Here is a 42,076-nt window from a genome sequence, read left to right as displayed (position 1 = left end):
CGAATCGTACCCCAAACCGACACAGGTGGTCAGGTAGAGAATACTAAGGCGCTTGAGAGAACTCGGGTGAAGGAACTAGGCAAAATCGTACCGTAACTTCGGGAGAAGGTACGCTCCGATTGGTGATGGGACTTGCTCCCTAAGCTGATTGGAGCCGCAGTGACCAGGTGGCTGGGACTGTTTATTAAAAACACAGCACTGTGCAAAATCGCAAGATGACGTATACGGTGTGACACCTGCCCGGTGCCGGAAGGTTAATTGATGGGGTTATCTTCGGAGAAGCTCTTGATCGAAGCCCCGGTAAACGGCGGCCGTAACTATAACGGTCCTAAGGTAGCGAAATTCCTTGTCGGGTAAGTTCCGACCTGCACGAATGGTGTAACCATGGCCACGCTGTCTCCACCCGAGACTCAGTGAAATTGAAATCGCAGTGAAGATGCTGTGTACCCGCGGCTAGACGGAAAGACCCCGTGAACCTTTACTACAGCTTGGCACTGAACATTGAACCTACATGTGTAGGATAGGTGGGAGACTTAGAAGCAGAGACGCTAGTTTTTGTGGAGTCGTCCTTGAAATACCACCCTTGTAGTTTTGATGTTCTAACGTTGGCCCCTGAATCGGGGTTACGGACAGTGCCTGGTGGGTAGTTTGACTGGGGCGGTCTCCTCCCAAAGAGTAACGGAGGAGCACGAAGGTTGGCTAAGTACGGTCGGACATCGTACGGTTAGTGTAATGGTAGAAGCCAGCTTAACTGCGAGACAGACACGTCGAGCAGGTACGAAAGTAGGTCATAGTGATCCGGTGGTTCTGAATGGAAGGGCCATCGCTCAACGGATAAAAGGTACTCCGGGGATAACAGGCTGATACCGCCCAAGAGTTCATATCGACGGCGGTGTTTGGCACCTCGATGTCGGCTCATCACATCCTGGGGCTGAAGTCGGTCCCAAGGGTATGGCTGTTCGCCATTTAAAGTGGTACGCGAGCTGGGTTTAGAACGTCGTGAGACAGTTCGGTCCCTATCTGCCGTGGGCGTTTGAGAATTGAGAGGGGTTGCTCCTAGTACGAGAGGACCGGAGTGAACGAACCGCTGGTGTTCGGGTTGTCATGCCAATGGCATTGCCCGGTAGCTACGTTCGGAACTGATAAGCGCTGAAAGCATCTAAGCGCGAAGCAGGCCTCGAGATGAGTTCTCACTAGACTTTTAAAGTCTCTGAAGGGCCGTTGAAGACTACAACGTTGATAGGCAAGATGTGGAAGTGGTGTGAGCCATTAAGCTAACTTGTACTAATTACCCGTGAGGCTTAACCATACAACGCCAAACGCGTTTTATGCGACAGTTTAAGCAAGAAGTTAATAGACTAAAGTAGATACTTGAAGACTTTTATTATCAGAATTCCAAATTTTAGTAAGCTTGATTAAATCGACCTTACACCAAATTTGCTTGGTGACAATAGCGTTTTGGACCCACCTGACCCCATGCCGAACTCAGTAGTGAAACGAAACAGCGCCGATGATAGTGTAGCATTTGCTATGTGAAAGTAGGACATTACCAGGCTCCAAATAAGAGAAACCCGTTACAGCGATGTGACGGGTTTTTTGTTGTCTGCAGGAAAGTAAAAATATTAGCTATCAGCCGTCAGCTATCAGTTGCACAGTGTCAACCTGTACTTCGTAGCATGGGTTGAGTATTACGAAACTCATGGGTAAAAGAACGCACCGACTACCTCAGAGTCCAATTCATCCCATTAAAAAACATAAGTGTACCATGTAGTGTGGCTCTCTACCGCGGTGGGCACTACGACATTACCAGGCTCCAAATAAGAGAAACCCGTTACAGCAATGTGACGGGTTTTTTTACGTCTGCAGGAAAGTGAAAATGCAGGTTCGAGGTGAAAGGTATTAGGTAAAAGTAAAAGAATCAGCGCCTAAAGCCTACCAACCGAACTTTTGTTAATAAGTGTTGTTTATAACAAATAATTAGCTTAGAACAGTCCATAGGGTTCGGTTTCATGCTCTTGTGTGTTGTTAGAAGCTTGAAGTTCTTTGGGTTTAAATATAGCGCTTGGATCAATAAGTACGCTGTGTTTATCGGCTAGCTTAATTAATCCATGCATCATATTTCTTGTTTGTGGATCAATATCAAAGCCTATTTCAGTCAACTTATCGAGAGGTTTTATATCTTCTTGTCTATATTCAATATTATCTTCTACTTTATCAACTAATAAGCCAACATGCGGGGTCATTCCATCTTTTGTTGTAAAAACAATAATCGGTTTATAGTCTAAGGTTATTTGCTCTTTGGCTGATTCAAATAAGCGCTCTAATTGAATCAGCTCATGGCGCTTTACAATTTCAAGCTGTATGAGGACTTGTTTACTATTTTTTTGTTTATGTACTTTAATAGCGTCTTCTACTTTTTGTAAAAGTGATTTAAACGGCTCATTAAAGCGTGACATCGTACTTTTTAATTCGTCGTTATCGGTTTTAAATTCCATATAAAATTGTTCAAAGTCAGCAAGCTCACATTGACTCGTATTTAACGAATTTTGCGAACTTAGTAACGCTTGTTCTAATTGATTAAACCACGTATTGAGTTGTTTTTGCCAAGATTTAAGTTGCTTTAACGCATCTCGGTTACTGTGCTCTGTAGACACGCCATTTAAAATTATTCCTAAGTCAAATACTGGGGTTGGGATCCCCATATAATCTTTAACGCCTAGGAAGCTCTTGTTATCGTTAGGCAGCACCGTGAGGTTATTATGAAATTGTTCCGTTAATAAGATATCAAGAATCTTAAGTGAAATGGTTTTATAACCCACTTTAAAATTAATTAAGTCCATGGCTTCCTCACATACTAAGTTTGTATACTAAGGATAGAACAATATTTGCAAGGTATTTATTTATTCACATAATAAGAGCGATAAACATTACGTTTATTGTTGTTTTCAGTATTTATGAATAACTTTTGGATAAGTGTATCGGTTACTAATAAAGAATTAAGCTCATTCATCAGGCAGGATTGCTGAAGGGGGAATTGACAGTTTTTCGCTGCTTTGCTAAATGCCATAGCGTTAATATAACCCTCAAAATGAAGACGACTCGGTTTTTTAATGTTGCTCGCTTGCATATCGGCTAAAAACTCAGTACAAAAATTATCGTTACAATTTAGTGGGTTTGGAACAATCTCCGTTACCATAATATGTGAGGGTGAGTTTACTTCATCAAATAAGTCAAAGCTGGGTACAAACGAAACGCTAGTATATTCAGGATTAAACCCTTGCTTTTGGGCGCTATTAATAAACTCAGAGAGTGGTTCATAAGTGCCGACTAAACAGATTGCCGTAACTCCGCTTAATTTTAAGGTATTAAGTGCCGACTCCACATCTTGGCTATTGCGTTTGTAGCGAGCAACTATTACCGGTGTAAGGTTATATTTAGCGAGTGCTTCTCTTAGTCCTGATTCTACATATAAGCCAAATTCGTCAGCCTGTATAAACAGCCCTATTTTAGTATGTTTATGCTCTTCAACGAGGTATTTGATTTGTTCTTGTGCTTGGTCGTTATAGCTTGCTCTTAAGTTAAATGCTTTAACTGACGGTTTTTCACGTAGAAAGCTCGCCCCGCTAAAAGGCATTAAGAACGGAATTTTTGATTGTTCTAGTAAAGGTATAATTGCATGGCTGGTTGGGGTACCCATGGCACCAAACAGGGCATCAACTTTATTTGTGTAAATAAACTCACGAGTATTATTAACTGTTTGTTTGGGTTCATAGTGATCGTCAGCCACTAAAAGTAGCACCTTAGCGCCATTAATGCCGCCAGCGTTATTAACTTTGTCAAAATAAACGCTGCTACCTTTATGTAACTGTTGGCCAATATTTTTAGCAGGGCCAGTCAGTGCAGTAGACATGCCCAGCTTAATTACTTTGTTGTTGGTTTGCTCGGCATGCGCGAAAGTTTGCCCAAGCACTAATGCTATAAGGACAATGTTAAGGTTTGCTATTATGTGAAATGCGCTCATACCAATTATTTACAGCCTTTTTAAATAATGTATTAAATGACTTTGTGCCATTCAAACCTAACTGACTTTGGATATTTTTCGGTGTCCAATTTTGTAATACTAGCCTAATAAAAACATATTGGAAATTATCGTCATCGGTTGGCAAGCTATACGGCAATGCCCAAAAACGTCGCCAGAGCAATGGTTTTATATTAAAAAGCTGGTAGTCACTTGTTAACATAGACTTTAATCTTAATTGCTCAGTGATACTGCCAGTATGAGTATTAAAATGAGAGACAATTTTCGCGACCAGTTGATAATCAAGCTGACTATAGTGATCGAGTAGTTGCAAAGGGAAATCGGCTTCAAACTGTGCTACTAATTGCTCTACTAGTTGGTCACTTTTAGTTAAGCTTTTAACAACTAATGCACTGTGCTCGCCCGTTGCCTTATCTTTTTGAAAACCGAGTTTAACTAAATCAAAGCCATTACTTTGCCAAAAACTGAGTAATTGCGCATTGCCACCAAAGCTGGCACCAAACCAATGACACTCGCTCTGCAATTGCTGTTCACAGTATTTAAGTAACTGTGTGCCTATTTTTTTGTTGTGATGCTGTGGATCAATGGCAATACGCACCACGCGGGCGCAGTGTTGTTTTAAAACATCAGCATTAAAACTCAATTGTGCTAACGTTTGTGCCATTAAGTGACCTTGAGGCCTGCGCTTTCCTTGTGCTATTTCATTGCTCATGGCGGCATTAAACCCACCTTCAATCGCAATTAAACAGACACCGAGAATATTATCACCTTGTTGGCAAACAAATACATGTTGTTTAGTGGCGTCTAGTAAGTGGCGTAAATCATTCACACTGGTTTGATAATGTGCCAGCGTTAGCAACCCAATCACTTGATAAAGTAGTGACTCGTTACTAGCAAGTTGATGTGCCTGTAACTGCTTAAATTGCAAAGGAGTAGAGTGTAAGGTGACGCTGTGATGTTCAGCATCTAAGGCTAATAACGTGCGAATGTGCTGCTCTAATGGATCCTGCTTTGCAAAGCGAATAGGCTGCTCAATAGTCATACTGCGCATATTTTTAAAATGCGTTTTAATGTAGCGAGTAAACTTTAGAATATAGCCGCGACCATTGCCTTCATAGCCAACCATGGTGCTTGAAAATACTACGCGAGGATAAAGGTGGAGTAGTTTTATGAGCATTGGAACAGGGATTGCTGCCGCTTCATCAATTAACAGCAAGTCACACTCAGGCTGTTCGTTAAGTAGTTGATCAGGAGCAACATATTGCATATTTGCAATGCATTTATTGCCTGCTTGATACTCTAAATTAAGTGCGTTTGCTAAATGTTTAAAGCTGCTGTGCAATGCGCGAAATTGCATAGAGCTGATGAGGATTTTTTTATCGCTGAGCTCGCTTGCGGCAATCCCTAATGCGGCTGATTTACCCCGTCCCCGATCAGCATTAATCAATAATGGTCTATTTGCCCGTCCGTGCGCGGTTTTTTTTATTAATTCAACACATTGTTGTTGCTCGGTAAAATCTATAGTACCTGCTGATGCATCAATGTCGGCAAGAGTAACCCAGCCATCTTGTTGATTAAAATGTAATAAAGAGGCGCTGCTCAGTAAGTGCTTTAAACGTTGATTAAAAAAGCTGTATTGATGCGCTTGTCCAAATGATTGAAATAATGGCAGCGCAGGATCGCACCAATGTTCAAGTGATTCGAGCGGTGGAAGTAATACAATTAAAAAGCCACCTGCTTGCACAACGCCACTAAGCGCAGCTAGTTTATCTGGCACCAGTCCACTGTAGCCGTCATAAACAGCATGGGCGCACTCTTGCCCTAAAATTTGGTGGGTATGCTCTGGCCAATGTGCATTAATTAAATGAGTGCTTTTTGACAGTACAAAAGAAGGGTGCTGCAAATGAGCAAGCAGCTGAGTACATTGCTCATAACACCAATTTTTATCGCCTGTAAGCAGCAGTAACTGGCGATGTTTCGCATACGCAAGTTGTTGCTGTGCACGCTCTACAACGTGGTTAAACGGCTTGTAATCTTGCATAAGCTGTTACTAACCACTTACTGCCTAAGTCGTCAAAGTTAACTTGTACGCGAGATTGTGCGCCACTGCCTTCGTAGTTGAGTACGGTGCCAATGCCAAACTTTGCATGCAGCACGCGTTGACCTAAGTTAAATCCGCTTTCTTCAAATGCAGCATGGCTAACCGATGCGCTAAAGCGACCGGCTGCAGGCGGACGAGATACTTGTGTTTTAATGCGAATTTCTTCTACGCAGTCTTCGGGTATTTCACGTAAAAAACGCGATGGGCTGTGGTATTTTTCTTGACCATATAAACGGCGGCTTTCTGCGTGGCTTATATACAGTTTATCCATAGCACGGGTCATACCTACATAACAAAGGCGGCGTTCTTCTTCTAAACGGCCCGTTTCTTCATTACTTTGTTGTGATGGGAACATGCCCTCTTCAACACCGACCATAAATACCAGCGGAAACTCTAAGCCTTTAGCTGAGTGAAGCGTCATCATTTGTACCGCATCTTCATGTTCATCAGCTTGCCCTTCACCTGATTCAAGCGAGGTGTAGGCTAAAAAGCCTTGTAGTGGTGAACTGAATTCTTCCTCTTCAGGGAGTTCATATTGATCGCAGGCGCTAATTAATTCTTCTAAGTTTTCAACCCGAGCACGGCCTTTTTCACCTTTTTCAGCCTGATACATTGCCATTAACCCTGAGGTTTGAATGGCATATTTAGCCTGCTCGTGCAGCGTTAAGTCACTAATCTTATCTTCAATATGTTCAATTAACTCAACAAACTTGGCAACAGCTCCAGAAGCGCGACCCGATAAATGCTGTTGCTCTACAATGGCTTTAGCAGCATACCAAAGCGGCAAGGATTCAGCGCGAGCGCAGTCACGTATATGGCTTAATGTTTTATCGCCAATGCCGCGGGCGGGCGTATTAATAACACGCTCAAATGCCGCATCATCTTGGCGGTTACCCACTAAGCGTAAGTATGAAAGAGCATCTTTAATTTCTTGGCGTTCGAAGAATCGCATACCGCCATAAATTCGGTATTTTAAACCTTCTTGTAGCATTGCTTCTTCAAGTACCCGCGATTGCGCATTACTACGATATAAAATAGCCGCATCTTGAAGTGCATTACCCGCATTAAGCCAGCTACGTAATTTGCTACTCACAAAGCGCGCTTCATCTAGCTCATTAAAAGCAGCATAAATAGAAATAGGTTCACCGTCGTTACCATCGGTCCATAAACTTTTACCCATTCGCTCGGAGTTATTTTGAATTAACGCGTTTGAGGCTTTAAGAATAGTGGCAGTCGAGCGATAGTTTTGCTCAAGGCGAATCGTCTCTGCATCAAAATCGGTTAAAAAGCGTTTAATGTTTTCTATTTTTGCGCCGCGCCAACCATAAATACTTTGGTCATCATCACCTACAATCATGATGCTGCTGGTATCGCCCGCAAGTAATTTTAACCATGCATACTGAATAGTATTGGTATCTTGAAACTCGTCTACGAGCATGTGCGCAAAGCGCTGCTGATAATGACGCAGCAAGGTTGGGTTATTTTTAAGAACCTCATAGCTACGTAGTAATATTTCAGCAAAATCAACTAGGCCCGCTCTATCACAAGCTTCTTGATAGGCGGCATAAACGCGCAGCATCATTTGCTCGTTAATATCGTATGCCTGAATATCTTTAGGGCGCAGAGCTTCATCTTTTTTAGCGCTTATGTACCAACCAAACTGCTTTGCCGGCCATTTTTTATCATCAATATTCATCGATTTTAATAAGCGCTTGATCATACGAAGCTGATCGTCAGAGTCTAAAATTTGAAAGGCTTCTGGTAAGTTTGCTTCACGGTGATGTGCACGCAAAATTCGGTGCGATAAACCATGGAAAGTACCAATCCACATGCCCCCTACAGGGGCTTTTAATGTTTCTTCAACCCGTGAGCGCATTTCTTTAGCGGCTTTATTAGTAAAGGTTACCGCAAAAATACTATAGGCAGAGGCTTGCTCTACTTGCATTAACCAGGCAATACGATGAACCAATACTCGAGTTTTACCTGAACCTGCTCCTGCTAATACCAGCATGTTTTGTAATGGCGCTGCAACGGCATCGCGTTGTTTATCATTTAAGCCATCGAGTAATTCTGAAACGTCCATCGTTACGCCTTTTTAATCAATAATGAGAGCAGTATAACAGGTGTTTTTGTTAGGCTAAATAAAATACTGTTTTTATAAACAGCTATTTATAAAATACGTATTTAAGTTGTTGAATAGTTAACAGTATAAACTGAGCAAGTAACTAAAATAGCTATTTAAAATTGCTAATTTGACTTATTTTTGGCAAAAAATACTAAAATGATAAATTCGTAATAATTTAACTGTATGATTTGTAAGCCTTAATAAATTGGCATAAAGTGTGTAAGTATAAATAATAAGTACAAATACAAAATTAATTAAACTACAGAGGTTAGTATGTCTCAACAAGGTTCTGGCGGTAACGTAATCGCAGCATTATGTAATATTTTTTTCCCCGGTTTAGGGCAGTTGGTGCAGGGCCGCATTTTAGCGGCACTTGTTTTTGCAATTCTGGTTTTTGGCGGTTATGCGTTATGGTTTTTAGTTGTTCCAGCCATTATTGGAGCCGTATTCCATTTATGGGCAATTATTGATGCTGCCCGCTATCGCTCAGGCGGTTAGCTATAGTGAGCATACTTTAATAGCGCCTTATGGCGCTATTTTTGTATCTGGCTTTCATTATTCATAGCTGATTAGGTTATAATCTGTTGTATTAGCAGTACTGGAATAAAGTTATGGAATACCAATTCATTCGCGATCCTATTAGTGGGTTAAGAATTAAAATTAGCAGCGAGCACGCGATTATAGGCCGCTGGTTAAATGAAGAAATAGGCAAAGATAAAGTGGCGATGGTGCAGGCACTTATTAGCTCGGTGAGTTCAAGCTTTGAGCCGGTAACACTTAAAGGCCAAGAAATTGATCTGATCCTTTCTAAAGATGAAGCATTATTCGAAGCACATGCGCTGCATCAAGATAACGAAGATATATTAGCCTACCAAGATGACGAACTCATGCTGGAAGAGAATGATTTAAGCAGTGGTTGTGGTTTTGAAGACTTTGTTGACCTGATCAACTCGTGGCATGAGTTTTCGGCTGGTCGTTAAGTTATATTATCTGTATTATTACCCTAATTATAAATCCAACAGTGGAACCAATATGTCTGCGAATTTAAACAAACTAGTTGTTATGCTAGAAATGCAAAATGCCATGAATACCAAAGTACATGAGCAATGGTTTAGTCAAGGCTTTGAATGGTATAGAGCTATTTGGGTTGAATGTGCAGAAATGCTGGATCATTACGGTTGGAAATGGTGGAAAAAACAAACGCCAGATACTGAACAAGTAATTTTAGAGCTGGTTGATATTTTTCATTTTGGTTTATCGCTACGTATCGACGGTGAGACCAGCTACGAGCAAATAGCAACACAGCTACAAACTCAAATGAGCGCCCCACAGCAAGGTGATGATTTTAAACAAACGCTTGAATTATTAGCAGCCAGTGCGGTTGCCAATAAAACCTTTAACGCGGCTGCTTTTGCCGGTTGTATGGCACAAATCGGTATGGATATTGATGATTTATATCGTGGCTATGTGGGTAAAAATACGCTGAACTTCTTCCGTCAGGATCATGGTTACAAAGAGGGTAGCTACATTAAAGTGTGGCATGGCAAAGAAGATAACGAACACTTAGTTGAAGTAGTTAAAAGCCTTGATACTGAGCATGTAGATTTTGCAAAACAGGTATATCAAGGCTTAGTAGCGCGTTACCCTCAGGGCGAATAAGCTAAATAAGCTTACGGTAATCGGTGACACTTAAGTAATCGGTTATATCGTTATGTGGTTGCTGGCTATTCGGGTTAGCAACCGCAAGTAAATGCTCAATGCCGTATTCTCGTGCGGCATTTAATACCGGTAAGCTGTCATCTACAAATAATGTGCGGCGTTTATCAAACCCTAAATCCCCTTGAACCTTGTGCCATAAACTTTGTTGCTCTTTACTTACCCCATATTCATGCGTTGACACCACCCCGTCTAAGTAGTTATCAATGGCGGTATGTTCAAATTTAAGCATTACGCATTCTGGATGAGCATTGGTAAGTAAAATGAGTTCTTTACCTGCACGTCGAAGTTCAGTTAAAAAATGCGGAACGTCTTCACGAATTTTGATTAAGTGAGCAGACTGGCGCTTTAGTTCGAGAATAGGTAAGTTTAGCTGTGCTTCCCAATAGTCAGAGCAGTACCACTGAATTTTGCCACTCACAGCCTGATAGCGTTTTAAGATATCTGCGCGGGCTGCCTCAAAACTGATATTTTGAGCCAGAGCATGTTGTTGTGGAACAACATTGAGCCAAAAGTCAGTGTCGTAATGTAAATCAAGTAAAGTCCCGTCCATGTCGAGTAATACAGTATCGATTTTTGACCAATTGAGCATGATATATCCTTGTGGAAATTGAGGCGTTAAATGACTACGTTGCGATGAAATGCTTGCAAGCGAAATATAATGGGCTCTGTTAATTGAACTTTAAAAACATATACCCAATGATGAAATATTAAGGGCGAATTCAATAACGCCAGATAAATATTTAACCTTAACTACGGGTAAGATATTTTATGATTAATTCTGCATTTAAATTGCTTTTAATTCAAACTGAAACTCGCATCTTATACTCATTTGGGTATATGATTAGTATAACTGCAATGATAGCAAATTGATGCCCATGACACAGAAAAAGCACCCAACACCACCACAAATTCTCAGTAATAATGTTGTCGCTAAAAGTCGCTTATTTACTGTGGAGTCTTTAGAACTAAAATTTTCAAATGACGAAGAGCGTCAGTATGAACGAATTCGCGGCGGTGGCCGTGGAGCCGTTATGATTGTACCCATCACAGCTGAAAACGAACTACTACTCGTTCGAGAGTATTGCGCCGGCACCAATGATTATCAGTTAGGTTTCCCTAAAGGATTAATTGACCCCGGTGAAACACCTGAGCAAGCGGCAAACCGAGAGCTCAAAGAAGAAATTGGCTTTGGTGCTGAATACTTTGAAGCACTTAAAACGGTCACTATGGCGCCTAGTTATTTCAATGCCACTATGCATATTCTCTTTGCTAAAGATTTATACCCTGAAACCCTATTAGGTGATGAGCCAGAGCCATTAGTGCTTGTTAAATGGCCACTTGCGCAGTGGCAGTCGCTATTAGAACAACCTGACTTTACTGAAGCACGTAGTGTTGCCGCTCTGCTATTATTAGATAAGTACTTAGCCTCAGGAGCGACTAATGGATAAATTACTTGAACCATGCATAACACTTGCCCAAAGTGCAGGTGATGCAATTATGGCTATTTATAAAAAAGATGATATTGGTCAACAAGAAAAATCAGACAATACGCCAGTTACTAAAGCAGATTTAGCCGCAAACGATGTACTTGTTGCTGGCTTAAAAGCGCTAGCTCCCGATATTCCTATTATGTCCGAAGAAACGCCGATCCCAGCATTGGAAGACAGGCAGCACTGGCAACGCTATTGGCTGCTGGACCCGATGGATGGCACCGGTGAATTTATATTAGAAAGCGGCGACTTTGCCGTTAATATTGCGCTGATAGAAAATAATCATCCTGTATTGGGAGTGATTCATTGGCCAGCAAAGGGCGTGACCTATTTTGCTACCGCTAATAATGGGGCATTTAAGCGTAAAGGCGAGCATGATAAACAAATATTTGTAGCGCCTCCCGAAAGTTTAACTTTGGCTGTAAGCCGCCGCCAAAAGGTAGAAGCCGTGAGTCAGTATTTAAATGCGCAATTTGCAACGGTGGCTTTAGGCTCATGTTCGCTTAAAGCTTGTATTGTTGCTGAAGGTAAAGCTGACTGCTTTTTAAGAATTGGTCCCACTGGTGAATGGGACACTGGCGCATCACAAGTAATAGTTGAAGAGGCGGGGGGGTGTATTACCGATGCTGAGTTTAACCCTCTGACCTATAACCAAAGGGAAAGCACAGAAAACCCAGACTTTATTGTTATGGGGCATCCCGATTGGGAGTGGCAAAAAATGATAAACCCACATCAGCGATTAGTGTAATAACCGCCTTTTGATGGGTTTTTGTTCACTTAAACGTTTTTAATTAGTAAAACCTTGCATTATAGGTTTATTCCTATATTATAGCGCTCTCTTCGAAACAGGCTTGTGAATAACACGATACTGTTACAAAGAAATTACAGGCGCGGGATGGAGCAGCCTGGTAGCTCGTCGGGCTCATAACCCGAAGGTCGTCGGTTCAAATCCGGCTCCCGCAACCAATTTCCTTTAGAGGTTTGAGGTTACTGTAAACTCTAACTTAAGAGATTAAATTAAGTAGTCGATAGACTTAAAATATACAGGCGCGGGATGGAGCAGCCTGGTAGCTCGTCGGGCTCATAACCCGAAGGTCGTCGGTTCAAATCCGGCTCCCGCAACCAATTTCCTTTAGAGGATTGGAAGCCAAGTTGTAATGTAAGCAACTATAAATAAATCTGCAATTTCAGGCGCGGGATGGAGCAGTCTGGTAGCTCGTCGGGCTCATAACCCGAAGGTCGTTGGTTCAAATCCGGCTCCCGCAACCACTGAAATAACATGTTTTATTAAATCGACACGCCTAAAGCGTGTTTTTTTATGCCTAAAATTCATATTCCCTCACGCTATTTTTAACACGTATTTCTGCTGTTCTTTTCTAATTCTACTTTTTGAAAGTGTTATTGCTGAATATTTAGTATGCTATGCGTTAAACTCTTTAAAACTTTTTGTAATCAAAATTATGACTGAACTCTATCACTGGTTTGATTTAATTGGCGTAGCGGTATTTGCTATATCGGGCACCTTGGTTGCCTATGAAAAGAAAATGGATGGCTTTGGTGTGGTTGTGCTTGCAACCGTTACGGCTATTGGTGGCGGTACTGTTCGCGATGTGATACTCGATCAACCCGTATTTTGGTTACACGATCAAAGCTACTTCTATGCTATTTTAGCCGCAGTGCTTGTTACAACACGACTGATCAATAAACAAAAATCGATTCCTTATTATGTTTTACAAACAGCCGATGCATTTGGTTTAGCCTTTTTTGCAGTAATGGGAGCACAAAAAGCGCAATTGGCCGGTATGCCTGATATGACGGTTATTATTATGGCGGTGATCACCCCCTGTTTTGGTGGATTGATTCGCGATGTGCTTGCCCGCGATATTCCTATGCTGCTCAAAGGTGAGCTCTATGCTATTACCTGTATTGCTGGTGGTATTGTGTATACGTTAGCTATAAACCTATCTTTAACGGTGGAAGTGGCGATGATCTTGAGTATGTTAATGACCTTATTGCTGCGCTTTTCGGCCATTAAATGGAAGATTATATTACATGTTTTTAAATATCCTGACTAAACTGGTTTAATACAGCAGTTAACTAGGATAAGGAATGTCGTTAGCCCGTATATTTTCTCGCGCACAAGTAGGAATTAATGCCCCCGAGGTTATGGTTGAAGTGCATTTAGGGAATGGTTTACCTGCATTTCATATTGTCGGCTTACCCGAAGCATCGGTTAAAGAGGCCAAGGATAGAGTACGCAGCGCCCTTGAAAACTCTCAATTTGGATTTCCCGATCAACGTATCACCGTTAATTTAGCACCTGCCGATTTACCAAAAGACGGCGGGCGGTTTGACCTTGCGATTGCGGTAGGCATTTTGGTCGCATCGGGGCAAATAGTCTGCCCTGATATTCATAAGTATGAGTTTTATGGTGAGCTTGCACTTAATGGTGAAATACGTGCAGTGAATGCTATTTTACCCTCAGTGCTCGGTGCTAAAGAGCAAAACCGTTGTTGCTTTCTTCCTCTTGAAAACGATAGTTTGGCCAGCCTTGTCAGCGGTGTAAAACGAAAAGCGGTAAGCTCTATACAAGAGGTGTGGGGAGACTTACTCAACCAACAACCTTTACCATTGAATATTGCCTACCCTGACTGTACCCAAGCGCCAGACTTTTTACTCGATTTAAGTGATGTAAAAGGCCAACCCGGTGCTAAACGAGTACTAGAAATTGCTGCCGCAGGTGGACATAACCTACTATTTTTAGGGCCACCAGGAACCGGCAAATCAATGCTTGCGCAACGAATGTCTACAATAATGCCAACCATGTCAGATGATGAAGCCATTGATACCGCTGCTTTGTATTCCATTATTGGCCACTCAATCGATTTAACCAACTGGCGTCAGCGACCATTTCGAAATCCTCATCACACTTGCTCTGCAGTTGCGCTGGTAGGCGGTTCGTCTAACCCTAAACCCGGTGAAATATCGTTAGCGCACAATGGCGTATTATTTTTAGATGAGCTGCCTGAATTTGAGCGCAAAGTACTGGACTCGTTACGAGAACCAATGGAAACCGGAACCGTGACGATTTCGCGCGCGGCAAGACAAATGGAATTTCCGGCACAGTTTCAGCTTATTGCAGCACTTAATCCCAGCCCGACAGGGTGCCATCATGATAAACGGGCGACCCCTGATCAAGTGATGCGTTATTTATCGCGGGTATCGGGACCGTTTATCGATAGAATTGATTTGCAAATTGAGCTCCCTAGACTAAGCAGCGTGGAGCTACAAAGTACGACTGCAGAAGAAACCAGTGCTGAAGTGAGAGCGCGAGTAGAAGCGGCTTATGCAATACAATTAAAACGCCAAGGTAAAGTGAATGCGCGGCTAAATAACAAAGAAATGAGCTTATACTGCGAGTTACCCGCTGCGGAGCTACAGTTTTTAGCTAGAGCCAGTGAAAAGCTGGCGTTATCGCCGCGCTCTTATCATAGAGTGATAAAAGTAGCGCGTACCATTAGTGATTTAAAGGGCGCGCCACAAATTAGTTTAAATGAGCTTAAAGAAGCGCTTAATTATCGGGCGTTTGAGCGTTTATTATCGCAGTTAACCCAATACTAAATAGATAGCATATAGCCTTTACCACGCACGGTGACGATGCGTTTTTGATCTTTCTCATCGTTAAGCTTTTTACGTAAACGACCCACTAACACGTCTACGGTACGATCGTTGGGGCTCCAATCAGGCTGGCCAATTTCTTCTGATATTTTTTCACGTGAAGTGGCTTTACCGGCATTGCCGATTAAACAAATAAGCACTTTATGCTCTGCTTCGGTGAGCCGTGATTCAATCCCACTGGCTGTAATGAGTGTGCGGTTATCTGGATGGAGTTTAAAATCAGCGTATTCGATAAACTCTTCACTGTCATCGTCGTGTTGATTGTTTGCAATACGTTTGTATAAAGCGCGCATTCTCAACTCAAGCTCGAGTAAATCGACAGGCTTGCAAATATAGTCATCGGCACCTTGAGCAAGACCAGCAATACGATCAGCTTGTGAGTCACGGCTCGATAACAAAATAACACCAATATCGGTGAGCGTATTTAACTCTTTGGCAAGTTGTAAACCATTGCGCTTTGGCAGCACAATATCAATAATTGCCAAGGAAATAGCACTGCGCTGATTTACACGGCTTTTGACCATGCTTAAAGCATCGGCACCCGTTGCGTCAACGTCAATAGAGAACTCGGTATTTATAAAATGATTTTGGATGCGCTTTACTAGCAGCTCGTCATCTTCAACCAATAAAACATTAATTGCCATAGTCTGTTATTTTTTTAATAGTAGCCTTGCATGTTAGCATTATTCGTTACATGCATAACACAGAGTTTAATTTTTTTCGGTAACTTTATATTACAAAAAAGAATAATGAAATTACCTTTGTATTGCGCACTTTTTATAAATTATTTTAAGTGCGCATTTAAATGACTACTGGCCGTACATTGAATCCCACCATTGTGGTTCATTTTTTAACTTTTTATCAAAGTAAGCCAACATAGTGTTCCACCAATTAAAGCGCTTATCGCGAGCAAATATTTGATGATCGGCTCCTTTGTACTCAATCATTTCAACATCTTTATTTAGCAGTTTTAGCGCGGTGTACATAGTTAAGCTTTCACCTACTGGCACATTCGTATCGCTGTCACCATGAATAAGCAGTAATGGCGTGGTCACTTTATCGGCATGAAACACTGGGCTATGTTGGCTATAAAGTTCAGAGTTATTCCACGGGAAACTATTTTTAGAGGCTTCGCCTGAGTATAAATATCCCCACCATCCTTCACCCCAGTAAGAAGTTAAGTTTGAAATTCCCGCATGAGCAATAGACGCGCTGAACATATCGGTTTTAGTAGCAAGCAGCATCGTCATAAACCCACCGTAAGATGCCCCTAAATTACCGACTTTACTTCTGTCTACAAAATCATATTTAGCTAAAAATGCCTCTGTGCCTTGCATAATGTCATCGGCGGTATAATCGCCCCACGCATTGACATGTTGCGCTGAAAAAGTTTGTCCAAAGCCCGTTGCACCAGTTGGCTGTACCACATAAACCACATAGCCGTTTGCTGCCCATAAATTAAAAGGGTAACGCCCTGTAAATCCACGAGTCACAGGTGAGGTGCCACCATAGTAATAGACCAGAGCAGGGTGCTTTTTAGTTTTATCAATATTACTTGGCAAGTAAACACGACCAGATATTTCTACGCCACGCTTATTGGTAAAGTTAAATTCTTCAAGCTTAGGAATCGTGGTATTGGCATATGCAATCGGGTTTGAATCCCAGATTAACTCCACCTTATTTTTGCTTACGTCAAAGCGCTTGAGTTGTTGGGCGCTTGAAGCATTACTGCCAGAGAGCAGTAGCTGGGTATTGCGAGTATTTGAAAAACTAAACTGTTCTACAATATCAAACCCTGTATCTAACTTTTTAAAGCGTTGTTTACTCAGATCATATAAATACAGTGGTTGGGTGTCTTTTTCTGTCACTTTGATTAACGCATCGCCATTGCTTAGTACTTCCAATGTGCCAATCGCAGGGTCAAATTGTTTACTTAACGCCGTTACTTTTTTAGCGTTATCGGTTAGTAAATACAGCTGGCCATCATAATTATTCGCCAGCATAGTTTGCGGTAGTACTCTGCCTGCGCTATTTTTAAAATCAGGGCCTGCAACAACATAAATATTGTTTGCGGTATATTTCGCTTGATTAAAGGTTTTAAACTTACCTAACGATTTTATGCTGTTGGATTTTAATGTAAGTTCAACCAGCTCAGTCTTTGGATGGGTTGAGGCTTGCATGGCCATTACTGGACGACTTATTAATAGTTTTCCACGGTTGCTATTAGCATCTTCAAGTTGATGGCTTAATACGCCTTCGGTCAGGGCTTTGGTTAAACCACTGTGGGTATCGAGTAAATATAATTGGCTAACCGTACGGGCGTAAGACCAACGGTCTTGCAAGCCTTTATGATGTTTAGTGAGGCTATTGGTTTTTTCAGGTGATTTGGACCAGCTAAAAAGAATACTATTATCGTTGTAATAGCTAAAGTTGCTTGCCCCCTCAAGGCCTGAGGCTAAGGTTTTTATAGCGAAAGTTTTACGGTTTAACTGCTTTAATTCGCCGTTGAGTAAATAGACTAAAAATTGATTATCAGGACTCCAAGTGAATTGGCTAGGCTGCGCTTCTTCAAATCGGTATACCGTTTGGTTATTAGTATTTTTAAGCTCGGTTGTGGTAATGGCGTCGTTGCCTGTTTTATCGCTGTAACGCTTTGTTGTACTTAAGTAATGCTTAGCATCAGGTGACAAAGACAAGCCGCTAATAGTTGGGGCGTCAAACAATTGCTTAGCCGATAAGCGCTTGGTCTTATTTGTCGTTAGGGTCACGGCGTCAGTTTCTGCTTTTGGCACAAACTCTAAGGTGACATCATTCCAATTAGCAACCTGTTGAGCAATGACAATAACGGTGTGTGAGCCGTTATTTAAAGCAAGCTGATAGCGTTGGTTTTCACCACTTTGTTTCTCACCGTTAATAAAAACCTGGCCTTGCTCTATTCCTTTAATGTTTAAGGAGCCTTGAGTAAATCGGTTAGTTTCAATATTAAATTTAAGTGCTTGTAAACCGCCTAAAGTAAGCGCGTTAATTTTATCAAGTGGTTGCCACTTGTGCTTTTTACCAAACACAACAAAGCTTTCTTTGTTTGATTCAAGTTGTGCAAGCAGATTATTGATAATCACGTCGCCATGCGGTGTTTGAAATGGCTTTGCTTGCATGTCTTCTGCAAGAGGCCCGATAAACTGAATTTTTGATTGATCGAGTGGGGCAGCTAATGCCGTTAAACTCAAACTACTTAATGTGAGTAGGGCTGCCAAGTGAGTAAAACGTTTTGCGTAACGATGCCAAGGTGCGCTTAAATTCATTGCTATGCCTATTGTTATTGGAGATTTGGCCAAATATAGCATGTATTGTTATGATGCTCATATATCCAATTTAGAGGAAAAAAAGTGACACTATTAATCGTTTACATGGTTACAGCGATTGTGATTTCGTTTCTATGTTCTGTCATGGAAGCGGTGCTATTGAGCATTTCACCTAGTTATGTTGCGCTGCTTCGTAAAGAGCGGCCAGTACTGGCTAAGCAACTAGAGAAGCTAAAAAGTAATATCGATCAGCCATTAGCGGCTATTTTAACACTTAATACTGTTGCACATACTGCCGGTGCTGCGGGCGTGGGTGCACAGGCTGCCGTGGTGTTTTCAGATGCGGCTGTGGGGATTGCGTCTGCAATTATGACTTTATTGGTACTGGTGTTATCTGAAATTATTCCTAAAACGCTGGGGGCTAATTATTGGCGTGCTTTAACGCCTAGTGTGACTTATGGTTTACGTATTTTGGTACTAGTCCTTAAGCCTTTTGTTTGGGCAGCACAAAAGCTAACTAATTTGATGGGTCAAAAGCATAATGAGGCCTATTATATTCGCCAAGAAATAGAAGCAATGGCCGACATTGGTAGTGAGTCTGGGGCGCTTCATGCTGATGAATCAGAAATCATTCGTAATTTGCTGCACTTTAGGCATGCAAAACTAACCGATTTAATGACACCGCGTACGGTCATTTTTAAAATCCATAAAGATCTTACCGTTAATCATTACTTGAGTGAACACGGTTCGTCGTCATTCTCTCGAGTGCTAATTTATGACAAAGACGCTGACGATATCATAGGCTTTGTACATAAAAACGATATTATGTTGGCATATCATCGGTTAGGCACAGATTACAAAATTAGTAAGTTAGTTAAACCTATCTATACGGTACCGAACACCCAAAATGTATCGTCGCTATTACAAACATTGCTCACCCAACGTACCCACATTTGCTTAGTGATTGACGAATACGGTGATGTGCAAGGAATTGTAACGCTTGAGGATATGATAGAAGCGTTAATGGGCTTAGAAATTGTGGATGAGCGAGATCAATCAACCAATATGCGCGCCGTAGCAAAGCAGCGTTGGCACCAGCGTTTAGCTGATAGTGAGCATATCGTCAGCGCCGACGATAATGAATCTCGTTAGCTGTTTTTTGTTTTAGCAGCTGTTTTTATCCAGTGTTGGGCCCACGAGATAAATTCAGCTTTTGCTTTTGGGCAACTAAATAAAAAGCCCTGTATAGCTAAATTTGTTTGATAATGCTTGAGGTAGGCCAGCTCTTCGGGGCGCTCAACCCCTTCGGCCACTAATTCAAGCTGCTCTTGGGTTGTCATATTAATCAGTGAGCTGACTACCACTTGAGAAAACTTATCGGTTTCTATGTGGCTAATAAAAGAGCGATCTATTTTTACTTCTGTAAATGGCAGCTGTTTCAGTTGGTTAATATTAGTAAAACCAGTGCCAAAGTCATCGAGTGAAATCCCAAAGCCGAATATTCTTAATCTATTTAAGGTTTCGAGTTGTGTGTAGCTTGAAAGGGCATGCTGCTCGGTTATTTCAAGCACCACATCACTGGGTAAAACATCATGTTTTTGTAGAAGCTGTAATAACTTATTGGGGCTGTTTAAATCATCTAACTGACACGGCGATAAGTTAAATGACAATTTCAAATTTGTACCTAGCTGCTCTTTTAGCTGCTTGATGTCACCACAGGCTTTTTCAAATAGCGTAAACGTAATGTCATTGATTAAATCGCATTGCTCAGCCAGGCTGATAAAACGGCTTGGTAAAATAACTCGTTCGTCTTTACTTGATACAATGCGAGCCAGCACTTCAACACTTTGTATTTGATTGGTGTTTATATTTATTTTAGGTTGATAGTAAGGTGTTATTTCATTATTTTTTAATGCGTTAATTAGTTTTTCTTTAGTGATTGGGCGCTCTTTTACAAGTGTGTGGCTGTTTAACTGAGCGATTTTGGTAAGTAACGTATTTACCTGATTGAGTTGCACAGGCTTAGATAGGTTGCCAATTAAATGCACATTGTGCTGTTTAGCGAGGTCAGCGGCTAGGCTGATTATTTTAGGGTCCATTTCAGAAATAATAACAATTGCACCGCAATAGCCTATTTCACCTAAGTTACGGATCAGCTCCATGCCATCCATTTCTGGCATATTTAGATCGGTAAATATGGCATCAAAATAGTTTATATCAGCTTTTACTTTTTCAAGTGCTTTAACTGGGTTTAAGCAGGTGGTTGTGGTTTGCGACATTTCGAGTTCATTAAAAATAGCTTTCATGACAATCAAAATGGCTTTTGAGTCATCGACAACGAGTATGTTTGGTAATTTTGTGCGCATTGTTGTCCTTAACTTAACAGTCGTAATTTATATCCTTCTGTTTTAAAAATAGTCGCTTGAATTGTTTTTGTCAGTATTTATTGCTGTTTTAAATTTTAAATATCAGCAAAATCCAATCGACAAATTATTCTATCTCACTCGTGTTTTTTAGGTGGGTAGGTATACTAGCGCCATAATTTATAATGGTTATAATACCAAGCCGCAATAATACTTAATCATTTTGAGGGGCAAGTCAGACGCGAGCTGCGTTAAAAAATTCTCCTTAAGAGCAACTAAATAACGAAGTTTTTGCCTTGCTATCGACAGGATTTTTCTGCCTCAAAATAGCACCCCTAATTAAGCGAACTGATATAACAATGATAAAAATCGATCTGAATCTAGCCGAACAACCGTTTACGCTTATGCTAGATAAGCAACAAATTGTAAAAATATTTCATGATCAGCAAGCGATTGCATTTGAAAATCCACGTGAAAACTATGTTGAGTTTATGCTTGATGAGCAGCTAATTGGTATTGATAGCAGTGACGTTAACCAACAGAGTATTGCGCTATTTGTAGATAATCAGTTTGCCACTCAGCTGGCTTTACCTGTGGCGGCGCAAGGCGAATCTAAAAAAGGCTTTTTGGGACTTGCGGCGCTAGGCTTTAAGTTATTTAAAAGTGCTAAGGTGGTTAAAGTGGCGCTAGCGAGCGCATCGGTGGCCGGTTATGCTTGGCTGTTTACCATTGAATTTGCGTTAATGCTGATTGCTTGCCTAGTGGTACATGAATATGGCCATGTGCGAGCTATGAAGTATTTTGGGATAAAAACCAAAGGCATTTATTTAATTCCTTTTGTAGGCGGGTTAGCCGTTAGCGACGATAAAATAACTACGCGCTGGCAAGATGTGGTGATCTCACTAATGGGCCCTGCCTTTGGTTTGTTTACCTCAGTGCTAGGCGTGGTGCTTTTTTACGCCACAGAAATGGAAATATTTGCAGGCGTTGCGGTACTTAGTGCACTGCTTAACTTATTCAATTTACTGCCTATTTTACCACTTGATGGCGGACATGTTTTAAAGAGTATTAGCTTTTCAATGCGATCGTGGGTGGGGCTGAGTGTATGTTTATTGGGAGTGTTATTTGGCTTATGGCTAAGTTACACCTTTGGTTTAATGTTATTAGTGTTCTTTTTGTTTGTTGGGGCGCTGGAAATTGTGTTTGAATGGCGCGGCCGTCATTATTCGCATTTATTGCCATTAGATAAATATGGCCAAGGCTTTTCAGCGGTCATGTATGCGCTGGTGGTTGCAGGTCATGTAGCAGTGATGATGCATTTTGCTGACTCTGACAATCCAATACTGAGTTTGCCAATGAAAATTTTATCGAGCTAACGACAAAAAACAGCATGGAAAGTTTAAAAAATGTGCACTGTGCTGTTTTTTTGTTCGGTTGTTGCTGTTTTTAAAGGTTTTTGTATGTTTGTTGTTGTTTTTTTGTAACTGAAGATGTAGTGTTCCGATATCAGGGTTGTTCAGGGATTGTTCAGGGATGTTATTTAGAAAGGAAGCTATCGCTCAGCAAAGTGAGCGTTTAACGGGGCGATTACCCTCATACAACCTCTATCAATAAAATTAACTGTGCTTATTTTGGCCTGTGTGGCTGTCACAGTTATTACCTTTTTATTCACTGCAGAATACTCACGCAAAGAAACCGTGCGCGGTTTTTTAATGCCTAATAAAGGGGTTATCCAAAGCTTTGCTAATCAAGGTGGTATGATTGAGCAGCTATTTGTACAAGAGGGTGATGCCGTTAATAAAGGTCAGCCGTTGGCGACCATCATTGTGCAGCAAAATAACAGCCAAGGCATAGCCTTGAGTACCCAGCTAGTTGAACAGCTAAGTATGCAAATACAACTACTTAATGACGAAATTACACAAAACCACACCCTACAAAAGCAAGAGTCACTTAACTTGCAGGCACAAAAACGTGCACTAACTAATGAGCAAGCTGCATTACAAAGCCAACTTAAACTTACTGATGAAAAACTAGCGCTACTTAACCGCCAACAAAGTAACCTTAACCAGCTTAATAAAAATGGCTTTTTATCAAATATTGAGCGTGAGCAACAACAGCAAGCCCTGTTGGATGCTAAGCAAGAAAAACAAAACCTAGCACGCTTGCTGATGCAGCAAGAAAACCAGTTAAGCCAACTAAGCTTTAATATTGCCAACGTGCCCCAGCAATACACGTTGCGTATAAATAGTCTTAAACGCCAACAAGCGGATGTTCAAAACCAACTTACGCAAATTAAAAGTAACTATCAATACACCGTCACCGCAAGTAATAGCGGTACAGTCACGGGTATTCAAGTGGTGGAAGGTGAAACACTCACCCAAGCCAAACCGCTACTGCATATTATTCCCGAAGGTTCAGAATTAGTGGCTGAATTACTATTACCTACACGTTCAGCAGGTTTTATTGCGCTTGGTAACGATACGCGTTTGCGATTTGATGCCTTTCCTTATCAACGCTTTGGTTTTATTAACAGCAAAATTAGCCGGATTGATAAGGCGCTCATTACCCCAAACGAAATACGCTTGCCTATCGCACTGCAAGAGCCAGTATACCGCTTGCGAGCAACACTTAGCCAGCAACAAATGCAGGCTTATGGTAAAGCATTTGAGCTAAAAAGCGGCATGTTGTTTGAGGCAGATATTATGCTAGAGCAGCGCACATTAATTGAATGGTTACTCGAGCCGCTGTATAGCCTAAAAGGACGAGTAAGTTAATTGTAGCAATAAAGGAAAATTTAAAAGTTTTGGTGGTTTGCTAAATGCAAACAACCGAAAAAGACGGCCAGCTTTAGTTAACTTTAGCGAGCAGCTAAAGCCAGCCTATTAACCGCTCACCTAATTGTAAGGTTGAGCATATTAACAACCCGATGACTTAACTAAAAAGCATCGGATTTATGGAGTATAACAAAATGCGTGAATTAAACGTAAAAGAAATTCAAGAAGTAAATGGTGGAGGAAGATCTCTAGGTGCAACAGGTTTGATTGGTGGAGCTGGAGCTTGGGGGGCCGCTTTTGTTACGACTAGCGCATTAGCTGGTGCTATGTTTATGACCGGCGGGTTGGTTCTAGTTGCAGCTGGTGCTGCATATTATGCGAGTCAGAAATAATGAAAGAATTAAACGAATTAGAATGTAAAGTCGTTACAGGTGGGGCATTAAATGCAGATAATACGATTGGCTTAGGGCTTGGTATTGTTGGCGTTGCGGGCTCGATCGCTGGCGCCGCGGCAGGAGCATTTTTCTTTCCTGTAATCGCTGCTGCTGCAGGTGGTTGGTATATTGGCTCTTCACTTTATTCAATGGCGACAGAGTAAGTAATTAAGGTCCAATCTTTGGTTGGGCCTTAAATCAATAAGGGGTAGGAATGAAATCAATTGCATTAATAACATTTGTTTTGAGTGTGTTCTTCATTTTCATTAAAAATTCAAGTGATAACTATCTGATATTTATATTTACTTGTATATTCTTAGCATTAGAAAAGCAGATTGAAAAGAATAAAAGTATTAGTACTATTGTTTTTATTATCTTATGTGTGTTTTTAGCTAATTTAATGTATCAAATAGTGAAGTTGTTTCTATTATAGCTTAGCTGCTCAATTCGTGATTTAACTTAGGATAGTGTTTTGGATTTAAACTTTAGCCTGAAAAATAGCATACCCCTTATCCTTCAATCCGAAATAGCTGAATGCGGCCTAGCTTCTGTGGCAATGGTGGCAAGCTATCACGGTCATAGGCTGGATATGCCGGCTATGCGTAAGCGCTTTTCGGCGAATCTAAAGGGTATGAACTTACAGCAGCTGATTGAGCTGGGTGATAATTTAGGGCTAGCCAGTCGTGCGCTGCAATGCCCAATCGAAGAAGTCCATAAACTGCAAACACCGTGTATATTGCACTGGGATATGAATCACTTTGTGGTGCTGACCAAAGTCTCTGGTAAAGGGCCTTCAGCTAAATTTGCTATTAACGACCCTGCTGTGGGTAAGCGTAGTTTAAGCTCGGAAGAGTTTAGTAAACACTTTACCGGCATTTGTTTAGAGCTCACGCCAACCAGCAAGTTTGAAGCTAAACAAGAACAAGCAAGAATGAAGTTTACCCAGCTTTGGAGCACCATGAAGGGCTTAAAAGCAGGGTTGCTAAAACTGATTGCATTGTCATTAGTATTACAACTATTCGCCTTAATGACCCCGTATTATATGCAGTGGGTTGTGGATGAAGTACTAATTAGTTTTGACGAATCGTTATTAACGGTACTGGCTATGGGGTTCGCGCTGATTGCAATTATCTCAGTGGTGACTAATGCAGTGCGGAGTTGGCTGATTTTGCGGCTTTCGAGTTTGCTCAATATGCAAATGGGGGTGAACTTGCTCAGGCACTTATTGCGACTACCAATGAATTATTTTGAGTCGCGCCATGTTGGCGATATTGTCTCGCGCTTTGGCTCATTAGCACAAATACGAGAACGCATTACTACTGGGTTTGTAGAAACCTTAGTCGATGGCGTCATGGCCATTACCGTATTGATTATGATGCTTATTTATTCACTGAAACTCACTGCGGTGGTTGTAGGGGCAATTGTGCTGTATACCTTAGTGCGCTTAGCACTTTACAGGCCACTGCACCAAGCCACCGAAGAAATGATTCAAAATTCAGCTAAAGAACAATCCAACTTTTTAGAAAATATTCGCGGTATGCAAACCATAAAATTGTTTGGTAATGAATCGCAGCGCCAAGGCATTTGGCAAAACCGTTATGCTGAGGTAATAAACAGCGAAATTCGTTTAGGGCGATTAAATATAAGTTTTGATTCATTTAATAAACTGCTATTTGGCCTGGAAAATGTATTAGTGATTTACTTTGCGGCATTGTTAGTTATGAGCAATAGCTTGTCTGTTGGTATGGTACTGGCGTTTATTGCCTATAAAAACCAGTTAACTAGCCGCTTTGCCAACTTAATTGAGCAAATCATTCAATTTAAAATGATGCGCTTACACTTAGACCGTATTGCCGATATTGCCCTAACTCAACAAGAAGCCAATCGCGATGGTGAAATAGCCTATACCGGTGATGACGAGGGTAATGTTAAAGGTCAGCTTACCCTTGAAAATATCTGCTTTAGTTACAGTGAAGAGCAAGCGCCCATTTTAACTAACGTGAATTTAACGCTCAATGCTGGTGATTCTATTGCGATTACCGGGCCTTCTGGTGCGGGTAAAACTACCTTGATGAAAATGATGCTCGGGTTATTGCAACCTACCTCAGGTAAAGTGCTGCTTGATGGTAAAGACATTACCCAGCTCGGCCTTAAAAATTACCGTAAGCAAATTGCCGCTGTAATGCAAGACGACACGTTACTGGCAGGTTCAATCGCCGATAACATCAGCTTTTTTGATCCACAACCCAATTATTTAAAAATAGAGCAGTGCGCCCACCATGCTGCTATTCATGATGATATTACTAAAATGACCATGGGTTACAATTCGTTAGTAGGTGATATGGGCTCAAACTTATCGGGTGGGCAGGTGCAGCGGTTATTACTTGCCCGTGCGTTATATCAATCGCCCTGCGTGTTGTTTATGGATGAAGCAACAAGCCATTTAGATAAAGATAACGAGGCTAAAATAAGCGAGCAAATTCAGCACTTACCCATTACACGCATTATGATTGCCCACCGCCAAGAAACTATTAATATGGCAGATAAAGTATTTGAACTTAAAGGTGGAGAGCTGGTGAATATGCAACAGCAAACAGTAAGTGCGTAATGTTGGGCAGTAAAAATAACTTTAAAAATTTTGGTAGTTTGCTAAATGCAAACAACTAAAAGACGGGTAGCTTTAGTTAACTTTAGCGAGCAGCTAAAGCCAGCCTATTAACCGCACACCTAATTGTAAGGTTGAGCATATTAACAACCCGATGACTTAACTAAAAAGCACCGGATTTATGGAGTATAATAAAATGCGTGAATTAAGCGTGAATGAATTTCAAGAAGTGAATGGTGGATGTGCAGAACATTGTTGGGGAGATTTTTCTTCAAAAGATTTATCTTCGGCAATGTCTGCTGGTGGTATGTTGGGCGTTAAAGGGGCACTTGTTGCTGGTGCTGTATACATAGCTGCAGTAGCTTGGTTTGATTTGAAGTAATGAGATATAAAGTACTTTTAATTCAGATAATTGCAACTTTTTTTATATGGTCTTCTCTTAACTTATTATATGAAAATTATATTCACTTTACAGATGAAGTATATAAATTTGCTTATTATATGCTCATAGTCTTAGTTGTTATTTACTTCAATAGAAAGTTGCGAACATATCTTTTGAAAGATAAAAAGTAGTAGCTTTAATATGATTGAGTTTTACTATTTAGGTTTAATATGACTATTGGGTTTAATTTAGCAATAATGTTAAAAAAGAGGAAGCAGAGCCGCTGCGAACGTTGCTGTTTATTACATGATAATTCATTGTGCACATGTCCTCACTGCTCTTCCTTGATGGGTGATCAGCTTTTAGATTATAAGCTTAAGAATCAAAAGAAAGTTCATAATATGGGTAAGTTTTTCATTGTATTATCACTTTTTTTATTTTTTTGCTTACTAATAAGTTTTTTTCTTTACGGATAAAAGCTCAACATCAAGGATATAAACACCCCAGTAATAATCAGCTGTACCACGCAAAAGCCCATAATGTCTTTAGCTTTTAATCCTGCAATGGCTAATACCGGCAATGCCCAAAAGGGTTGAATTAAATTAGTCCACGCATCTCCCCACGCCACAGCCATAGCAACCCGCGCCATATCTGCACCAAGCTCTTGTGCTGCAGGGATAACAATAGGCGCTTGTACCGCCCATTGTCCGCCACCTGAGGGCACAAACATATTAACGAGTCCTGCACTAATGAAACTGTAAAATGGCAAGCTATCGGCATCAGCGATGGCTATAAAGCCCTGTGATATTTGTTGCGCCAGTCCAGTATCTACCATGACCGCCATAATGCCAGCATAAAAAGGGAACTGAATTACAATTCCTGCGCCACTCGGAATCGCTTGTTGCAAGCTATTAAGCACATTATGGGGTGTTTGATGCAGAGTGATTGCCATAAACAAAAACAGGGCAATTACACTATTGAGGTTTAAGCCGCCACCTGCGATGAAAAAGTAATAACCTAAGTAGGCAAGTCCGATTAAACCAATGCCCATACCTAATAGCTTACTTTGTTCTAAATGCTGAGCAGGGCGTGTTATTGTTACTTTATCAGGTGGTGTGTTTTCAAGCAGTGATGGGTCAACATAAACACTGTCTTTTTCACTCGGTAGCATGTAGCGGTTAACCAGCGGCATAATAATAAATAAGCCAATCAGAATTGCAATGTTAAAGCCTGCGAATAAGGTTTGCTGTGTGCCAATAATACCCATAGTCGCCTGTGAAAAATGCCCTTCGGTGGCAATGGTGAGTGGTACGGAGCCTGCCAATCCGCCGTGCCATACTACAAAGCCTGAATAGGCACTTGCCACTAACAGCCGATAATCCACTCGAGTCTGATTAGCAATCGCTTTAGCAAATAAAGCACCAATTACTAAGCCAAACCCCCAATTTAGCCAGCTTGCCAAAAGCGAAATAAATGTCACTAAAATAATGGCTTTTGGGGCCGTATTAGCAAGCGTTGCTAATTTTGTTAGTAACATACTTATTAAAGAGGTACTGGCAAGCATATAGCCTGTTACTAGCACCAACAGCATTTGCATGGCAAAGCTTAGTAAGTTCCAAAACCCGCTCCCCCATGATGTTATTACCTCAAGTGTGGTTGCAGGGGTCGCTAAATTCGCAATGACTAAAGTAATAATGGTGAGCAAAATAACAAATATAAATGGGTCGGGTAAGTAGCGCTCGACGAGCTTGGTAAATGGACTGGCAACTTTATTAAGCATAATTAATAACGAGTTAGTGAAAACTTATTTGTTAATTAATCATGAAATCTTAGGATTAGCAAACACCGCTTTGAATAAACGCTCAGCAAGGCAGACTTTTTAAAGGTTGTTAATGAGGGGGTGTCGCTAGCAAATACTTACCTTGGTCGGTATTTGCTAGTTATGCTCAATTAAGAATCACCAAGCACTTGCTTTAAGCGATTTTGTACTTCTTGAACGAGTAAGTCGGGCTGAAATTTTGATAAAAATGCATTACAGCCTACTTTTTCCACCATGGCTTGGTTGAAGCTACCACTCAGGGACGTGTTAAGCACCACATGTAAGTTTTTTAAGCGATTGTCGTTACGTATTTCATAGGTTAAGCGATAGCCATCCATCGAAGGCATTTCGGCATCGGTAATCACCATTAGCAGCTCTTTTTCAACATCGCGCCCTTCATCAGCCCAGCTTTTGAGCATTTGTAGGGCTTCTAGGCCGTTACTGGCAGGAATAATTTCGATACCAAGCTGCGATAACGTATCGCTAACTTGTTTACGTGCTGTTGGCGAATCATCGGCGTGCAATATTTTGCGTCCTGCAAATTCGTTTACGATGGTTTCATCCAACACCCCATCAGTAATATTGACCTCGTACTCAACTATTTCAGCGAGTACTTTTTCTACATCAATAATTTCAACTAATTGCTCTTGGCCATCACGCTGCACTTTAGTTAGTGCCGTAATATAATGATTTTTACCCACAGAGCTGGGTGGCGGCATAATGTCAGACCAGGTCATATTCATGATTTGATCAACCTTGCCAATTAAAAAACCTTGTGTGGTGCGGTTATATTCAGTTATGACCAGGTTACAATCTTCACCATATTCTTTTTTAGCCATAGAAATGGCTTGGCGAAGGTCAATCACTGGGATAGATTCACCGCGTATGTTGGCTACACCGGTTACCTTAGGGTGAGAGTGCGGTATTTTGCTTAAACGGGGAAGCTTTACCACTTCTTTTATTTTAAATACATTGAGTGCAAATAAATGGCGGCTATGCAAATAAAAAAGTAGCAACTCTAAACGATTTTCGCCTACAAGCTGAGTACGCTGATCAACTGACGCTAAAACACCTGACATAATAGACCCATATTTTTCCTCATAACTTTATAACTATAGTTTACTCTTATTTTTCTTCATAACGAACCGTGAATATTTCGATTACAGTAAAACGTTGCTTAAGTGTTATCATGTGCAGTATCGTGTTACTAAATGATTTAAATAATCAATCGATTAACAAAAAATTATGCATCATATTTTTAAACGTATTGTTGTGCTGTTGCGCAGCCATATTGATCAGGTAAGTTGGCAGTCTGTTGTAATAGCAACATCCTTACATATGCTGCTTACTTGGTGCTTATTGTTAGTGGCAAATGAGCAGGCACTGCTTTCACCGGGTACTTTTTTTTACTACTACACGGTAACCACTTCAACGGTAGGGTATGGGGATTTAAGTCCATCAACTGACTTAGGTCGATGGATTGTCGCATTAATACAAATACCTTTTGGTTTGGCTTTATTTGGTGTCTTGTTGGGTAAAACAGGACAAACAGTAACTTACTTAATTAGGCGCGCTATGACTGGTGATAAAAACTTTGCTCACAGTAGCAATCATATTATTATTTTTGGTTGGCATAATGCTCGTACCAAAAAAATGATCGACTACATTTTGGCTGATACTAAGCGGACAGATCGCCGTATTTTATTAGCGGTTACTGAACAAATAGAGCATCCGTTTTTAAGTAATGAGAATGTTGATTTTGCTCGCCTAACCAGTTTCACCGATTTGGATGAATTAGAACGCGTTGCCATTCGCCACGCCGATAAAGTGATTATTGATGGCCAAGATGACGACCAAACATTTACCACCGCACTGCGTATTAGCCGTTTAGTCAAAGAAGATTGTCACATAAGTGCACACTTTTTTGATGAAACGAAAGTGGAAATGTTATTAGAGCATTGCCACAACGTAGAGTGTAGCAGTACTAAATCGGCAGAGATTTTAGTGCGCTCAATGCAAGATCCAGGCTCAAGTCGTGTACAAGAGGAACTATTATCAACCTTGCACGGTGATACGCAGTTTAGTTTACAAATCCCTAGTAATGTAAAAACCATGGAGTTTGGTAAATTATTTCATCACTTTAAGTACGATCATGATGCAATATTGTTAGGTGTGGCTCATAATTTAAGTGCAAAAAATATGGATTTAAATCCGCCTTTAGATTATGCAGTAAACGCCGGAGATATTTTGCATTACATTGCGCAAGAGCGAGTATTGAGTAATGAAGTTGACTGGCCTAGCTTGGAAAAATAATGACTGAAATTGCGTTTTTAATTATCGTTTTATGTGCTTACATTTTCCCTATTATGATAATTCTTAACAGTAAGCGTAGCCAAGGCCATGAAAAAAATGGCTGGCTAGTAGGCGCTATCTTCTTTTCGTGGATAGCGCTGATTCTTTACTTTTCGATTGTGCCCAAGCAAGGGCACGCCAAGAAAAAGTAAAGAATGAGTACCTTTTGTTACTTATTCTAATTGTCTCAGCTTATGCTCAACCAGCGGGTCGTCTGGCGCTAGCTGTTGAGCCACTTCTAATAGTTTAATGGCATCATTTGGATTTTCATCTTGATGCTTAATGGCTACGTCTATTAAAGGTTGAATATCAATTTTTTCTTGGTGCTCTTGCACGTGCGCTGCTTTTTCGTCGATTAAAATAGTGTGAGCGGTACTTAATAACGCTTGACGATGCGGCGAATTAGCATTGGCTTTATTAAGTTTTTTATAATAATCCTCTTTTAAACGCAGTGTTTTTGTTTGTAGCCTAAATTGTGCAATGTCGATTTGTTGATTAGCAATAAAATCAACAGCCACTTGTTTATAAAAGCCAAACTTATTTAAATAAGTGGCATGAGTGCCGTGCCCCATCCCAAATACGCGTAAGTGAGTGAGCTGCTGGTAGCGTCTAGCGTGTTGGCGGTCAATGCGGTTGGTTGGGTCGTAAATAATGTAGCCCTCTGCATCTCCTAAATCTAAATCATGGTACTCACCTTGCCAGTCATATTGCTGGGCAATGTCGGTACTTGAGCGGTCATCCCAAGGGGCGATAAGTTTGTTTTTAGTGCTAACAGGATGGAAAAGCAGTACTTTGTCGAGTTTGAGTAATTTAGCAAATGCACCCACAGCAAAGCCGCCACGACTAAGTCCATAGCCTAGCTTGGTTTCAAAAGGAGAGAGTAGGGTTGATAGTTGCTCAATAAAAAAGATTAAATTGCGGTTACGAAACCAATTACTTTTACCCAAATGCTGAAACGCAATAATATTAACGTTTTGCTTTTGTGCTAAATGATAGCCCCAAGGTGCAAAGTCTTGGTTCAAATCACGCTCTTGTACATCAGTACCAGCAGGTGAAAAAGTAAAAAGCAGGGGTTTGTTGAGATCAACAAAGTGATATTTTACATACACATCACCGAGTAAATCCCCACCAGAGGTAGGTAGTTTTGCTTGCTTCTCATTATCGCTGAGAGTTAACCATTCATCTAACCAGTATAGTAATTTCATTTTTCCTCCAGTGCGCACAAGCCGCAGATCATAGCAAATCTGAGGGCATAAGAGAAATTGAGCCAAGCTATACTGTGCTGGTGGACTGCCTTTTTAATGGCAAAATGTATGTTACCTTTGCGACTATTAAGCCATGTTCAAAATTTCATTCCAGTCATTTTCGGTCACTGGCATGACCGATAAACGTCCCCCTTTTTTAAGTGCAATGTCTGTCACTGACTCATTTGCCTTAATTGCTTGCAAGCTCACTATGCTACTGAGATGAGAATGGTAGGTTACTTCCACCACAAACCAACGGGGGGTCTCAACGGTTGCTTTGGCATCATAATAATCGCTACTTAAGTCAAACTGAGTCGGATCAGGGTAAGCGGCTTTAGTGACAATTCCTATTCCCGCAACACCAACCTGTTTACAGCTAGAATGATAAATCATCACTAAATCACCTTGTTTAACATCATCGCGGATAAAGTTACGCGCTTGGTAGTTTCGCACGCCTTCCCATAACGTGGTTTGTTCAGGGGCATACTTTAAGTCATCAATTGAAAAGGCGTCGGGTTCGGTTTTAAATAGCCAAAAAGCCATATTAGTTTTCCTCACTCAGTGTGTTGGTATTTTTCCAGTATTGTATAGTATCATTTAGAAATTAGGGGATTGAGGAAGAAATAATGAGCCAAGTATTAGATGATTTATTGTCGTTGTTATCACTTGAAGAAATTGAACAAGGTTTATACCGAGGACAAAGCCAAGACTTAGGTTTTAGAGCGGTGTTTGGCGGTCAAGTTATGGGGCAAGCGCTTTCAGCAGCCAAAGAAACACTGCCAGCGGGGCGAATTGTTCACTCATTACATTCTTACTTTTTACGCCCAGGCGATGCTGCAAAGCCGATAGTGTATGACGTTGAAACGATTCGCGATGGTAAAAGTTTTAGTACGCGTCGTGTTAGCGCGATTCAGTACGGTAAGCCTATTTTTTACATGACGGCGTCGTTTCAAGGTGATGAACAAGGGTTATCGCATCAAGCGACCATGCCAGATGTTCCTGCCCCTGAAGAGCTACGTTCTTCATTAGAGTTTTATCAAGAAAATGCACAGCATATTCCAGAAGCTATCCGTAATAAATTTATTCGTGAAATGCCGATTGAAATGCGCCCAGTGAATTTTCATAACCCCTTTAAACCAGAAGCCATCGAACCAGTAAAACATATTTGGTTTAAAGCCAATGGCGATATGCCTGACGATCAACGTATTCATAACTATTTATTAGCGTATGCGTCCGACTTTGAATTTTTACCAACCGCATTACAACCACATGGCGTGTCGTTTATGCAGCCGAATATGCAAGTGGCGACGATTGACCATGCTATGTGGTTTCATCGTCCGTTTAGAATGGATGATTGGATTTTATATACTATTGATAGCCCAAGCGCGAGCTCAGGAAGAGGGCTGGTACGTGGGCAGTTTTTTGACCGCCAAGGAAACTTGGTAGCCTCTACTATTCAAGAAGGGGTAATGCGCCAGCGCTAATCCTAATACCCACTATATTGAATACCTTCAATATAGTGGGTATGGCTTTATTTTACTTGCATTGAGCGTGCACAATATCTGTTATTGACTGCCAAATACGTGCCGGTAATAGCGTTTGTAGTTGTTTGTAAGTCTCGCACAACGCTGGACTGCCTTGTAAGCCATTATCTGACTCACTAATTAGCTTTTGTTCGCGTAGGTTTGAAATAAAGCTACTGAGTACCTTTTTGTCAAAAAACTCCGGCGTTTTAATGCCATGTAACGTACCCAAGCGCTGCGCCAGCACATAGCTTTCACGTTCAAGCTCTGCTTTTTCAATCCCTTGGCTGGTTTGAATAAAGCCAATCACAATCGCATAACGTTGCAAAGTAAAGCTCAATGCACGACCGAGCATTTCGAGTTTGGCAAAGCTATCGTTATTTTGAGTCACTTTAATGTTATCACCATCAAGCGCAATTAAGCCTTGATCACTAAAGTTAGTTAAAATACGAGTAACGTAGCTCTCATCTAACTCTTGCAAGTACCACTCTTTAGCAAACAATGGATAAAAAGATTTCACCAGCTGATGGCACTGAGTTACGGTGCTTTGATGTTGCTTAAATAAATGCAGCGCCACTAAACTAGGCACCGCAAAAATATGTAAAATGTTATTACGGTAATAGTTGAATAAGGTTTTTTCTTTATCGCTTATCGCAATTATTTCGCCAAACTCATCACTGATCACATCAAACTTATTAAGCTTTAAGGCATGTTCAAGTAGCTGCTCTGGTGTTTCATCTGGTGCGGTTATTTTACTGCTATAGCTGGCTTCACGTTGCAATCGTAAGTAAAACTCAAGCTGAGCTAACAGCTTTGGCTTACTCAATGCCTGCTTATCGTTTACCAGCAGTATCATCGCCAGTAAGTTAACTGAGTTAAGTGCGGCGGCATTGTTAATTTTAACCATAACCTGATCAGCAAGATTAGCCACCTGCGGCCCTAACCATTGTGGTTTTTGCACATCGGTTGCATGAATTGATTCACGCCAGTCAGGCTGGTTATCATTTAAATACTGATTGATAGAAATAGGGTCGCCAAAGTTTAAATAACCACGACCATAGTTTTTTAAATTTTTAATTGCTTTAAAAATACCTAATATCGACTCGCCTTTTTTATCGTTCCCAGCCAGCTCTTTTAAATAGGTATTGATTTCCATGACGTGCTCGTAACCAATATATACCGGCACAATAGATATAGGTCTGTCTATACCGCGCAACATGGCTTGCATTGTCATTGCGAGCATGCCGGTTTTAGGGGGTAGTAAACGTCCCGTTCTGCTGCGCCCACCCTCGGTATAAAACTTTACCGAGTAACCTTTGATAAATAACTGGCTTAAGTATTCTTTAAATACCGCTGAGTAAAGTTTGTTACCAGCAAACGAGCGGCGAATAAAAAACGCGCCACTGCGGCGGAATATGCCACCGGCTGGGAAAAAGTTTAAGTTAATACCCGCTGCAATATGCGGTGGAACAAGCCCTTGATGGTAAATAGAGTAGGTCAGTAGCAAGTAATCCATATGACTACGATGACACGGCATGTAGATTATTTCATGGCCTTTGTTGGTTAGGTCATGGATTTGCTCGGTGTACTTTATATCAATCCCATTATACAGCTTGTTCCAAAGCCAGGTTAATATGCGATCGGCAACGCGAATGGTGGCGTCGCTGTAATTAGCAGCAATTTCATCAAGAAGCTTTAATGCGTTTTGTCGCGCTTGGGCTTGGCTAATATTTTTTTCAGACGCTTCAGTTTGAATCGCTTTTTTTATCGTTGGGGATGCCAGTAGTGAGCTAAATAATTGATCTCGAGATGGGATTTTAGGCCCTGTGGCAGCCAGCTTCTGGCGCTTAAAGTGTACTCTAGCTACGCGAAGTAGTTTATGCGGAAGCTCATTTACATCGGCTTTTTCGTTCACCAATAATGATAAATCGAGTGGTTGGCTAAAACGAATAAAGTTGTCTCTACCTGAAAAAAGTACAACAAATATTTTTCTAAACCAGCTGGGCGTAAGTGAGTGCGAAAGTAAAGTACTCAGTCCTGGCTTCTCTTTACCCGGTGCTCTGCCCCATAAAATAGTCACAGGCACAACCTGCACATTTTTTTGGCCACTATTTAATAAGTGCTCAATGATTTGCTTGCCCTGATCTAATGCGTTGGTAGGCTTTTCTTTATTACCAAATAACGGTGGTGGGTTTTTAATGCCAATAAAACGATCTAACGCTTGGTCACCTAACACTTGCTGCTCGGTTGGGTCGGGTAAACCATTTCGTTTACATACACGCGCGAGTGCCGCTAAATCAAAGCGTGAATTTAAACGCACTATATAAAAGGTCGGGTTTTTAGGGTTTAACTCAAATTGCTCTAACGGCTTTTCAGGCAGTACTTTGCTTTTAACAAACAAACGGCTAATACCACCAGAGATAAGATTTAAACCATAATTTAAAATACGCATTGACTCACCATAAGAGAGTAGTTACCCAAACCAATATGGGTATATAACAGCAAAATTAGCGCATAGGATAACATATTATCGCAAAGATCCTCTGCAGATTAATCGACAAGCTATGACATTATAGTGACATCATCACTTCCATTACGTTCACTATTGTTAAACTTGACTGTTATTTAAACGACAATTGCAAAGCAATTATGTCTAAATAGTTGTTGCATTTATCACCAGCATCATTATAATACGCAGGCTTTCAAAATTCCCTCGGGAACAAGAAAGAATAAATTAAGCTTGGATTTCAAGCTAATAAACAGGAGTTCCGATTTGGAACTCAACGTAGATATAATCTAACAACCGGCATCTTAATTATTAAGATTGTTTCGGTCGTTTTTTTATGCTCTTTAAATGCTCTTTATATTGAGGTTTAAGAATGTCAAATCAACGCATTCGTATTCGCCTAAAAGCTTTTGACCACCGTTTGATTGACCAATCAACGGCGGAAATCGTGGAAACTGCGAAACGCACTGGCGCACAAGTACGTGGTCCAATTCCACTACCTACACGCTTTGAACGTTTTACTGTACTTACATCACCGCACGTTAATAAAGACGCGCGTGATCAGTACGAGATCCGCACCCATAAACGTCTGATCGACATCGTAGAACCAACTGACAAGACTGTAGACGCACTTATGCGTTTAGACCTTGCTGCTGGTGTTGATGTTCAAATCAGCCTGGGTTAATCGGAAGATTAGAGAGGTTTTAGGAAAATGGCATTAGGTCTAGTCGGTCGTAAAGTGGGTATGACACGTATCTTCACTGAAGATGGTGTATCTATCCCTGTGACAGTTATTGAAGCGACTCCTAACCGCATTGCTCAGATCAAATCTGACGCAACAGACGGTTATAACGCGCTTCAAGTAACCGCAGGCACTAAAAAAGCAAGCCGTGTAAACAAAGCAACAGCGGGTCACTTCGCTAAAGCTGGTGTTGAAGCGGGTCGCGGTCTGTGGGAATTCCGCCTAAATGGTGGTGAAGGCGATTTTGAAGTAGGCGCAGAGCTTACGGTTGAATTATTCAACGAAATCAACAAAGTTGACGTAACCGGTACTTCTAAAGGTAAAGGTTTCCAAGGTGGTGTTAAGCGCTGGAATTTCAGCATGCAAGACGCTACACATGGTAACTCTCTATCTCACCGTGCTCCTGGTTCAATCGGTCAAAACCAATCACCTGGTAAGGTGTTTAAAGGTAAGAAAATGGCCGGTCAAATGGGTAATGAGCAAGTAACAACTCAGAACCTTGAACTAGTTCGCGTTGACGCTGAGCGTAACCTGCTTTTAGTTAAAGGTGCAGTACCTGGCGCTATCGGCGGTGACGTTATCGTTAAACCAGCTGTTAAAGCATAAGTCCTGGAGATTTAGTGATGGAATTAGCAATTAAAGACGCTTCTGGCGCTCTTGAAGTTTCTGAAGCTACTTTTGGACGTGAGTTTAACGAAGCATTAGTACACCAAGTAGTTGTTGCATACGCAGCAGGTGCTCGTCAAGGTACTCGTGCTCAGAAGACACGTTCTGAAGTAAGCGGTGGTGGTAAAAAACCATGGGCTCAAAAAGGTACTGGCCGTGCACGTGCTGGTACAATCCGTAGTCCAATTTGGCGTTCAGGTGGCGTTAGCTTCGCAGCTAAACCACAAGACCACAGCCAAAAAGTAAACCGTAAAATGTACCGCGGTGCGATCAAAAGCATCTTATCTGAATTAGTTCGTCAAGAGCGTTTAATCGTTGTTGAAAGTTTTGGTCTTGAAGCACCAAAAACTAAAGAACTAGTTGCTAAGCTTAAAGAACTTGAGCTTAAAGATGTTCTTATCGTGACTGAAGAAGTAGATGAAAATCTTTTCTTATCGGCACGTAACCTGTACAAGGTTGACACACGTGATGTAGCTGGTATCGATCCTGTAAGCTTAATTGCTTTCGACAAGGTACTAATTACAGCTGCTGCTGTTAAGCAACTTGAGGAGGCGCTAGCATGATCCGTGAAGAACGTCTTTTAAAAGTGATCCTTGCTCCACACATCTCTGAAAAAAGCACAATCGCTGCTGAAGAAAACAACACGATTGTTTTCAAAGTAGCAAATGACGCAACTAAAGCTGAAGTTAAAGCGGCAGTTGAGAAGCTTTTTGAAGTAGAAGTAACTGGTGTTCGCACACTTAACGTTAAGGGTAAAACAAAACGTACTGGCATGCGTTTCGGTCGTCGTAGCGACTGGAAGAAAGCTTACGTTACTCTTAAAGAAGGTAGCGAGCTGGACTTTGTCGGCGGCGCCGAGTAATAAGGGGAGTTAGAATTATGGCACTTCAAAAGTGTAAGCCAACTTCTGCGGGTCGTCGTCACCTAGTTAAAGTGGTTAACCCAGATTTACATAAGGGTAAACCTTACGCACCACTATTAGAGAAAAACTCTAAATCAGGTGGTCGTAATAACAATGGTCGTATTACGGTTCGTCATATCGGTGGTGGTCATAAGCAGCATTACCGTTTAATCGATTTTAAACGTACTAAAGATGGCATTCCAGCCACTGTTGAGCGTTTAGAATATGATCCAAATCGTAGCGCAAACATCGCTCTTGTATTATATGCAGACGGTGAGCGTCGTTACATTATCGCACCAAAAGGCTTAAAAGCTGGCGATGCAATCCAGTCTGGTGTTGATGCACCAATCAAACCTGGTAATGCATTACCTATGCGTAATATGCCTGTAGGTTCGACTGTTCACAACGTAGAACTTAAACCAGGTAAAGGTGCTCAAATTGCACGTTCTGCTGGTGCATACGTTCAAATCCTTGCACGTGATGGTCAATATGTAACATTACGTCTTCGTTCAGGCGAAGTTCGTAAAGTTGAATCTGATTGTCGTGCGACACTAGGTGAAGTAGGCAATGCTGAGCATATGCTTCGTTCACTTGGTAAAGCAGGTGCAAATCGCTGGCGTGGTATTCGTCCGACAGTTCGTGGTGTTGCCATGAACCCGGTTGATCACCCACACGGTGGTGGTGAAGGTCGTACATCTGGTGGTCGTCATCCTGTGTCTCCATGGGGTAAGCCGACTAAAGGTGCTAAGACGCGTAAGAACAAGCGTACGGATAAATTTATAGTACGTCGTCGTACTAAGTAATATTGAGGAATAGCCATGCCACGCTCTCTCAAGAAGGGTCCTTTTATAGACCTACACTTGCTGAAGAAGGTAGAGAAAGCTTTGGAAAGCGGTGAAAAGAAGCCAATTAAAACTTGGAGCCGTCGTTCAATGATCATACCTAACATGATCGGATTGACCATTGCTGTCCATAATGGTCGCCAGCATGTACCAGTTTTCGTTTCTGACGAAATGATCGGTCACAAACTAGGTGAATTTGCACCAACTCGCACTTACCGTGGCCATGCTGCGGATAAGAAAGCGAAGAAACGTTAAGAGGGGAAGATAAATGCAAGCATTAGCTAAACATAAATTCGCCTCTGGTTCGGCGCAAAAAGCACGTCTAGTTGCAGATCAGATCCGCGGGTTACCTGTCGATCGCGCACTAGAAATCCTGGCGTACAGCCCGAAAAAAGCGGCTGTATTAGTTAAGAAAGTACTTGAGTCTGCTATTGCTAACGCAGAGCATAACGAAGGTGCTGACATTGATGAGCTACGTGTAACAACGATTTTTGTGGACGATGGTCCAACAATGAAACGTATTATGCCACGTGCTAAAGGACGCGCAGACCGCATCCTTAAGCGTACAAGCCACATCACTGTTGTGGTTTCAGATAGCTAGGAGATATAAGTAATGGGACAAAAAGTTCATCCTACTGGTATTCGCCTAGGTATATCTAAACCTTGGGTTTCTACCTGGTACGCGAATTCAAAAGATTTCTCTGCACAGCTTTTTGGCGATCACAAAGTACGTACATTCCTTACTAAGGAATTAAAAGCGGCTTCTGTGTCTAAAATCGTTATTGAGCGTCCAGCAAAATCTATCCGAGTAACTATTCACACGGCTCGTCCGGGTGTTGTTATCGGTAAAAAAGGCGAAGACGTAGAAAAATTACGTCAAGCGGTAACTAAAATCGCTGGTGTACCTGCTCAGATTAATATTTCTGAAGTACGTAAACCAGAACTAGATGCACAACTAGTAGCAGACGGCATTGCCTCTCAGCTAGAGCGTCGTGTTATGTTCCGTCGCGCTATGAAGCGTTCGGTACAAAATGCAATGCGCATCGGTTCTAAAGGGATTAAAGTTGAAGTTAGCGGTCGTCTTGGCGGCGCAGAAATCGCACGTTCAGAATGGTATCGTGAAGGTCGTGTACCTCTACATACTCTTCGTGCTGATATCGACTACGCAACTTCTGAAGCCTTAACCACTTACGGTATCATTGGTGTTAAAGTTTGGATCTTCAAAGGCGAAGTTATTGGTGGTTTACCACTAGTACAAGAGCAAGAGAAGCCAGCTAAACGCGCACCAAAGAAAGCCAAAAAAAGTGCTAAGTAGAGGTAGCGAGTAATGTTACAGCCAAAACGTACAAAATTCCGTAAAATGCATAAAGGCCGCAACCGTGGTCTAGCGCAAAACGGTAACAAAGTAAGCTTCGGTACTTTCGGTTTGAAAGCTACTGGTCGTGGCCGCATGACTGCTCGTCAAATCGAAGCAGCTCGTCGTGCTATGACGCGTCACGTGAAACGTCAAGGTAAAATCTGGATCCGTGTCTTCCCTGACAAGCCGATCACAGAAAAACCTCTTGAAGTTCGTATGGGTAAAGGTAAAGGTTCTGTTGAATATTGGGTTGCTGAAATTCAGCCTGGTAAAGTACTTTACGAAATGGAAGGTGTTTCAGAAGAGCTTGCTCGTGAAGCGTTTAACCTTGCTGCTCGTAAACTGCCATTCAAAACAACTTTCGTAACTCGGACGGTAATGTGATGAAAGCAAGCGAACTAAAAGATAAAAGCGTAGAAGAGCTAAATGCTGAACTTCTAGGTCTTCTTCGTGAGCAGTTTAACCTGCGCATGCAAGCAAGCACTGGTCAGTTAGCTCAGACACACACGCTAAGAACAGTACGTCGCGATATCGCGCGTGTAAAAACAATTATTAACCAGAAGGCAGGTCAATAATGAGCGATAAAATTCGTACTCTTCAAGGCCGTGTAATCAGCGACAAGATGGAAAAATCTTTCACTGTTGCTATCGCACGTTACGTGAAGCACCCAATCTATGGGAAATTCATCAAACGTACGACTAAGTTACACGTACATGACGAAAATAACACTGCAAAAGCGGGTGACACTGTCACTATCCGTGAATGCGCTCCAATCTCTAAGAACAAATCTTGGACTTTGGTAGATGTTGTTGAACGTCCAAAACAAGCTTAATTTTTAATTAAGTCTGTTTTATAAGAAACCCCAGCTTTTGCTGGGGTTTTTTTTGCGTTTAAAAAAGCGATAAGTTTGAAGCTTTCAGCCTTCAGAAGTAAGTAAATTATAGCGCCGAAGTTTGGGTTGAGTGTTACGAACCTAAGTGCAAAAAATAATATTATAAAATAGGTGTAAGAAAAGCCTTTGCAAATGCAAATGCAAAGGCTTATGCTTTTCTGCAAAGCCCAAAGCCCAAAGCCCAAAGCCCAAAGCCCAAAGCCCAAAGCCCAAAGCCCAA

Annotated in this window: 41 protein-coding genes, 3 tRNA genes and 2 rRNA genes; 33 read left to right on the top strand and 13 right to left on the bottom strand. The window is 41.3% G+C overall.

Annotation, left to right across the window (positions count from 1 at the left end):
- A 23S ribosomal RNA gene (locus L641_RS0104920) occupies positions 1–1,309 on the top strand; the annotation flags it as partial.
- A 131-nt stretch (positions 1,310–1,440) separates the two neighbouring features.
- A 5S ribosomal RNA gene (gene rrf, locus L641_RS0104915) occupies positions 1,441–1,555 on the top strand.
- A gap of 427 nt (positions 1,556–1,982) precedes the next feature.
- Here rrf and L641_RS0104910 read toward each other — a convergent pair.
- From L641_RS0104910 to uvrD, 4 genes are read right to left on the bottom strand one after another with little or no spacing between them, the layout of a single operon-like run.
- Positions 1,983–2,840 (bottom strand): chemotaxis protein, encoded by an 858-nt coding sequence (locus tag L641_RS0104910; RefSeq protein WP_024601294.1) that lies wholly within the window; start codon positions 2,838–2,840, stop codon positions 1,983–1,985.
- Positions 2,841–2,896: 56 nt separating this feature from the next.
- Entirely contained in the window at positions 2,897–4,021 is a 1,125-nt protein-coding gene (locus L641_RS0104905) for an ABC transporter substrate-binding protein (protein WP_024601293.1), read from the bottom strand.
- Positions 3,990–6,080, bottom strand: coding sequence for a GNAT family N-acetyltransferase (locus L641_RS0104900; protein ID WP_024601292.1), 2,091 nt, complete (start codon positions 6,078–6,080; stop codon positions 3,990–3,992). Before L641_RS0104900 ends, L641_RS0104905 begins: the two co-directional genes overlap by 32 nt.
- Positions 6,058–8,223: a DNA helicase II gene (gene uvrD / locus L641_RS0104895; protein WP_008108265.1), complete on the bottom strand. Its 2,166-nt coding sequence runs from the start codon at positions 8,221–8,223 to the stop codon at positions 6,058–6,060. Before uvrD ends, L641_RS0104900 begins: the two co-directional genes overlap by 23 nt.
- 315 nt (positions 8,224–8,538) lie before the next feature.
- Between uvrD and L641_RS0104890 the strand changes: the two genes are divergently transcribed.
- From L641_RS0104890 to L641_RS0104880, 3 genes are all read left to right on the top strand, one after another.
- A complete protein-coding gene (locus L641_RS0104890; RefSeq protein ID WP_024601291.1) occupies positions 8,539–8,763 on the top strand; it encodes a hypothetical protein in 225 nt (74 codons plus the stop codon).
- 113 nt (positions 8,764–8,876) lie between these two features.
- Positions 8,877–9,245, top strand: coding sequence for a YacL family protein (locus tag L641_RS0104885; RefSeq protein WP_013463756.1), 369 nt, complete (start codon positions 8,877–8,879; stop codon positions 9,243–9,245).
- A 52-nt stretch (positions 9,246–9,297) separates the two neighbouring features.
- A complete protein-coding gene (locus L641_RS0104880) occupies positions 9,298–9,924 on the top strand; it encodes a dUTP diphosphatase (protein ID WP_024601290.1) in 627 nt (208 codons plus the stop codon).
- Between the two features lies 1 nt (position 9,925).
- Here L641_RS0104880 and yrfG read toward each other — a convergent pair whose 3' ends face one another.
- Entirely contained in the window at positions 9,926–10,573 is a 648-nt protein-coding gene (gene yrfG, locus L641_RS0104875; protein ID WP_024601289.1) for a GMP/IMP nucleotidase, read from the bottom strand.
- A gap of 286 nt (positions 10,574–10,859) precedes the next feature.
- On the opposite strand from yrfG, the gene nudE reads away from it, so the two are divergent.
- The 7 genes from nudE (at position 10,860) to L641_RS0104840 (ending at position 15,095) form a co-directional block, all read left to right on the top strand.
- The gene (gene nudE, locus L641_RS0104870) at positions 10,860–11,432 is read left to right on the top strand and encodes an ADP compounds hydrolase NudE (RefSeq protein WP_024601288.1); all 573 of its coding nucleotides are present in this window, start codon (positions 10,860–10,862) and stop codon (positions 11,430–11,432) included.
- On the top strand, positions 11,425–12,222 hold the full coding sequence (gene cysQ, locus L641_RS0104865; protein ID WP_024601287.1) for a 3'(2'),5'-bisphosphate nucleotidase CysQ: 798 nt from the start codon (positions 11,425–11,427) through the stop codon (positions 12,220–12,222). The genes nudE and cysQ overlap by 8 nt, the downstream gene beginning before the upstream one ends.
- Positions 12,223–12,363: 141 nt before the next feature.
- Positions 12,364–12,440, top strand: a tRNA-Met gene (locus L641_RS0104860).
- 82 nt (positions 12,441–12,522) lie between these two features.
- Positions 12,523–12,599: transfer RNA gene (locus L641_RS0104855), tRNA-Met, on the top strand.
- Positions 12,600–12,666: 67 nt separating this feature from the next.
- Positions 12,667–12,743: transfer RNA gene (locus L641_RS0104850), tRNA-Met, on the top strand.
- A gap of 191 nt (positions 12,744–12,934) precedes the next feature.
- Entirely contained in the window at positions 12,935–13,549 is a 615-nt protein-coding gene (locus L641_RS0104845; RefSeq protein WP_024601286.1) for a trimeric intracellular cation channel family protein, read from the top strand.
- A 34-nt stretch (positions 13,550–13,583) separates the two neighbouring features.
- Entirely contained in the window at positions 13,584–15,095 is a 1,512-nt protein-coding gene (locus L641_RS0104840; protein ID WP_013463762.1) for a YifB family Mg chelatase-like AAA ATPase, read from the top strand.
- On the opposite strand, the gene L641_RS0104835 is transcribed toward L641_RS0104840, so the two are convergent.
- Both L641_RS0104835 and L641_RS0104830 read right to left on the bottom strand, forming a co-directional pair.
- The gene (locus L641_RS0104835; protein ID WP_013463763.1) at positions 15,092–15,796 is read right to left on the bottom strand and encodes a response regulator transcription factor; all 705 of its coding nucleotides are present in this window, start codon (positions 15,794–15,796) and stop codon (positions 15,092–15,094) included. The genes L641_RS0104840 and L641_RS0104835 overlap by 4 nt on opposite strands.
- A 165-nt stretch (positions 15,797–15,961) precedes the next feature.
- Entirely contained in the window at positions 15,962–18,454 is a 2,493-nt protein-coding gene (locus L641_RS0104830) for a prolyl oligopeptidase family serine peptidase (protein ID WP_013463764.1), read from the bottom strand.
- Between the two features lie 84 nt (positions 18,455–18,538).
- Between L641_RS0104830 and L641_RS0104825 the strand changes: the two genes are divergently transcribed.
- Complete coding sequence (locus L641_RS0104825; protein ID WP_024601285.1) at positions 18,539–19,606, top strand: hemolysin family protein; 1,068 nt, start codon at positions 18,539–18,541, stop codon at positions 19,604–19,606.
- On the opposite strand, the gene L641_RS0104820 is transcribed toward L641_RS0104825, so the two are convergent.
- Positions 19,603–20,820, bottom strand: a complete 1,218-nt coding sequence (locus L641_RS0104820; RefSeq protein ID WP_013463766.1) for an EAL domain-containing response regulator — start codon at positions 20,818–20,820, stop codon at positions 19,603–19,605. The two genes, L641_RS0104825 and L641_RS0104820, sit on opposite strands and share 4 nt — an antisense overlap.
- A 356-nt stretch (positions 20,821–21,176) precedes the next feature.
- Here L641_RS0104820 and L641_RS0104815 point away from each other — a divergent pair, with 356 nt between their 5' ends.
- The 6 genes from L641_RS0104815 to L641_RS0104785 all read left to right on the top strand — a co-directional run bounded on the left by L641_RS0104815 (position 21,177) and on the right by L641_RS0104785 (position 27,012).
- Positions 21,177–22,193 (top strand): site-2 protease family protein, encoded by a 1,017-nt coding sequence (locus L641_RS0104815; protein ID WP_013463767.1) that lies wholly within the window; start codon positions 21,177–21,179, stop codon positions 22,191–22,193.
- Positions 22,194–22,457: 264 nt separating this feature from the next.
- Entirely contained in the window at positions 22,458–23,591 is a 1,134-nt protein-coding gene (locus L641_RS22185) for an HlyD family efflux transporter periplasmic adaptor subunit (protein ID WP_249365185.1), read from the top strand.
- 194 nt (positions 23,592–23,785) lie between these two features.
- On the top strand, positions 23,786–23,983 hold the full coding sequence (locus L641_RS0104805) for a hypothetical protein (protein WP_013463768.1): 198 nt from the start codon (positions 23,786–23,788) through the stop codon (positions 23,981–23,983).
- Positions 23,983–24,189, top strand: coding sequence for a hypothetical protein (locus L641_RS0104800; protein ID WP_013463769.1), 207 nt, complete (start codon positions 23,983–23,985; stop codon positions 24,187–24,189). Before L641_RS0104805 ends, L641_RS0104800 begins: the two co-directional genes overlap by 1 nt.
- A gap of 308 nt (positions 24,190–24,497) precedes the next feature.
- The gene (locus L641_RS0104790) at positions 24,498–26,633 is read left to right on the top strand and encodes a peptidase domain-containing ABC transporter (RefSeq protein ID WP_076916056.1); all 2,136 of its coding nucleotides are present in this window, start codon (positions 24,498–24,500) and stop codon (positions 26,631–26,633) included.
- Positions 26,634–26,826: 193 nt separating this feature from the next.
- Positions 26,827–27,012, top strand: a complete 186-nt coding sequence (locus L641_RS0104785) for a hypothetical protein (RefSeq protein WP_013463771.1) — start codon at positions 26,827–26,829, stop codon at positions 27,010–27,012.
- Between the two features lie 466 nt (positions 27,013–27,478).
- Here the strand turns inward: L641_RS0104785 and L641_RS0104780 are convergent, their stop codons facing one another.
- Positions 27,479–28,792: a TIGR00366 family protein gene (locus L641_RS0104780; RefSeq protein WP_013463772.1), complete on the bottom strand. Its 1,314-nt coding sequence runs from the start codon at positions 28,790–28,792 to the stop codon at positions 27,479–27,481.
- Between the two features lie 170 nt (positions 28,793–28,962).
- Positions 28,963–29,910 carry a chemotaxis protein CheV gene (locus L641_RS0104775; protein ID WP_013463773.1) on the bottom strand — a complete coding sequence of 316 codons (948 nt, stop codon included), beginning with the start codon at positions 29,908–29,910 and terminating at the stop codon, positions 28,963–28,965.
- 166 nt (positions 29,911–30,076) lie between these two features.
- Here L641_RS0104775 and L641_RS0104770 point away from each other — a divergent pair, with 166 nt between their 5' ends.
- Complete coding sequence (locus L641_RS0104770) at positions 30,077–31,144, top strand: potassium channel family protein (protein WP_013463774.1); 1,068 nt, start codon at positions 30,077–30,079, stop codon at positions 31,142–31,144.
- Positions 31,144–31,335: a hypothetical protein gene (locus L641_RS0104765; protein ID WP_013463775.1), complete on the top strand. Its 192-nt coding sequence runs from the start codon at positions 31,144–31,146 to the stop codon at positions 31,333–31,335. The genes L641_RS0104770 and L641_RS0104765 overlap by 1 nt, the downstream gene beginning before the upstream one ends.
- 21 nt (positions 31,336–31,356) lie before the next feature.
- Here L641_RS0104765 and L641_RS0104760 read toward each other — a convergent pair whose 3' ends face one another.
- Positions 31,357–32,388: a hypothetical protein gene (locus tag L641_RS0104760; protein WP_024601284.1), complete on the bottom strand. Its 1,032-nt coding sequence runs from the start codon at positions 32,386–32,388 to the stop codon at positions 31,357–31,359.
- A 126-nt stretch (positions 32,389–32,514) separates the two neighbouring features.
- Entirely contained in the window at positions 32,515–32,970 is a 456-nt protein-coding gene (locus tag L641_RS0104755) for an EVE domain-containing protein (protein ID WP_013463777.1), read from the bottom strand.
- 83 nt (positions 32,971–33,053) lie between these two features.
- Here L641_RS0104755 and tesB point away from each other — a divergent pair, with 83 nt between their 5' ends.
- Complete coding sequence (tesB, locus tag L641_RS0104750; RefSeq protein ID WP_013463778.1) at positions 33,054–33,911, top strand: acyl-CoA thioesterase II; 858 nt, start codon at positions 33,054–33,056, stop codon at positions 33,909–33,911.
- A 52-nt stretch (positions 33,912–33,963) separates the two neighbouring features.
- Here the strand turns inward: tesB and plsB are convergent, their stop codons facing one another.
- Entirely contained in the window at positions 33,964–36,402 is a 2,439-nt protein-coding gene (plsB, locus tag L641_RS0104745) for a glycerol-3-phosphate 1-O-acyltransferase PlsB (RefSeq protein WP_024601283.1), read from the bottom strand.
- A gap of 427 nt (positions 36,403–36,829) precedes the next feature.
- On the opposite strand from plsB, the gene rpsJ reads away from it, so the two are divergent.
- From rpsJ to rpsQ, 11 genes are read left to right on the top strand one after another with little or no spacing between them, the layout of a single operon-like run.
- Complete coding sequence (gene rpsJ / locus L641_RS0104740) at positions 36,830–37,141, top strand: 30S ribosomal protein S10 (protein ID WP_002957900.1); 312 nt, start codon at positions 36,830–36,832, stop codon at positions 37,139–37,141.
- 27 nt (positions 37,142–37,168) lie between these two features.
- Positions 37,169–37,804, top strand: a complete 636-nt coding sequence (rplC, locus tag L641_RS0104735) for a 50S ribosomal protein L3 (protein WP_008108338.1) — start codon at positions 37,169–37,171, stop codon at positions 37,802–37,804.
- Positions 37,805–37,821: 17 nt separating this feature from the next.
- Positions 37,822–38,427, top strand: coding sequence for a 50S ribosomal protein L4 (gene rplD, locus L641_RS0104730; protein ID WP_008108340.1), 606 nt, complete (start codon positions 37,822–37,824; stop codon positions 38,425–38,427).
- Entirely contained in the window at positions 38,424–38,726 is a 303-nt protein-coding gene (gene rplW, locus L641_RS0104725) for a 50S ribosomal protein L23 (protein ID WP_008108343.1), read from the top strand. The genes rplD and rplW overlap by 4 nt, the downstream gene beginning before the upstream one ends.
- Positions 38,727–38,743: 17 nt before the next feature.
- On the top strand, positions 38,744–39,568 hold the full coding sequence (gene rplB / locus L641_RS0104720; protein WP_007376192.1) for a 50S ribosomal protein L2: 825 nt from the start codon (positions 38,744–38,746) through the stop codon (positions 39,566–39,568).
- A 15-nt stretch (positions 39,569–39,583) separates the two neighbouring features.
- Positions 39,584–39,862, top strand: a complete 279-nt coding sequence (rpsS, locus tag L641_RS0104715) for a 30S ribosomal protein S19 (RefSeq protein ID WP_004588689.1) — start codon at positions 39,584–39,586, stop codon at positions 39,860–39,862.
- Positions 39,863–39,875: 13 nt separating this feature from the next.
- Positions 39,876–40,208, top strand: a complete 333-nt coding sequence (gene rplV / locus L641_RS0104710) for a 50S ribosomal protein L22 (protein WP_004588690.1) — start codon at positions 39,876–39,878, stop codon at positions 40,206–40,208.
- Positions 40,209–40,220: 12 nt separating this feature from the next.
- The gene (gene rpsC / locus L641_RS0104705) at positions 40,221–40,922 is read left to right on the top strand and encodes a 30S ribosomal protein S3 (protein ID WP_008108350.1); all 702 of its coding nucleotides are present in this window, start codon (positions 40,221–40,223) and stop codon (positions 40,920–40,922) included.
- A 12-nt stretch (positions 40,923–40,934) separates the two neighbouring features.
- A complete protein-coding gene (gene rplP / locus L641_RS0104700) occupies positions 40,935–41,348 on the top strand; it encodes a 50S ribosomal protein L16 (protein WP_008108352.1) in 414 nt (137 codons plus the stop codon).
- The gene (gene rpmC, locus L641_RS0104695) at positions 41,348–41,539 is read left to right on the top strand and encodes a 50S ribosomal protein L29 (RefSeq protein WP_004588692.1); all 192 of its coding nucleotides are present in this window, start codon (positions 41,348–41,350) and stop codon (positions 41,537–41,539) included. Before rplP ends, rpmC begins: the two co-directional genes overlap by 1 nt.
- Positions 41,539–41,796, top strand: coding sequence for a 30S ribosomal protein S17 (gene rpsQ / locus L641_RS0104690; protein ID WP_008108356.1), 258 nt, complete (start codon positions 41,539–41,541; stop codon positions 41,794–41,796). Before rpmC ends, rpsQ begins: the two co-directional genes overlap by 1 nt.
- The last annotated feature ends 280 nt before the right edge of the window (positions 41,797–42,076 follow it).

The organism is Pseudoalteromonas sp. TB41 (assembly GCF_000497975.1).
GTDB classification, from domain to species: Bacteria; Pseudomonadota; Gammaproteobacteria; order Enterobacterales; family Alteromonadaceae; genus Pseudoalteromonas; species Pseudoalteromonas tetraodonis.
Note: the sequence above shows the minus strand (reverse complement) of the source record. Positions and strands in the feature narration are given on the sequence as shown.

Bases quoted from the DNA above. Each gene is read 5' to 3' on its own strand.
- L641_RS0104910 (WP_024601294.1), bottom strand. From the start codon at position 2,840: ATGGACTTAATTAATTTTAAAGTGGGTTATAAAACCATTTCACTTAAG.
- L641_RS0104905 (WP_024601293.1), bottom strand. From the start codon at position 4,021: ATGAGCGCATTTCACATAATAGCAAACCTTAACATTGTCCTTATAGCA.
- L641_RS0104900 (WP_024601292.1), bottom strand. From the start codon at position 6,080: ATGCAAGATTACAAGCCGTTTAACCACGTTGTAGAGCGTGCACAGCAA.
- uvrD (WP_008108265.1), bottom strand. From the start codon at position 8,223: ATGGACGTTTCAGAATTACTCGATGGCTTAAATGATAAACAACGCGAT.
- L641_RS0104890 (WP_024601291.1), top strand. From the start codon at position 8,539: ATGTCTCAACAAGGTTCTGGCGGTAACGTAATCGCAGCATTATGTAAT.
- L641_RS0104885 (WP_013463756.1), top strand. From the start codon at position 8,877: ATGGAATACCAATTCATTCGCGATCCTATTAGTGGGTTAAGAATTAAA.
- L641_RS0104880 (WP_024601290.1), top strand. From the start codon at position 9,298: ATGTCTGCGAATTTAAACAAACTAGTTGTTATGCTAGAAATGCAAAAT.
- yrfG (WP_024601289.1), bottom strand. From the start codon at position 10,573: ATGCTCAATTGGTCAAAAATCGATACTGTATTACTCGACATGGACGGG.
- nudE (WP_024601288.1), top strand. From the start codon at position 10,860: ATGACACAGAAAAAGCACCCAACACCACCACAAATTCTCAGTAATAAT.
- cysQ (WP_024601287.1), top strand. From the start codon at position 11,425: ATGGATAAATTACTTGAACCATGCATAACACTTGCCCAAAGTGCAGGT.
- L641_RS0104845 (WP_024601286.1), top strand. From the start codon at position 12,935: ATGACTGAACTCTATCACTGGTTTGATTTAATTGGCGTAGCGGTATTT.
- L641_RS0104840 (WP_013463762.1), top strand. From the start codon at position 13,584: ATGTCGTTAGCCCGTATATTTTCTCGCGCACAAGTAGGAATTAATGCC.
- L641_RS0104835 (WP_013463763.1), bottom strand. From the start codon at position 15,796: ATGGCAATTAATGTTTTATTGGTTGAAGATGACGAGCTGCTAGTAAAG.
- L641_RS0104830 (WP_013463764.1), bottom strand. From the start codon at position 18,454: ATGAATTTAAGCGCACCTTGGCATCGTTACGCAAAACGTTTTACTCAC.
- L641_RS0104820 (WP_013463766.1), bottom strand. From the start codon at position 20,820: ATGCGCACAAAATTACCAAACATACTCGTTGTCGATGACTCAAAAGCC.
- L641_RS0104815 (WP_013463767.1), top strand. From the start codon at position 21,177: ATGATAAAAATCGATCTGAATCTAGCCGAACAACCGTTTACGCTTATG.
- L641_RS0104805 (WP_013463768.1), top strand. From the start codon at position 23,786: ATGCGTGAATTAAACGTAAAAGAAATTCAAGAAGTAAATGGTGGAGGA.
- L641_RS0104800 (WP_013463769.1), top strand. From the start codon at position 23,983: ATGAAAGAATTAAACGAATTAGAATGTAAAGTCGTTACAGGTGGGGCA.
- L641_RS0104785 (WP_013463771.1), top strand. From the start codon at position 26,827: ATGCGTGAATTAAGCGTGAATGAATTTCAAGAAGTGAATGGTGGATGT.
- L641_RS0104780 (WP_013463772.1), bottom strand. From the start codon at position 28,792: ATGCTTAATAAAGTTGCCAGTCCATTTACCAAGCTCGTCGAGCGCTAC.
- L641_RS0104775 (WP_013463773.1), bottom strand. From the start codon at position 29,910: ATGTCAGGTGTTTTAGCGTCAGTTGATCAGCGTACTCAGCTTGTAGGC.
- L641_RS0104770 (WP_013463774.1), top strand. From the start codon at position 30,077: ATGCATCATATTTTTAAACGTATTGTTGTGCTGTTGCGCAGCCATATT.
- L641_RS0104765 (WP_013463775.1), top strand. From the start codon at position 31,144: ATGACTGAAATTGCGTTTTTAATTATCGTTTTATGTGCTTACATTTTC.
- L641_RS0104760 (WP_024601284.1), bottom strand. From the start codon at position 32,388: ATGAAATTACTATACTGGTTAGATGAATGGTTAACTCTCAGCGATAAT.
- L641_RS0104755 (WP_013463777.1), bottom strand. From the start codon at position 32,970: ATGGCTTTTTGGCTATTTAAAACCGAACCCGACGCCTTTTCAATTGAT.
- tesB (WP_013463778.1), top strand. From the start codon at position 33,054: ATGAGCCAAGTATTAGATGATTTATTGTCGTTGTTATCACTTGAAGAA.
- plsB (WP_024601283.1), bottom strand. From the start codon at position 36,402: ATGCGTATTTTAAATTATGGTTTAAATCTTATCTCTGGTGGTATTAGC.
- rpsJ (WP_002957900.1), top strand. From the start codon at position 36,830: ATGTCAAATCAACGCATTCGTATTCGCCTAAAAGCTTTTGACCACCGT.
- rplC (WP_008108338.1), top strand. From the start codon at position 37,169: ATGGCATTAGGTCTAGTCGGTCGTAAAGTGGGTATGACACGTATCTTC.
- rplD (WP_008108340.1), top strand. From the start codon at position 37,822: ATGGAATTAGCAATTAAAGACGCTTCTGGCGCTCTTGAAGTTTCTGAA.
- rplW (WP_008108343.1), top strand. From the start codon at position 38,424: ATGATCCGTGAAGAACGTCTTTTAAAAGTGATCCTTGCTCCACACATC.
- rplB (WP_007376192.1), top strand. From the start codon at position 38,744: ATGGCACTTCAAAAGTGTAAGCCAACTTCTGCGGGTCGTCGTCACCTA.
- rpsS (WP_004588689.1), top strand. From the start codon at position 39,584: ATGCCACGCTCTCTCAAGAAGGGTCCTTTTATAGACCTACACTTGCTG.
- rplV (WP_004588690.1), top strand. From the start codon at position 39,876: ATGCAAGCATTAGCTAAACATAAATTCGCCTCTGGTTCGGCGCAAAAA.
- rpsC (WP_008108350.1), top strand. From the start codon at position 40,221: ATGGGACAAAAAGTTCATCCTACTGGTATTCGCCTAGGTATATCTAAA.
- rplP (WP_008108352.1), top strand. From the start codon at position 40,935: ATGTTACAGCCAAAACGTACAAAATTCCGTAAAATGCATAAAGGCCGC.
- rpmC (WP_004588692.1), top strand. From the start codon at position 41,348: ATGAAAGCAAGCGAACTAAAAGATAAAAGCGTAGAAGAGCTAAATGCT.
- rpsQ (WP_008108356.1), top strand. From the start codon at position 41,539: ATGAGCGATAAAATTCGTACTCTTCAAGGCCGTGTAATCAGCGACAAG.